General features: G+C 51.4%; 56 protein-coding genes, 3 tRNA genes, 1 other RNA gene and 2 pseudogenes. 10 read left to right on the top strand and 52 right to left on the bottom strand.

The features are described from left to right. From PSCS_RS16105 to gltX, 3 genes and pseudogenes are all read right to left on the bottom strand, one after another. Positions 1-817 (bottom strand): annotated as a pseudogene (locus PSCS_RS16105) (transposase); the annotation flags it as partial. Between the two features lie 179 nt (positions 818-996). Then, positions 997-1,072: transfer RNA gene (locus PSCS_RS06830), tRNA-Ala, on the bottom strand. Between the two features lie 146 nt (positions 1,073-1,218). Beyond that, positions 1,219-2,724: a glutamate--tRNA ligase gene (gltX, locus tag PSCS_RS06825; RefSeq protein WP_068811140.1), complete on the bottom strand. Its 1,506-nt coding sequence runs from the start codon at positions 2,722-2,724 to the stop codon at positions 1,219-1,221. Between the two features lie 193 nt (positions 2,725-2,917). Here gltX and dusA point away from each other — a divergent pair, with 193 nt between their 5' ends. Both dusA and PSCS_RS06815 read left to right on the top strand, forming a co-directional pair. Then, complete coding sequence (gene dusA / locus PSCS_RS06820) at positions 2,918-3,982, top strand: tRNA dihydrouridine(20/20a) synthase DusA (RefSeq protein ID WP_068811138.1); 1,065 nt, start codon at positions 2,918-2,920, stop codon at positions 3,980-3,982. Further along, on the top strand, positions 3,975-4,442 hold the full coding sequence (locus PSCS_RS06815) for a tellurite resistance TerB family protein (RefSeq protein WP_068811135.1): 468 nt from the start codon (positions 3,975-3,977) through the stop codon (positions 4,440-4,442). The genes dusA and PSCS_RS06815 overlap by 8 nt, the downstream gene beginning before the upstream one ends. A 3-nt stretch (positions 4,443-4,445) precedes the next feature. On the opposite strand, the gene PSCS_RS06810 is transcribed toward PSCS_RS06815, so the two are convergent. From PSCS_RS06810 to PSCS_RS06620, 43 genes are all read right to left on the bottom strand, one after another. Next, positions 4,446-5,159 (bottom strand): MlaA family lipoprotein, encoded by a 714-nt coding sequence (locus PSCS_RS06810; RefSeq protein WP_068811133.1) that lies wholly within the window; start codon positions 5,157-5,159, stop codon positions 4,446-4,448. Between the two features lie 62 nt (positions 5,160-5,221). Further along, positions 5,222-9,019 carry an ATP-dependent RNA helicase HrpA gene (gene hrpA / locus PSCS_RS06805; protein ID WP_068811131.1) on the bottom strand — a complete coding sequence of 1,266 codons (3,798 nt, stop codon included), beginning with the start codon at positions 9,017-9,019 and terminating at the stop codon, positions 5,222-5,224. Positions 9,020-9,071: 52 nt separating this feature from the next. Then, positions 9,072-10,763: an AMP-binding protein gene (locus PSCS_RS06800; RefSeq protein ID WP_068811129.1), complete on the bottom strand. Its 1,692-nt coding sequence runs from the start codon at positions 10,761-10,763 to the stop codon at positions 9,072-9,074. 28 nt (positions 10,764-10,791) lie between these two features. Beyond that, positions 10,792-11,970 carry a vWA domain-containing protein gene (locus PSCS_RS06795; protein WP_068811127.1) on the bottom strand — a complete coding sequence of 393 codons (1,179 nt, stop codon included), beginning with the start codon at positions 11,968-11,970 and terminating at the stop codon, positions 10,792-10,794. A gap of 33 nt (positions 11,971-12,003) precedes the next feature. Continuing rightward, positions 12,004-12,849 carry an AAA family ATPase gene (locus PSCS_RS06790; protein ID WP_068811152.1) on the bottom strand — a complete coding sequence of 282 codons (846 nt, stop codon included), beginning with the start codon at positions 12,847-12,849 and terminating at the stop codon, positions 12,004-12,006. Between the two features lie 72 nt (positions 12,850-12,921). After that, positions 12,922-13,260 carry a hypothetical protein gene (locus tag PSCS_RS06785; protein ID WP_068811125.1) on the bottom strand — a complete coding sequence of 113 codons (339 nt, stop codon included), beginning with the start codon at positions 13,258-13,260 and terminating at the stop codon, positions 12,922-12,924. Between the two features lie 48 nt (positions 13,261-13,308). Further along, positions 13,309-13,854 carry a YcgN family cysteine cluster protein gene (locus tag PSCS_RS06780; protein ID WP_308426227.1) on the bottom strand — a complete coding sequence of 182 codons (546 nt, stop codon included), beginning with the start codon at positions 13,852-13,854 and terminating at the stop codon, positions 13,309-13,311. A 4-nt stretch (positions 13,855-13,858) separates the two neighbouring features. After that, entirely contained in the window at positions 13,859-15,079 is a 1,221-nt protein-coding gene (gene rnd / locus PSCS_RS06775) for a ribonuclease D (protein ID WP_068811123.1), read from the bottom strand. Beyond that, positions 15,076-15,675, bottom strand: a complete 600-nt coding sequence (recR, locus tag PSCS_RS06770; RefSeq protein WP_188619165.1) for a recombination mediator RecR — start codon at positions 15,673-15,675, stop codon at positions 15,076-15,078. The genes rnd and recR overlap by 4 nt, the downstream gene beginning before the upstream one ends. Beyond that, a complete protein-coding gene (locus PSCS_RS06765; protein ID WP_068811118.1) occupies positions 15,672-15,992 on the bottom strand; it encodes a YbaB/EbfC family nucleoid-associated protein in 321 nt (106 codons plus the stop codon). The genes recR and PSCS_RS06765 overlap by 4 nt, the downstream gene beginning before the upstream one ends. After that, on the bottom strand, positions 15,989-17,998 hold the full coding sequence (dnaX, locus tag PSCS_RS06760; RefSeq protein WP_068811116.1) for a DNA polymerase III subunit gamma/tau: 2,010 nt from the start codon (positions 17,996-17,998) through the stop codon (positions 15,989-15,991). Before dnaX ends, PSCS_RS06765 begins: the two co-directional genes overlap by 4 nt. A gap of 165 nt (positions 17,999-18,163) precedes the next feature. Then, an RNA gene (gene ffs / locus PSCS_RS06755) (signal recognition particle sRNA small type) lies at positions 18,164-18,260 on the bottom strand. 140 nt (positions 18,261-18,400) lie between these two features. Further along, entirely contained in the window at positions 18,401-18,673 is a 273-nt protein-coding gene (locus PSCS_RS06750) for a hypothetical protein (RefSeq protein ID WP_068811115.1), read from the bottom strand. Between the two features lie 13 nt (positions 18,674-18,686). Continuing rightward, the gene (locus PSCS_RS06745) at positions 18,687-19,880 is read right to left on the bottom strand and encodes a DmpA family aminopeptidase (RefSeq protein ID WP_229694702.1); all 1,194 of its coding nucleotides are present in this window, start codon (positions 19,878-19,880) and stop codon (positions 18,687-18,689) included. Further along, positions 19,877-20,332, bottom strand: coding sequence for a hypothetical protein (locus PSCS_RS06740; RefSeq protein ID WP_068811113.1), 456 nt, complete (start codon positions 20,330-20,332; stop codon positions 19,877-19,879). The genes PSCS_RS06745 and PSCS_RS06740 overlap by 4 nt, the downstream gene beginning before the upstream one ends. Positions 20,333-20,334: 2 nt before the next feature. Further along, on the bottom strand, positions 20,335-21,099 hold the full coding sequence (locus tag PSCS_RS06735) for a TerC family protein (RefSeq protein WP_068811111.1): 765 nt from the start codon (positions 21,097-21,099) through the stop codon (positions 20,335-20,337). Positions 21,100-21,151: 52 nt separating this feature from the next. Continuing rightward, entirely contained in the window at positions 21,152-22,246 is a 1,095-nt protein-coding gene (locus PSCS_RS06730; protein WP_317621790.1) for an endonuclease/exonuclease/phosphatase family protein, read from the bottom strand. Positions 22,247-22,422: 176 nt separating this feature from the next. Continuing rightward, positions 22,423-23,112, bottom strand: coding sequence for a VIT1/CCC1 transporter family protein (locus tag PSCS_RS06725; protein WP_068811109.1), 690 nt, complete (start codon positions 23,110-23,112; stop codon positions 22,423-22,425). Positions 23,113-23,247: 135 nt separating this feature from the next. Beyond that, complete coding sequence (locus tag PSCS_RS16330) at positions 23,248-23,568, bottom strand: YgaP family membrane protein (RefSeq protein ID WP_308426228.1); 321 nt, start codon at positions 23,566-23,568, stop codon at positions 23,248-23,250. Between the two features lie 91 nt (positions 23,569-23,659). Further along, the gene (locus PSCS_RS06715; RefSeq protein ID WP_068811107.1) at positions 23,660-24,241 is read right to left on the bottom strand and encodes a Tll0287-like domain-containing protein; all 582 of its coding nucleotides are present in this window, start codon (positions 24,239-24,241) and stop codon (positions 23,660-23,662) included. A gap of 686 nt (positions 24,242-24,927) precedes the next feature. Further along, entirely contained in the window at positions 24,928-25,059 is a 132-nt protein-coding gene (locus PSCS_RS16245) for a hypothetical protein (protein WP_267889995.1), read from the bottom strand. After that, positions 25,059-25,442 carry a hypothetical protein gene (locus PSCS_RS06710; RefSeq protein ID WP_068811105.1) on the bottom strand — a complete coding sequence of 128 codons (384 nt, stop codon included), beginning with the start codon at positions 25,440-25,442 and terminating at the stop codon, positions 25,059-25,061. Before PSCS_RS06710 ends, PSCS_RS16245 begins: the two co-directional genes overlap by 1 nt. A gap of 7 nt (positions 25,443-25,449) precedes the next feature. Further along, the gene (locus PSCS_RS06705; protein ID WP_082866316.1) at positions 25,450-25,932 is read right to left on the bottom strand and encodes a hypothetical protein; all 483 of its coding nucleotides are present in this window, start codon (positions 25,930-25,932) and stop codon (positions 25,450-25,452) included. A 2-nt stretch (positions 25,933-25,934) separates the two neighbouring features. Next, entirely contained in the window at positions 25,935-26,459 is a 525-nt protein-coding gene (locus PSCS_RS06700) for a hypothetical protein (RefSeq protein ID WP_068811103.1), read from the bottom strand. Then, on the bottom strand, positions 26,449-26,679 hold the full coding sequence (locus PSCS_RS06695) for a hypothetical protein (RefSeq protein ID WP_068811102.1): 231 nt from the start codon (positions 26,677-26,679) through the stop codon (positions 26,449-26,451). Before PSCS_RS06695 ends, PSCS_RS06700 begins: the two co-directional genes overlap by 11 nt. A gap of 4 nt (positions 26,680-26,683) precedes the next feature. Then, positions 26,684-28,027 (bottom strand): hypothetical protein, encoded by a 1,344-nt coding sequence (locus tag PSCS_RS06690; protein ID WP_158662855.1) that lies wholly within the window; start codon positions 28,025-28,027, stop codon positions 26,684-26,686. A 240-nt stretch (positions 28,028-28,267) separates the two neighbouring features. Then, positions 28,268-28,903 (bottom strand): hypothetical protein, encoded by a 636-nt coding sequence (locus tag PSCS_RS06685; RefSeq protein WP_068811100.1) that lies wholly within the window; start codon positions 28,901-28,903, stop codon positions 28,268-28,270. A gap of 91 nt (positions 28,904-28,994) precedes the next feature. Next, the gene (locus tag PSCS_RS06680) at positions 28,995-29,726 is read right to left on the bottom strand and encodes a hypothetical protein (RefSeq protein ID WP_068811099.1); all 732 of its coding nucleotides are present in this window, start codon (positions 29,724-29,726) and stop codon (positions 28,995-28,997) included. Further along, positions 29,726-29,932 carry a hypothetical protein gene (locus tag PSCS_RS06675; protein WP_068811097.1) on the bottom strand — a complete coding sequence of 69 codons (207 nt, stop codon included), beginning with the start codon at positions 29,930-29,932 and terminating at the stop codon, positions 29,726-29,728. The genes PSCS_RS06680 and PSCS_RS06675 overlap by 1 nt, the downstream gene beginning before the upstream one ends. Next, positions 29,929-30,096, bottom strand: coding sequence for a hypothetical protein (locus PSCS_RS15865; protein WP_157885650.1), 168 nt, complete (start codon positions 30,094-30,096; stop codon positions 29,929-29,931). The genes PSCS_RS06675 and PSCS_RS15865 overlap by 4 nt, the downstream gene beginning before the upstream one ends. A gap of 9 nt (positions 30,097-30,105) precedes the next feature. Continuing rightward, on the bottom strand, positions 30,106-30,399 hold the full coding sequence (locus tag PSCS_RS06670) for a hypothetical protein (protein ID WP_068811095.1): 294 nt from the start codon (positions 30,397-30,399) through the stop codon (positions 30,106-30,108). Positions 30,400-30,413: 14 nt separating this feature from the next. Continuing rightward, positions 30,414-31,247, bottom strand: coding sequence for a major capsid protein P2 (locus PSCS_RS06665; RefSeq protein ID WP_068811093.1), 834 nt, complete (start codon positions 31,245-31,247; stop codon positions 30,414-30,416). Positions 31,248-31,257: 10 nt separating this feature from the next. After that, positions 31,258-31,380, bottom strand: coding sequence for a hypothetical protein (locus tag PSCS_RS16240; RefSeq protein WP_267889996.1), 123 nt, complete (start codon positions 31,378-31,380; stop codon positions 31,258-31,260). An 18-nt stretch (positions 31,381-31,398) separates the two neighbouring features. Further along, positions 31,399-31,533 carry a hypothetical protein gene (locus tag PSCS_RS16235; protein ID WP_267889997.1) on the bottom strand — a complete coding sequence of 45 codons (135 nt, stop codon included), beginning with the start codon at positions 31,531-31,533 and terminating at the stop codon, positions 31,399-31,401. A gap of 115 nt (positions 31,534-31,648) precedes the next feature. Next, the gene (locus PSCS_RS06660; RefSeq protein WP_068811091.1) at positions 31,649-32,296 is read right to left on the bottom strand and encodes a hypothetical protein; all 648 of its coding nucleotides are present in this window, start codon (positions 32,294-32,296) and stop codon (positions 31,649-31,651) included. Beyond that, positions 32,296-32,793 carry a hypothetical protein gene (locus PSCS_RS06655; RefSeq protein ID WP_068811089.1) on the bottom strand — a complete coding sequence of 166 codons (498 nt, stop codon included), beginning with the start codon at positions 32,791-32,793 and terminating at the stop codon, positions 32,296-32,298. The genes PSCS_RS06660 and PSCS_RS06655 overlap by 1 nt, the downstream gene beginning before the upstream one ends. Further along, a complete protein-coding gene (locus PSCS_RS06650) occupies positions 32,790-33,257 on the bottom strand; it encodes a hypothetical protein (protein WP_157885649.1) in 468 nt (155 codons plus the stop codon). The genes PSCS_RS06655 and PSCS_RS06650 overlap by 4 nt, the downstream gene beginning before the upstream one ends. Next, positions 33,241-33,456, bottom strand: a complete 216-nt coding sequence (locus PSCS_RS06645; RefSeq protein WP_068811085.1) for a hypothetical protein — start codon at positions 33,454-33,456, stop codon at positions 33,241-33,243. The genes PSCS_RS06650 and PSCS_RS06645 overlap by 17 nt, the downstream gene beginning before the upstream one ends. Beyond that, the gene (locus PSCS_RS06640; RefSeq protein WP_068811083.1) at positions 33,453-33,635 is read right to left on the bottom strand and encodes a hypothetical protein; all 183 of its coding nucleotides are present in this window, start codon (positions 33,633-33,635) and stop codon (positions 33,453-33,455) included. Before PSCS_RS06640 ends, PSCS_RS06645 begins: the two co-directional genes overlap by 4 nt. A 359-nt stretch (positions 33,636-33,994) precedes the next feature. After that, positions 33,995-35,497, bottom strand: a complete 1,503-nt coding sequence (locus PSCS_RS06635) for a replication endonuclease (protein ID WP_157885648.1) — start codon at positions 35,495-35,497, stop codon at positions 33,995-33,997. A 103-nt stretch (positions 35,498-35,600) separates the two neighbouring features. Further along, positions 35,601-35,894: a hypothetical protein gene (locus PSCS_RS15860; RefSeq protein ID WP_068811081.1), complete on the bottom strand. Its 294-nt coding sequence runs from the start codon at positions 35,892-35,894 to the stop codon at positions 35,601-35,603. Further along, positions 35,891-36,166 carry a hypothetical protein gene (locus PSCS_RS06625; RefSeq protein ID WP_068811080.1) on the bottom strand — a complete coding sequence of 92 codons (276 nt, stop codon included), beginning with the start codon at positions 36,164-36,166 and terminating at the stop codon, positions 35,891-35,893. Before PSCS_RS06625 ends, PSCS_RS15860 begins: the two co-directional genes overlap by 4 nt. 20 nt (positions 36,167-36,186) lie before the next feature. After that, entirely contained in the window at positions 36,187-36,465 is a 279-nt protein-coding gene (locus PSCS_RS06620) for a hypothetical protein (protein WP_068811079.1), read from the bottom strand. Positions 36,466-36,551: 86 nt separating this feature from the next. Here PSCS_RS06620 and PSCS_RS06615 point away from each other — a divergent pair, with 86 nt between their 5' ends. From PSCS_RS06615 to PSCS_RS06605, 4 genes are all read left to right on the top strand, one after another. Further along, positions 36,552-36,809 carry a helix-turn-helix domain-containing protein gene (locus tag PSCS_RS06615; protein WP_068811078.1) on the top strand — a complete coding sequence of 86 codons (258 nt, stop codon included), beginning with the start codon at positions 36,552-36,554 and terminating at the stop codon, positions 36,807-36,809. Between the two features lie 89 nt (positions 36,810-36,898). Then, positions 36,899-37,261 (top strand): hypothetical protein, encoded by a 363-nt coding sequence (locus tag PSCS_RS06610; protein WP_068811077.1) that lies wholly within the window; start codon positions 36,899-36,901, stop codon positions 37,259-37,261. A 9-nt stretch (positions 37,262-37,270) separates the two neighbouring features. Beyond that, complete coding sequence (locus PSCS_RS15855; RefSeq protein ID WP_157885647.1) at positions 37,271-37,438, top strand: hypothetical protein; 168 nt, start codon at positions 37,271-37,273, stop codon at positions 37,436-37,438. Beyond that, positions 37,422-38,441: a phage integrase gene (locus tag PSCS_RS06605; RefSeq protein ID WP_068811076.1), complete on the top strand. Its 1,020-nt coding sequence runs from the start codon at positions 37,422-37,424 to the stop codon at positions 38,439-38,441. The genes PSCS_RS15855 and PSCS_RS06605 overlap by 17 nt, the downstream gene beginning before the upstream one ends. A 33-nt stretch (positions 38,442-38,474) precedes the next feature. Here PSCS_RS06605 and PSCS_RS06600 read toward each other — a convergent pair. From PSCS_RS06600 to PSCS_RS06580, 5 genes and pseudogenes are all read right to left on the bottom strand, one after another. Beyond that, positions 38,475-38,562, bottom strand: a tRNA-Ser gene (locus tag PSCS_RS06600). 108 nt (positions 38,563-38,670) lie between these two features. Beyond that, on the bottom strand, positions 38,671-39,540 hold the full coding sequence (queF, locus tag PSCS_RS06595) for an NADPH-dependent 7-cyano-7-deazaguanine reductase QueF (protein WP_068811075.1): 870 nt from the start codon (positions 39,538-39,540) through the stop codon (positions 38,671-38,673). 13 nt (positions 39,541-39,553) lie between these two features. Further along, positions 39,554-40,327, bottom strand: coding sequence for an ABC transporter permease (locus PSCS_RS06590; protein ID WP_068811074.1), 774 nt, complete (start codon positions 40,325-40,327; stop codon positions 39,554-39,556). A gap of 76 nt (positions 40,328-40,403) precedes the next feature. Further along, positions 40,404-41,327, bottom strand: a pseudogene (locus tag PSCS_RS06585) (ABC transporter ATP-binding protein); the annotation flags it as partial. Positions 41,328-41,411: 84 nt separating this feature from the next. Continuing rightward, a tRNA-Glu gene (locus tag PSCS_RS06580) sits at positions 41,412-41,487 on the bottom strand. Positions 41,488-41,908: 421 nt separating this feature from the next. Between PSCS_RS06580 and PSCS_RS15980 the strand changes: the two genes are divergently transcribed. The 4 genes from PSCS_RS15980 (at position 41,909) to PSCS_RS15845 (ending at position 44,268) form a co-directional block, all read left to right on the top strand. Next, positions 41,909-42,874, top strand: coding sequence for a hypothetical protein (locus PSCS_RS15980; RefSeq protein WP_068811071.1), 966 nt, complete (start codon positions 41,909-41,911; stop codon positions 42,872-42,874). A 194-nt stretch (positions 42,875-43,068) separates the two neighbouring features. Then, entirely contained in the window at positions 43,069-43,344 is a 276-nt protein-coding gene (locus PSCS_RS06570; RefSeq protein WP_068811069.1) for a hypothetical protein, read from the top strand. Positions 43,345-43,366: 22 nt separating this feature from the next. After that, positions 43,367-43,597 carry a dUTP diphosphatase gene (locus PSCS_RS06565; RefSeq protein WP_068811067.1) on the top strand — a complete coding sequence of 77 codons (231 nt, stop codon included), beginning with the start codon at positions 43,367-43,369 and terminating at the stop codon, positions 43,595-43,597. Between the two features lie 200 nt (positions 43,598-43,797). Beyond that, positions 43,798-44,268, top strand: a complete 471-nt coding sequence (locus PSCS_RS15845; protein WP_157885646.1) for a hypothetical protein — start codon at positions 43,798-43,800, stop codon at positions 44,266-44,268. Here the strand turns inward: PSCS_RS15845 and PSCS_RS06560 are convergent. Beyond that, positions 44,192-45,354 (bottom strand): IS3 family transposase gene (locus PSCS_RS06560; RefSeq protein ID WP_232790082.1). Its coding sequence is split into 2 segments (ribosomal slippage), with 1,164 coding nucleotides annotated over them: positions 44,192-45,120 and positions 45,120-45,354; the frame shifts between segments, so codons are not numbered across the junction. This gene is flagged as partial in the annotation. The two genes, PSCS_RS15845 and PSCS_RS06560, sit on opposite strands and share 77 nt — an antisense overlap.

Below are 45,354 nucleotides of genomic sequence, written 5' to 3'. Positions count from 1 at the left end.
AACGAGGACTCCGATGCCACATATACGCCCTGGTCCATCAATGCCGGTACGATCTGCGTCGGTGCCAGGTCTACAAAGGCCGTCAGGTTGCACAAATTTACGATCTGCTCTTTTTCCTGGTCACTGAGCTTGTTCGTCGGCGCTGGCCTCATGGCTTCGGGGCGCTGATCGGCCTGAACCTGACCGTCCTGATACCAGCGTCGGTAGGTACGAAGGCCGATCTGCGCCTCAGCACAGGCCTTGTGCAGTCGCGCGCCGCTGCCTACTGCTTCGTGTATCAATTCTATAATAATCAGGCGCTCTGGCAGCGCGGTCAGTCGTCCGCGTCGTTGTTCTCCCAGAGCGCATCCAGCTTTTTTCGCAGCACCAGCAGCGCCGCGGTTTCTGCCAGTGCTTTCTCTTTACGGCGCAGCTCCTTCTCAAGCTTTTTGATCTGCTGCTTATCCGCCTTTGACTGCTGCTTGAGCGTTTTATCCTGCTGCTCGGCACTTTGGAACCCGGCCAGCGAAGCTTCTTTCCAGGCCTTTACCTGCTCGACGAACAGACCTTTCTGGCGACAATACTCATTAAGCTGAGCCTCGCTCATCGTGGCTGTTTCTATCACCGTGGCCAGCTTTGCTTCAGCTGACCACTGGTCTGTGTTATTTGGTTTGGGCCCCGGCACGGCGCGTCCTCTTAATCTGGCTTGCTTGCGCCAATTATAAAGGGTTGCTTCGCTGATGCCTTCAACTTTTGCCAGATCCGATACCGTCATGTTGTACGGCGGCAGTAACCGGCTCAAAACTGCTTCCTTACGCTCCTGTGAAAATCGCGCCACTCATATTCTCAATCCGCCCATCTGGTAAAAGTAGATGGTGTCAACTATCCTGCCAGAGCGGGGTGGGCGCTCAAAATAGCTCCTGCTATTTTGTGAACCGGGGCTTTGCCTCACTCCCGTAGGAATCATTAGACAAACAAAAAACCCCATGCCTTGCGGCACGGGGTTTTTTGTTTGTTTGGTGGAGCCTAGCGGGATCGAACCGCTGACCTCAACACTGCCAGTGTTGCGCTCTCCCAGCTGAGCTAAGGCCCCGAAAATCTGGGTTCTGAAAGACTGACTGCCCCTCAGAGACCGCGCATTTTAGGCATGCCGGTCGGGGGTGTCAAGGAAAAACTGGGACTTTTGCCCCAGCCTCCCTTTCAACTAATGCCGCACATGGGGCCGCATTATGACCGATGTTATGAAGCTTCCGGATCGAAGCTGTCAAAGTCGCGATATTGTTTCTCCAGCCGCTTGGCTTCTTTTTTGGAAACACCGCCCAGAACGTTTATGGCATCACGTAAACGTGCTCGAGTGACATCTAGCCCCAGGGCCGTCATGGAGTCAATCACCGACACTGATACGGCTTTGCCGGTGACGGCAACAAAAAGCGGGAACAATGCCTCACGGATTTTCAGACTCTCGAACCCGGCCAGTTTCTGGCAGGCGCCAGAGATATGTTCGCGCTCCCAGGCAGGCAGCCCCTCAAAGGTCCACAGCGCAAATTGCAACAGACGTCGGGAATCTTCCAGCTGCAGGGATTTATGCTCGAAATCGGCTTCTGAGAGCGGCAGTGAGCCGCTGAGGAAGAAACCGGCCAAAGGAATCACATCACTGAAGCGCTCGACCCGCTCCTTGATCAGCGGAACGACCATTTTCAACTTGTCAGGGTTAAACGCCCACTCCGCATAAGCCTGCATAAAGGCTTCGTCATCAAAACGCTCGCGCAGGTACTTGCCGTTCAGCCAGTTAAGCTTCTCAACATCGAATACCGGCCCGCCCAGTGAGACGCGATCAATATCAAAGTGGTCGATCATTTCATCCACCGAGAACATTTCACGGCCATCTGGCATGGTCCAGCCCATCATGCCCAGGTAGTTCACTACCGCTTCCGGTACATAGCCCATGTCGCGATAGTAATTGATACTGGTCGGGTTCTTGCGCTTGCTCAGCTTGCTCTTGTCAGGGTTACGCAGCAGCGGCATGTGACAGAACTCCGGCACGTCCCAGCCAAAATGCTGGTATAGCAGAATATGCTTGGGCGTGGAGTTGATCCACTCCTCACCACGGATCACATGGGTGATTTCCATCAGGTGATCATCAACCACGTTGGCGAAATGATAGGTCGGCAAATTGTCAGACTTCATCAGTACTTGCATATCAATCTGAGACCAGTTTATGCGAATCTCGCCACGCAGACGGTCATTAAATACACACTCACCGTCAGTGGGGACTCGCATGCGGATAACTGAGGACTCACCGTTGTCGAGACGGGTTTTCACCTCCTCTTTTGACAATGACAGACAATGGCCGTCATAGCCGGGAGTCTGTTTGTTGGCCATTTGTTCGGCACGCACTTCATTCAGGCGATCTGCCGTGCAGAAACAGTGAAAGGCCTGGCCGTTATCCAGCAACTGATTGATATGCTCGCGGTAGATATCACTGCGCTGACTTTGACGATAGGGTCCGTGCGGACCGCCATTGTCCGGGCCTTCATCCCAGTCCAGACCCAGCCATTTCAAGGCATTGAGGATATCCGTCTCTGACTTTGCAGTGCTGCGAGTCTGGTCGGTATCTTCAATTCGCAGCACAAACTGACCATTGTGCTGCTTGGCAAAATTGCGGTTAAACAGAGCGATATACGCTGTACCGACATGGGGATCGCCCGTTGGGGATGGGGCAATACGGGTTCGAACTTGAGTCATAATACTCCCGGGAAAATACAATGGCTTCTGGCAGACGCTAACACTGGATTTCAATGAATGCATCTGCCAATCAACAATGACGCGGATTATAACGTGAAGCAGTTGTCCTGTCCGCGTAATTGCTTGCATATCAGCGCTGCGGACAGGATATTCGCACCGGACGCTAAGGTCGACATGCTGTTATAATGGCCGGATGACCAGAATCGATCCACATCGTTTTTCCATCGCCCCCATGCTCGACTGGACTGACAGGCACGAACGGTATTTCCTGCGCCTGCTGACCCGGCATGCCCTGCTCTATACCGAGATGGTCACCACTGGCGCCCTGCTCCACGGTGATCGCGCGCGACACCTGGATTTCTCCAGGGAGGAGCACCCGGTTGCCCTGCAACTTGGCGGCAGTGAGCCGGATGACATGGCCCGCTGCGCCGAGCTGGCGCAACAGTGGGGCTACGATGAAGTGAATATCAATGTCGGCTGCCCCAGTGACCGAGTTCAGTCCGGCAGCTTCGGTGCCTGTCTGATGGCAGAGCCTGAGCGAGTCGCGGCCTGCGTAAAAAGCATGCAGGCTGCCTGTGATATTCCCGTCACTGTAAAATCCCGCATCGGTATTGATGAGCACGACAGTGAAGCCTTTCTTCAGCGCTTTGTCGATACCGTGGCGGAAGCCGGTTGCGACACCTTTATCGTGCATGCCCGTATCGCGATTCTGGCCGGGCTCAGCCCCAAGGAAAATCGCGATGTTCCCCCATTGAAATATGAGCGGGTGCACCGGCTTAAGGAACGTCACCCTGAGCTGAAAATCAGCATCAATGGCGGCCTTAAAACCCTGGCAGCATGCCAGGCTCAGCTGGATAAGGTTGATGGCGTGATGATGGGGCGCGAGGCCTATCAGAACCCCTATATTCTGGCCAGCGTCGATCAGGACATCTTTGGCAGCATTGAGGCTGTTCCTGCCCGACAGGAAGTGATGAAGAAATATCTGGCCTATGTGGCTGACCAGCTCGCTTCAGGCACCGCCCTGCAGCACATGACTCGCCATATCCTGGGGCTTTACAAAGGCCAGCCAGGCGGACGGCTGTTCCGGCGCCACCTTAGCGAGAACGCTCACCGCAAAGGCGCCAGTATCAGCGTACTCGAGGATGCTGTCGCACTGGCGGAAGCCGCCATTGAGCGACAACAGCAGGCAGACGCTGAAAACATGGTCACGCCCGCCGAACAATCCACGCAATTGCAGACAGGAGTGCAGCATGCTTAGTCACCTGAAATCCTTCATGGATAAACATCTCAGCGTCCCCGAAAACGAAAGCAGCGAGCACCAGGCGCACCGGCTGCAAATCGCCAGTGCTGCTTTGATGTTTGAATTGATCCGGACAGATCATGACGTCAGTGACGCGGAAGTGGCACAGTTGCGGGAGATTATGCAAACACAGATGTCGCTATCGGACAGCGAGGCTGATGAACTGCTGGCGCTGGCTGAAGAGCGCGCCACAAAGTCTGTTTCCCTGTATGAGTTCACCAGCCTGATTTGTGAACAGTATGACCACCCGGAACGGATCCGACTGATTGAGAACCTCTGGCTGATCGCCTACAGCGACAAACACCTGGATAAATACGAGGAAATGGTGATTCGCAAAACGGCAGACCTGATCTACGTATCACACAGTGATTTCATAAAAGCGAAACTGCGCGCCCGAGAAGCCAAGGGATTAAGTTAAACCTTAATCCCAGCCTTCCCAGCCATCATCCCACTCTTCTTCCTCGGCTTCACCATCACTGACATCATAGGCGCGCTGCTGCAAATACGCTTCACGCATAAAGATGTACGGGTCCCCCATCAACAGGGACTCTCCTACCAGTGCCTCGCCTCGTCGGTTGATCTGGTCAAGCACAAACGCCGAGTTGCGCAAACGCACATTATCCTGGTAATTCAGGGGATTTGTGGCGGTATCAACACCCAGTCCGAAAGCATCCCGGAACGTGCTGGGGCCAAAGAAAGGGATGACGATGTAAGGTCCTGACTTGATGCCCCAGGCACCCAAAGTCTGACCAAAATCCTCATTATGCTTGTGCAGTCCGGCTTTTGATGCCAAATCAAGCACGCCAACAATACCGATGGTGGTGTTGATAACAATTCGTCCCGTATCCGAGGCGGCATCACCAAACTTACCTTGCAGTATGTTGTTAGCAAATACCCCTATGTCATCGATATTACTAAAAAAATTATCAACACCTGTGCGCACTGGTGCTGGCATGTAACGGCGATAGCCAACAGCCACCGGACGCAACAGATGCTTATCCATATAGTCGTTAAACGCATGAATACGCATATTGATCGGCGCCAACGGATCTTCAGTCTGCTGGGCAGCGACGGTAGAACTGAACGTCAGACTAACCATGAAAGGCAGGCTGGCGAGCACAGAGCGATACTTCATAGATTCAAACCTGGCAATACTGCCTCAAGTTCGTTCAGGGTGCCGTATTATCGCAGAATGCATTACGCATGAATATCCCCCGATTGGGCAGCATCCAATCGTTTCTGCAAACGCTTTATCGACACCGGATATTGGGTTCCAAGTTGCTGAGCAAACAAGGAAACCCGTAATTCCTGCAAACGCCAACCAAAATCACTGAGCGCATCATTGCCCGCTCCCCCCTGGGCTAACCATGATTTGAACAGACGACTGACGGCTTTAGCCGAGTCAGCATCTTTTTCGGGCTGCGCCGGTAATTTCTCCAGACGCGACTCTATCGCTTTCAGGTAGCGCGGATACTGAGACAGACTATGTTCGGGTACCCCTTGCGGGAAATCATCGGGGAACAGGTAATCCAGTTGTTCCTCTATATCCGCGACATTCTCTGGAAAACGCGATGACATATCCCGTAACCGGGAACGAATGGCAAATCGCTGATCAATGCTGTTTTTAAGGATACGACCCAGCCGCTCTGCCGTATCCACCAGCCCTGCCCGCCCTCGTGACAATCGGGATTCAAACTCTGCCTTGGTGCGCGGTACATCGGAACTGGTAGCAAACTGAAGCCGATAGCAGCTGATCAAGGCATGTTCCTGCCAATCATTGGCCTGGGCAATCAGTTTCAGCCCAAGTGCTTTGGCGACAGTAGCGAACTGTTTGCCGATCATTTGCCGCTGCTGCGGGGTTCGCAAGGCATACAGCCTGGCCAGCCCTTTTGCAGTGACTTGTTCTGCCTTTGACGCCGTTTCCATCAAGGTCACAGAAACGCTGTCGCCGTCATCACATATAGCAGGATAACGGACAAAGGTAATACCGTATTCCATGGTGACTGAATGTGGCAGTTCGCCAAATTCCCAATCCTTGATGCCAGAGCATTCCAGCTCATGTCTGGGCATGTTCTGCTGATGGCTTGCTGTCTCTTTACTAAACTGTTTCTTAAGCGCCTTCAGGTTCTGGCTGGCCTTGAGCAGTTTGCCGTCGTCACCCAGCAGTTTGATAGTGGGCCTGAGATGTTCTGGCACGTTGGTTTCTTGCCAGGCGTCAGGTGGTAAATCGACCTGCCGCAGACGTTTGGCCTGCTCTCTCAGCAATGTCAGAAGCGGCGGTTTATCTTCCACCCTCACATTGGCAAGGGCCTGCTGGACAAACTCCGGTACCGGCACCAGCTTTTTTCGCTCACCCTTGGGTAAACTTTTAACAATGGCAATACAACGCTCTTTTAACAGCCCGGGCACTGACCAGTCGATATCTTCCTGTGTCAGTTGCGGCAGCAAAGCCAACGGCACAGTCATGCTGACACCATCATCCTGCTGGCCCGGATCAAAGCGGTAGTCCAGTTTGAGCTGGTTATGGTGCACGGCAGCCTGGTCCGGGAAAGCCCGCTGGGTTTCTTCACTGATTTCGCGCGCCTGCACATCGGTTTTCTGCATGTGTAAAGGCGTTTGTCCGGGGTTCTTCTGTTTCCGGCTCCAGCGATCAAGTGCAGCCTGTCCGGTAATATTTTCAGGCATACGTTGATCGTAAAAATCAAACAACTGATCTTCACTGACCAGAATATCAGGGCGGCGCTCTTTCTCTTCCTGAGCTTTGATCTCGCGGATCAAACGCTGATTGTGACGGTAAAACGGTGCTTTGAGATTGACCTGACCGGTTAACAGTCCTTCCCGGATAAAAAGTGTACGGGCCGCATGCGGATCAATCGAGGAGTAGGATACCCTGCGTTTTTCCACCAAGCGCAACCCAAACAGCGTGACTCGCTCATAGGCCATCACTTCACCACGACGACGCGACCAGTGTGCCTCGAAATACTCACGTTTAATCAGGTGCTGTCCGGCCTGTTCTGCCCACTCGGGCTCGATACGTGCCGCCTGGGTAGCAAACAGGCGACTGGTCTCAATCAATTCGGCGCTGACTATCCATTTGGGTAATCGTTTGAACAGTGCCGAAGCCGGGAAAATGCTGAACTTTCTGCCACGGCTGCCCAGATACTGACCATCCTTGAGTTTTTGTCCCAACTGGTTCAGGGAGCCGGCCAGAATACTGCGATGAATTGATTCGTAGAGCCCCTTGATGGTCTCCTCATCCCAGTCCGGTTTACGATTGGCTTTCATGCCTGACTGGTTACACGCCAGCAATAACTGACGGTGCGTCTCGCGCCATTCTCGTAATCGCAGCCAAGACAAAAAGCTGCTTTTGCAGAATTTGCGGAACTGGCTCTGCGACAGTTCCTGGCGCTGGTTCTCGACATCGTTCCACAGTAACAACCAACCGAGGAAGTCTGATTCCGGGTGAGCATATTTGCGATGCTGCTCTCTGGCGGCATCGCGTTTATCGGCTGGCGTATCTCGCGGGTCCTGAACACTTAACGCGCTGACAATGACCAACAGTTCCGCCAGGCAGGCCTGATCATTGGCTTCCAGCAACATGGCTGCCAGGCGTGGATCAACCGGCATGCGCGCCATTTGTCGGCCTTTGTTGTTAATCTGGCGGTTTTCATCCAGCGCCCCCAGTTCCTGCAGCAAACGATAGCCATCATTAACGGCCCTGCGCTCCGGTGGATCAATAAAAGGAAACTGGTAAATATCACCCAGTCGCAGCAACTGCATCTGCAGGATAACCGCGCTGAGATTGGTACGCATGATTTCCGGATCGGTAAATTCGGTGCGGCTGTTGAAATCGTCTTCGCTATACAGGCGATAGCAGATGCCGGGGGCGACACGCCCACAACGACCGGCTCGCTGATTGGCGCTGGCCTGGGAGATGGGCTCGATGGGCAATCGCTGGACTTTGCTCTGTACACTATAGCGGCTGATACGCGCCAGACCGCTATCTATTACATAACGAATGCCCGGGACGGTCAGCGAGGTTTCTGCCAGATTGGTCGCCAGGACAATCCGCCGACCACGATGTTCAGCAAAAATGCGCTGCTGCTCTTTAGCTGAAAGTCGCGCGTACAGGGGCAAAATCTCAGTATCGGCGAGCTGCTTTTTGCGCAAGGCCAGGGCCAGTTCGCGGATATCACGCTCACCGCTTAAGAAAACCAGCACATCGCCCGGGCCACTCCGCTGCTCGCGCTCATGCTGACGAATAGATCTCAGCGCCGTCATGACCCCGGTCATCAAGGGATCATCATCATTATCATTCGCAGTATTCTTGTGGGCTACACTTTTGGCGGTGTTATTTTTTTCGCCCTCGCCCTCTTCCCCCGCAACCTCTTCCCCCTGCTGCGCCGGATCCAGATAAACAATGTCGACCGGATAGGATCGTCCGGAAACACTGATAACGGGAGCATCGCGGAAATGCCTAGAGAATTTATCTACATCAATGGTTGCCGAGGTGATGACAATTTTAAGGTCCGGTCGTTTGGGTAACAGCCGCGACAGATAGCCCATCAGAAAATCGATATTCAGACTGCGCTCATGCGCTTCATCGATAATGATGGTCGAGTACTGCTTTAGCATCCGGTCGCGCTGGATTTCTGCCAGCAGGATGCCGTCTGTCATCAGTTTAATGCAGGTAGACTGGCTACTGTGATCGCTAAAACGCACCTGGTAGCCCACTTCTTTGCCAAGTTCCACACCAAGCTCTTCAGCGATGCGGTCGGCAACCGAACGGGCAGCCAGACGCCTGGGCTGTGTATGGCCAATACGTCCGTTCTCGGCCAGTCCCAGTTCCAGGCAAATTTTGGGAAGTTGGGTGGTTTTACCAGAGCCGGTTTCACCGGCGACGACAACCACCTGATTGTCACGTATGGCACGCGCAATCTCTTCACGCCGCTCGCTGACCGGCAGCTGCGGCGGATAGGTAATGCTATAACTCATTCAAACCCAGTTTCGGGAACCCCGGCTAAAGATGTCGGGGTTCCTCTTAATATCAGCTCTTGGCTTCTTCCTGTTCCCGGAGCTCGCGGCGTAGAATCTTGCCAACATTGGATTTTGGCAGGTCATCAACAAACACAATTTCACGAGGGACTTTGTATGCCGTTAAATTTTCCCGGCAGTATGAAGTCAGCTCATCCAGAGTCAGGACATTATCTCGACGCACAACAAACAGCTTTACCGACTCCCCGCTTTTCTCGCTGGGTACACCAATCGCTGCGCTTTCTGCCACGCCGGGATGCGAGTTTACAACTTCTTCCACCTCACTGGGAAATACATTGAAGCCAGAGACATTAATCATGTCTTTTTTGCGGTCAACGATGCGAATAAAGCCATCTTCGCTGATTTCGGCATAATCACCGGTCTTGAACCAGCCTTCTTCATCGATGGATTTGCGCGTCGCCTCTTCATTTTGCCAATAGCCTTTCATCACCTGGGGGCCACGCACCAGCAACTCGCCCTTGGCATTAAAGCCCGTATCCTGGCCTTGTTCATCCACGGTTTTTACATCTGTGCCAGGGACAGCGATACCCACGGTACCAATGCGAACATCGTCATGCGGGTTGATACTGACCACCGGTGAACACTCAGTCAGACCATAACCTTCATATACCTGGCAGCCAGTGACCCGTTGCCACTCCTCTGCCACCCGGATTGTCAGTGCCATGCCGCCCGAACCAGTAAAGCGCATCTTGCTAAAGTCGACCTGGTCAATATCTTTGTGTCGGCACATCGCCAGAAACAGCGTATTGATACCAACAAAGCCATTAATTTCCGGGAGCGACTTTAATGTCTTGATCAAATCATCCAGATCGCGCGGGTTGGGGATCAGTACATTATGATTACCGGCATAGAAGCCCGTCAGGCAATGCAGCATAAAGGCATAGGTGTGATAAAGCGGCAATGGCGCAATGATCGTGTCACTGCCATCATTGATCAGATACTGGCTGACACTGCGTAATTGCATCATGTTATTAACCAGGTTGCTGTGCGTCAGCATGGCCCCTTTTGCCGGGCCAGTGGTGCCACCGGTATAGAGAATCAGAGCCAGATCATCACGGTTTCGGGCGCGGTCTTCGGTTCTGCCAACCTGGCGGTTAGCTTCAGCTGACTGCTCGGGCATGGTCGATAAAATGGATGGCAGCGAATGTGTGCCGGGGATGCGCCAGGACGGCACCATGCGCTTCAGGTAGCGCACGGCCAGGTTCATCAAAGTCCGCTTGGGCTGAGGCAATATATCCGCCAGTTGCGTGGTAACAATGCACTGAATGTTGGTTTCAGGCAGAATTTTCTGCAGGTTATGGCAGAAGTTTTCGAGGATGATAATACCGCGAGCGCCCGAGTCCTTGAATTGGTGCAGCATTTCCCGGGATGTGTACAGCGGGTTGGTATTAACAATAACCAGCCCGGCGCGAGCAGCAGCCACCACTGCGATGGGAAACTGCAGAACATTAGGTAACTGAATAGCAATACGGTCGCCTGCTTTGAGGCCACTGTTATTGATTAACCACTCAGCCAGCTGGGCACTTTTAATGTCCAGTTCGCGAAAGGTTATTTGATGACCCAGACAGGAAAATGCCGGGTTGTCAGGATATTTTTCAAAACTGTTTTCGAACACTTCACGGATAGTCTGAAAATTCTCAGGATTCAGATCTTCCCGGCTGGACATTGCCTCACTTGCATACATCGTTATTATTCCTCATTAGTGTTCTGCCCTAACGTGCAAGGTATGACATGGCAGACTCCAGACCGGTTACGGTCATGGGAAACATCCGGTTTTCGATCAGCTCTCGGACAATACCGATCGAATAGCCATGTCGCCAATAACTCTCATTCACCGGGTTGATCCAGGCCACTTTGTCAAAGTGCTCGGTCATGCGCTGCATCCACACAGCACCCGGCTCTTCATTGTAATGTTCGATACTGCCACCTGCTTCGGTAATTTCATAGGGGGCCATAGTGGCATCACCCACAAATATGATTTTATAGTCAGGTCCATACTTGTGGATCACATCATACAACGGCGTTGTCTCTGTATGACGTCTGCGACTCTTTTTCCATACCGATTCGTAGATGAAATTATGAAAATAGAAGTACTCCATATGCTTGAACTCTGACTTGGCAGCAGAGAACAGATCTTCACACAGGTGCACATAAGGGTCCATGGAGCCGCCAATATCAAAGAAGAGCAGGACTTTTACGGCATTATGCCGTTCGGGAACCATTTTGATATCGAGCAGACCGCCTCGACGGGCAGTTGAAGTGATGGTGTCGTTAACATCCAGCTCCTGCTCAGCACCACTGCGGGCGAATTTGCGCAGTCGGCGCAAGGCCATTTTTATATTGCGGGTACCAATTTCGGCACTGTCATCCAGGTCCTTGAACTGCCTTTTCTCCCAAACTTTAATGGCGCGCCCTTCCCGACCTTCAGACTGGCCAATTCGAATACCGGCCGGGTTATAGCCAAACCCGCCAAAGGGAGATGTGCCACCTGTTCCAATCCACTGATTACCACCCTGGTGACGTTCTTTCTGATCTTTGAGTCGTTCCCGGAAAGCTTCCATGACCGCATCAAGGCCGCCCATTTTTTCGATCATGGCGCGCTCTTCATCCGTAAGCGCCGCCTCAAACTCCTTGCGCAACCATTCTTCCGGCAGATGGATATCAAGTGCCTTATCCAGAATCGCTACCTGCTCAAAAAAAGCAGCGAAAGCCTTGTCATACTTATCAAAGTGCTTTTCGTCTTTGACCAGACAGATTCGTGCCAGGCGGTAGAAGGCATCAGTATCGGCAAAGGCATACCCTGCCTGAAGGCAACCATAAAGATTGAACAGTTCGGTCAATGAAACGGCAATACCATGGTCACGCAATGTCAGGTAGAAACGAATCAGCATGATTTCATCATTCCAGGGACATGAATGACTGTGTCATGACCGCTTGGCGCGATGCATGAATGCGAGTTTCTCAAGCAAATGGACATCCTGTTCGTTCTTGAGCAAAGCACCGTATAGCGGAGGGATGGCTTTTGAAGCGTCTTTATCCTGAAACACGGATTCAGGCAGATCGTCTGACATCAGTAACTTCAGCCAGTCAATCAATTCAGAGGTAGAAGGTTTCTTCTTCAGGCCCTGTACTTTGCGGACATCAAAAAAGACATCGAGGGCATGGCTTAGCAGTTCACTCTTAATATCCGGGTAATGCACCTGGACAATATCCTGCAGGGTATTGCGGTCCGGGAACTGGATATAGTGAAAAAAACAGCGGCGTAAAAAAGCGTCGGGCAGTTCTTTTTCGTTATTACTGGTAATGATGACAATCGGACGGTGTTTCGCCTTGATCTGTGTCTGCGTTTCGTAGACATGAAACTCCATCTTGTCGAGTTCGAGCAACAGATCATTGGGAAACTCAATGTCAGCCTTGTCGATTTCATCAATCAACAGCACAACCTGTTCTTCCGATTCGAACGCCTGCCAGAGTTTGCCTTTGAGGATATAGTTGCCGATGTCATGAACCCGGTCGTCGCCCAGTTGGGAATCACGCAGGCGAGAAACGGCATCATACTCGTACAGACCTTGCTGAGCGCGGGTCGTGGACTTGATATGCCAGGCGACCAGCTTCAGCCCCAGTGAGTCGGCAATCTGTTCAGCCAGCATGGTTTTACCAGTGCCCGGTTCACCTTTAACCAGCAACGGTTTTTGCAAGGTGACTGCAGCGTTAACAGCCATCTGCAGGTCTTCGGTTGCGACATAGCTGGCTGTACTTTGAAATTTCATTGCCGGTGCTGTCCCGGTCATGCCACTCCCATTATCACTCACGGCGCTTCCTGATATCTGATCTGGATTGAATTAGTTCCGCTTGGCTCGCGCGCGGAAAATCGTCCAGATCAGTGATAACACAATCCCCAGCCCTATCGCCAGTACCAATGGGACAGCCGCCCTGATAAATGCGTCGCCTCCCAGGGTAATCATATCCAGGGCAATCACCATCAAGGCAGGCGCCATCAGATCCGAATCAGCGGCGACATACCAGGGTGTAAAGGTTACAGCCAGCATGATGCCCCGCAGCGGATTTGCCAGCCACTTGTAAGGAATTTTGCCGGTCGCCTTATAGAACAGGATATAGCAAAGCGTGCCGGCTACCAGGTACACGCCCCAGCTAGTCAGGTATCCGTAAATATCCAGCATCAAATTATGGCTCTCATATCGTCCTTGCCAGCGGGCAGTCAGAGGATGTTAATGACTGACCCAACGAATAATGTGTTCTTCTATTCCATCCTCGGAGACATGCGAATCCGGAATCACCTTGCCGGTCACCGATATATCCCGCTCATCCATTAAACGGCGATTGCCCGCGATGAGTGGATGCCAGTCTTCCAGCGGCTTTCCATAATAGCGCAATTTATAGGCACAAGTGGACGGCATCCAGTCAACCGCTTCCTCAAGTATCTCCGGGTCCATCACCAGGCAGTCGGGCACCAGTTGTTGCCGGGTCTGATAGTGCCGGCACTGACAAGTGTCCTCATCGAGGTACTGACAGACGACTCGGGTGTAGTAAAGCTCAAGGTCATCATCTTCGTCCTGCAATTTATGCAGGCAGCAGCGTGCACAGCCATCGCACAGTGCTTCCCACTCGCGGGATGTCAGCGACGTTAACGGTAACTCCCAGAATTTATCTCTCAGGCCAGCCTGGTTTCCAGGCTCATGCACTGGCAAATCGGCCAGTTCACGATCCTGGTCATTTACCAGCTTCGCAACACCTTGTTTCAACCCCTTTGCCAAAACCTTAAGCCTCTTCAGCCGGTTGATCCCGAAGCGCCTCAAACAGCGGCTTTTTCAACAGGTCACGACGCCAGCCATCGACTCCGGCAGGCCAGACCAGACGCTCCTCAGACTGACAATGCATGTTGGCTTGCAAAAATTCAATCAGTACTTTCTTCCTGGCCAGCAGTTCAGCCGCGATACCAGCATCTTCCGCTACCTGACTGACGGCTCGTTGCAACCGCTTAACAGCCGGCCGGAGCGCAGGCGGCAAAGGCTGACCAGAGGTGGCTTTAAGCGTTGTTGCCAGCGCATTAAACTGTGGCGAAAGCTCAGCATCCTGGTGAAGGATCTGCAGTACGGCATCGCCATCGCGTTGCTGTAGGGATTTGCTGACATCCTTGATTGCTGCCAGCGCCTGTCTGTCCTGAGGTTTTCGTTGCACCAGCAGAATCAGTTCGGCATCTTTGGCAATCCAGTTACGGGGCTTATTACGCTGACGAGCCGTGATTTCCCGCCAGATCACCAATTGCTGCAATATCGCCAGTTGCTGTGGGTTCAGTCGCCAGGCACCGCCGACGTTGATAAACAGGGTTGGCCACAAGGCGTCATCTTCGTTTTGCCAGGCAATATCGAGCATTTGCTGGCATTCATCCTGCAACCAGCGCAAATAGCCTTTCTCGTCCAGCTGTTGCCGCAATGTCTCGTAAATGGAAGGCAGGTAATGCACATCCAGCGCCGCGTAATGCAGCTGTCGTTCACTCAGCGGCCGAGCACACCAGTCTGAACGTGTCTCGCCCTTTTCCAGCTCTACGCCGATGAGTTCTTTGACGATATTCAGGTAACTGAGATTAGCGCCATAGCCCAGGAATGCCGCTGCTTTTTGCGTATCAAACATAGGTTCGGGCAACTGACCAAAGGTGTGCTGCAACAGGACCAGATCCTCAGATCCTGAATGCAGTACCTTGGTAATCTGCTGATCGGCCAGCAAGTCGAGAAACGGTTGCCATTGCGTCAAGGTCAGCGGGTCCAGTAAAAATATACGCTGGCCATCACCTATCTGAATCAGTCCCGGTTTGGGATAAAAGGTATTGGTGCGAACAAATTCGGTATCCAGTGCCAGCACGCTGGCACGTTGCAGATAGGCACAAGCCTTGGCCAGTTCAGCATCATCGACTATATATTGCGAATCGGGCGGTTGGATGGCTGATGAATCCGATAAATTTTGTGGTACCTGATCTGTCATTTGAACTGCTGCCGGCCGTTGAATGCATGGGTAAGCGTACCGCCATCGACATATTCGAGTTCGCCACCCATTGGAATGCCATGGGCAATACGGGTCAGTTTTATTGATTGTTCAGCGAGCAGGTTGGCGATGTAATACGCCGTCGCCTCGCCTTCTACTGTCGGGTTATTAGCCAGAATCACTTCTTCTACCGGTTTTCTGGCGACCAGCTCCATCAAGGCATCTATGCCTATTTCTTCCGGGCCTATGCCGTCAATCGGAGACAGGTGGCCTGTGAGCTGAAAATACAAACCCTGATAGCTGCCGCTTTGTTCAATTGCGAGCAGATCTGCCGGTGAACCCACTACACAAAGCACGGATTGATCCCGGCGCGGATTACTGCAGATGCCGCATAAATCTGCTTCGGTCAAGGTATGGCACTGCTGGCACTGACCGATATTTTCCAGGGCATCTGCCAGCACTTCGCTAAGCTGCTTGCCGCCATCCACATTGCGTTGCAATAAATAGAATGCCATCCGCTGGGCCGATTTGGGACCAACACCGGGCAACACACGCAGTGCCTGAATCAGGTTTTGTAATAGTGGACTAAGCATCAGAATGGAAACTTGAATCCTTCTGGCATCTGGAAACCAGAAGCCATCTGACTCATGGTGTCCTTGTTGGTCTCTTCCAGCTTTTTAACAGCATCATTAAATGCTGCAGCCACCAGGTCTTCAACCATCTCTTTGTCTTCTTTCATGACGTCAGGGTCGATCTCAACACGTCTGACATCATAACGACCACCGACTTCAATTTTTACCAGGCCGGCGCCTGATTCACCGATTACGCTTCTTTTGGCAGCCTCTGCCTGAGCCTCCTGAAACTTCTCTTGCATTTGTTTAGCTTGTTTCATTAACTCATTGATATCTGTCATTTCTCAATCCTCATTTCTTCAATACTTGCATCAAACCTGGCTAATAACCCCATGACCCCGGGGTCTGCCTGAAAACGGTTTTCCAGTGCCGCAATGGCTTCTGCTTTTTCACGGCGGCGCCGAGCTGCGGGCGTTTCAGCTGTCACTGCAGTCACAGTGACCTTAACCTTACAATCTCCTGCCAGTTTTTGCGTCAGCAAGCTGGTCAGGGCATTGTTTTGGTCAGCAGAATACAAGGCTGACTGCGTTTCATCCAGCAGCAAATGTATTTGATCCGCTTCTATCTTCTCCACCAGGCAATTCCAAAGCAAGCTGGGAGCGATACCGTTCATGCCGATAGTCTGTAATAACTGGTACCAGGTTTCTGTGTCAGTAAGATCAGTCAGTCCAATTTTGCCAGGCAAAACCGGTTTCACATCAGATTCCCGCGGTGGAATTTCACGGCTCTCTTCGTGATGCGCGTGCGCCTGACCAGATGCTGACTCATCAGGTGTCGTGTCCCTGGCTGGCACCTGGCTGGATGATGGTTGCGATGACTCGCGGAATTCTTCGTATGCCGATGCAGGTATCGGGGACTCTGCATGGTCAGACTCCCAGGGTGCACCTTGCTCATGTGTTGCAGAAGGCGGTGCCTTAGGGGCGGTTTTAACTGACTCGGCCTGCTGTTCCTCAGCAGGCCGCTGCTCCACAGACAATACCGTCTCAGATTCTGGCTCTGGCTCTGGCTCTGGCTCTGGCTCTGGCTCTGGCTCTGGCTCTGGCTCTGGCTCTGGCTCTGGCTCTGGCGATTCAGTATGAGGGTCGTTCTGTGGCTGAGTTACAGCGGTTGGCGATTCAGACTTTTTTTTTATGTCATTGCTGGCTGTCGCGTCCTCACCACTGCCTTTCGCGTGATCTACGCTACCATGAGATCCGGCGAAAACATCCGGGCTAAAGGCCAGCATGCGCAACAAGGCCATTTCAAAGCCAATGCGTTTCTCACTGGCATTGGTGAGTTCCTGCAGCAGTTGTACACAAATCTGGTAGTACAATTGCACATCATCAGCCGAGAAACGCCCTGCCAATTCCATCAGGCGTTGCTGCTGACCATCGTCATTGCTGACCGCCGCCGGAACGGTTTGTGCCAGCGCCAGGCGATGCAGGGTTTTCTGCAACAGCGTCGCCAAGGCTACAAAATCCGGATTTTGCGTGGCAGCTTCTTCGACCTGTGCTAACAGGCTTTCCCCATCGCGCTCGCTCAAGGCATCCAGAATGCTGTATATCCGCTCAAAGTCAGGCGTGCCCAGTAATTCTGCGACTGCATCAGCCTTAACCACGCCCTCGCCAAATGAAATGCACTGATCCAGCAAGGTTAGCGCATCACGCATACTGCCGGCGGCAGCCTGCCCCAGCAGCCACAAGGCTTTTTCTTCGTACTCAATGCCTTCAGCCGTCAAGACTGACTGCAGGTAATTGGCGACCTGTGATGGCACCAGGTTCTTCAAGTGGAATTGAAGACAACGCGACAGCACGGTGATCGGCAATTTTTGCGGGTCAGTGGTTGCCAGCAGAAACTTAACGTGTGGCGGTGGCTCTTCCAGGGTTTTGAGCAAGGCATTAAAACTGTGCGTGCTCAGCATGTGAACTTCGTCGATCAGGTAAATCTTGTAACGACCACGCGATGGTGCGTACTGGACATTCTCCAGCAATTCGCGGGTATCTTCGACTTTGGTTCGTGATGCCGCATCCACCTCAATCAGGTCGATAAAGCGACCACTCATGATTTCCTGACATGTTCCGCACTCACCACAGGGGCTGGACGTGACACCGGTCTCACAGTTCAGGCAGCGCGCCAGAATACGTGCAACGGTGGTTTTACCAACCCCCCGGGTACCGGTAAACAGATAAGCATGATGCAGGCGTTGTGCATCCAGTGCATGGATCAGCGTGCGCAGTACATGCGTCTGACCAGCCATTTCCTTGAACGTGAGTGGGCGCCACTTTCGCGCCAGTACCTGATATGCCATGCGGTTTCGCTACTGAATAATGTCAAAGGGGCATTGTAAGGGAATCAGCAAGGGAGTGACAGACTGTGCTGGCAAGAAATGACGGTGATGCCAGTATCAGGAGGCTACACAAGAGGAAGCTACGCAAGAGATAGTTCAGACAGGAGGGATCGGTTTGGAGATACCTCCTGCCAGCCACACCACGGCACATGAGTCCGTCGCTACCGTTGCTCCCTTCCGGGCCTGGCGGGGTTTACGACATATCATTGCGCGGGGACCGACAAGAGGTACCATAACGCGTCTCACAGTCTGGGCGACTGTGGCTGCAACAACCCGGTTAACACCGCATCAATGCAGGGGCGGCATTATGTACAATATCGCCGGGCGATTCAAGTGGATAATGTGACGGGCACTGATCAGTTTTCAGGCAGTGGTATCGAGCAAAGTGCCTATTTGCTGATCAGCGGTACTGAAAACCTTTGCAGAAGCATTGAACAGATGTTGCTGTTGTTTCATGCCGACCAGCGCCGTGTTCATGTCCTCACCGGCTGGTACCGGGTGCACAGCATTAGCTGGCGAATTTGCAGCTACCGGCTTGGCCACACTGGCATTGGCAATGTCCTGTGCAGAACGCGTCATGCCCTGATAGGCAGACTGCATGCCATTCGAACCATATGTAAACGTCGATGAAATCATAACAGCATTCTACTCACTCAATAGCACGTCTGTCACGCAGGATCTGCAGAGCCGCAGAAACCGGCAGTTGCGGGTAGCGTTCAGCATTCACCCCCCTGACATCTGAAGCTTTAAACAATGCGTTATAGACCGCTTCCTCTGTTGCCTCCACGGCTGCCTGGAACAATGGTGTCATTTCGCCATTCGGCCAGTCAGCAATACGACTCAGCATGGCTCTGCGTGCTGTTGTGCGTCGAACCGATTCGGCGGTTGAAAAAGCCAGTGCGTAATCCCCTGAACCATTGGACATTGCTGAACCGGTTCTGCCCAGCCCCAAAAAAGAGCGTTTGGCCAGCCTTTCAAGATTACGATCTGACAGTGGTGCGTCAGTCGCAATGATGATCATGACAGAACCATCCGGTGAGGCTTCCTGGGCGACACGTGCTGCTGCAGTATTCAAGGCCTCTGCGTTTATGGGCACGCCCATGATATGCAGCTCTCCCCCATAGTTGGTCTGCACCAGCACACCAACAGTAAAACCACCATTTTCATCTGGCAATACCCGAGAACTGGTACCAACGCCCCCTTTCCAGCCGAAATTTACTGTGCCCATTCCAGCACCGATGCTACCTTCCTCAACCGGACCGCTAACTGCCTGGTTAATGGCCTCAATGGCATGCTCGGGTTTAATGGCACGTAAGCGAATATTGTTGATACGTCCGTCATTGGTCTCACCCACCACCGCATTAACGGAGCGCACCTGCTCATTGCCAGGTTGTGCCAGCGTCCACTCAATGGTGCCCGCAGCGGCCTCAGGAACTGACAGCGTGTTGGTCAGCAGAACCGGGGTTTCCAGCTCACCCAGTTCGATCACTTGCGTCGTGCCCATCATTTTGCCGTAGCCATTGCCCTGCGCATACCCGGCTGGCACCTTGTTCTGATAGAGGTTATCGCCATGCGGCAAAATCGCTGTAACACCTGTGCGAATGTCATCACCCTCTATCAGGGAGACATGCCCCACCTGCACGCCCGACACGTCTGTGATGGCATTGAGTGGACCTGGCTGATAGATACCTGGCGCTACCCCTGCTTCTCGGGCACGTGGGTCGTTGTCATTTGCAATGGCATTTGAGCAAACGACAGTCGAAAGCAGCACGGCAGTCAAAACGCGGATACAAAACGGTCTACGATCAATTTGATAGGAAGACTGGAAAATCATTTGAATCATAAGCTCTGAGTATTGTTAAATGTTTGTCGGTCATTTTCATTGGCAGCTTCCCGACACTCCCCCCGGATAGCGTACTGACCATTTATGGAAGATGAATCAAGTTCCAGATAGCCATCCCGGCAATAACCGGTTTCAACCAGCTTCAGTTCAAGCTGCTCTTCTATTGCATCAAAGTTGAGATCCATGCCCGGTCCTCCGCCTGACCTCATGGCACCAGGGCCTGTGCGCCTGCTCTGCTCTTCGATATCATTCAATCCAGGCTCAAGGGTTACTGCATCTCTTGCTCCCATTGGGGCTTTGCGGATAAGGCGGTAAGTGAAAAATTTTGTGCCATTATCCAGGATTTCGGTTTCGAAGACTTCGTCAAACTCCGAAAGCCTGACCTGGTTGCCTCCGCAACTCAGGAGAAACAACGGTATCAGGAGCGAAACAGCTTTCTTAGTAAGTTTCATGGTTATGATTCTTGCTCATCAGATATTTTCTTGGATAACTGAAGGGTTTTGGAGTTCTGCGTCTTGCGCGATCTCAGTTTGATATTCAGCATTTCGACAATAAAGGAAAATGCCATCGCAAAATACACATACCCTTTCGGAATGTGCACATCAAACCCTTCGGCAATCAAAGTAAAACCCACCAGAATCAGAAATGACAGCGCCAACATTTTAATGGTTGGATTCGCATCGACAAAATCGCCTATTGGTTTTGCAGCAATAAGCATAACGCCAACTGAGGCGATAATAGCGATGACCATGATACTTAAATGGTCGACCAGGCCAACAGCAGTAATGACCGAGTCCAGCGAAAACACAAGATCAAGCACAGCAATCTGTACGAGAATGGAGGCAAAACCGGAAGCAGCTAACTGCTTCTTTGATGCCTCTTCAATTTCAAAGCTGCCATGGATTTCATGTGTGGACTTGGCAAGCAGAAACAAACCGCCAGCAACCAGAATAATGTCCCTGCCCGACACCTCCTGCCCAAACACGCTAAACATCGGTTCAACCAACCCCATCACCCAGGCCAGGCTGAATAGTAGTACCAGTCGAGAAATCATTGCCAGGGATATCCCGATCTGTCTGGCTTTACCGCGTTGTTGTTTAGGCAGACGGCTGACCAGAATCGAAATAAAAATAATGTTATCGATACCGAGCACAATTTCCAGTGCCATCAATGTGGCCAATGCTACCCAGGCTTCCGGACTAACGATCCACTCAAACATCGTTCACGACACCATTAATATTGTTAATGACTGATTCTACAGTTTATGCCACTCATTTAGCATGTGCCGTAGGCTGAGGTATTTCGGACTTGCTGACATTTTCTTTTTCCACAATCTCATCTGCCCGGCTGCGATCCTCCGCCGTAGCATCTATTCCCTCATTTTCAGGAATGGCTTTAGGCGAAAACACCAGGGTGGTCAGTAACGGAAAATGATCTGAACCAATGGAGGGCATTCTCTTAATCGTTTTGACGGTAAAGTGTTCGCTATGGAAAAGGTGGTCCAGGGGCCACCTTATAAAGGGGTAATCGGCATGGAAGGTGTTGAACATGCCCCGCCCAATACGCGGATCAAGTAACCCGCTAATCTTACGAAACAGCCTTGTGGTTTCTGACCAGGCCACATCATTCAGATCACCAGTCACCACAATAGGCTGTGCACTGTCAGCAATGCTTTTGGCGACCACGATCAACTCGGCGTCACGTTCCTGCGACTCAGGGTTCTCCGTCGGGCTTGGTGGAGAGGGATGGAGAAAATGGACACGAACACGAACTCTGTCAGAGAGCCGAACGGATGCATGCATTGAAGGCACACCATCTTCAACCAGGTAGCACGTTTCTGTTTCAGTTAAAGGAAGCCTGGAATAAACATGCATACCATACAGGTTATCGAGTGGACATTTGATAGTATAAGGCATGTCATCTTCAAGCACGCTCAACTGATCTTGCCACCATTGATCCGATTCAAGGGTCACCAGAACATCCGGTTTGTGCTGTTTGACCAGGGATATCAGAGCCTGGGAATTACGATTAGGGGTCAAGACATTGGCAGTCAGAATCTTCAGACTGGGTTTTTGAGAGTTTTTTTCTGCTCTTTTCACTTCTCTTGGAAACAGAGGCGTGTATGGCACTATCCACCAGGACTGCCAGAACAGGCAGAAACCGGAGACGCAAATCAGCAACAACGAAGATGGTCTGGTTATTTCCAGAACAAGTAACTGGAATATCAATAGCAATATTGCAGCAATAGCGATCTGTAAGCGAGGAAAGTCCAGCCCTCTAATGAGCCAGTGAGTGTGATTGGATATCGGTAGCAAAGTCGCTATCAACAGGAAACATGTTAAAAGCGTGAGGGTGGGCAACAACATGTAGATATTCCAGATTCAGAGTCTCATTAGGCCCATGAAGCGACTTGACTCCGATTTCACGGACACGTTAGAAAACCCCATCATAGGCATATGCCGTGCTAATGTCGAACAGTGACGATAACGCCCTGTTATCTTCCGCCTGATACGGCCATTCACCCTCCTCGACCTGTTCGAGATCAGGCAGTCACACCAAATAACTGCCCCACAGCTGCGGTTAATAACATTGCAAAAGCCCCCCAGAAAGTGACTCGCAAAGCCCCTTTCATCATACTTGCCCCTCCTGCTCTGGCAGCCAATGCGCCCAGTAATGCCAGGAAAATCAATGATGCTGCTGCCACAGGTAAAATTAACTGTTGAGGTGGCCCTAAATATGCAATCAGTAAAGGCAGAGCTGCACCAACTGAAAAAGTGACAGCTGAAAAGAAAGCCGCTTGTATGGGTTGGGCACTGTTGTTGTCCGGTATACCTATATCATCTCGCACATGTGCGCCAAGTGCATCATGCGCCATTAGCCCTTCAGCCACTTGCTTTGCAAGCTCCGCATCCAATCCCCTGGCTTCATAGATGTCAGCAAGTTCTGCTAATTCGGAGTCATAGTCTTCATCTAACGACCTTTTTTCCAGTGCTATATCCGCGTGTTCTGTATCTGATTGAGAACTGACAGACACATATTCACCTGCAGCCATTGACATCGCACCAGCTACCAGACCAGCAACGCCTGCCAAAAGTATGTTTTCCAAACCGGCATTGGCTGCGGCAAAACCTATGATTAAGCTAGCAGTCGAGACTATACCGTCATTAGCACCCAGCACTGCTGCACGAAGCCACCCAATACGATGGGAGCGGTGTTTCTCCGAATGTGTCATAAACAGTTCCCTGCCATTAAGCTCTCTTGGTTGCGCTAATGAGCAACCATGGCCTTTCGTCATTCATTTGCGGCAAATGACTGACTTTGAGCCAACCATAGCCAGAGCAGCAAATAACACGAATAACATGATGTCTCAATCTTTCTGCCCTGGGCAGGTTGAGACGCCTAGTGGCAGATACAATGGGCACCAGCCCATAGCAGCTGTCGCCACAGGTATAAGACCAATCACACCTAACCAGGACTGGAAGTAAAACCCGGCACTAATGATACCCAGTCCGAGTATGATTCTTATGACACGATCAATTTTACCGATATTACATTTCATAATAGAATACTCCAGCGGTGTAATGGTTTGATAGTCTTCATGCGTCAGTTTGCCTTGCGCTTTCAGACACAAGAAAAAATGCTGACCAGTTCGCTCGATTCCGATGGATATCCCGTGTCTTTTAAGCATGGTGAAAACTCCTTGGTGAAATGAAAGACTGGTTACCGTTTAAACTTTCACTGACTAATAACTATTCCAGGCATGTGGTCATGAAGCGTTCTCAAGGAATTGAAGTACGTAAACTAATTGCACCTCTGATCTGGCCTTCAACGTAACCTGTCGCCATATCACCCGGATAATACGCTGCCAGGGCTGAATGCACTTCCTCGTTGATAATTTGGCCATGACAGGTTAAACAAAGTGGCATGACAGGCTGCGCCTGCATAAAGCGGTATTCACTATTGACGACAGCAGAAGACTTGATTGTTGAGCCCGCTTCACCGGCTCGTTGGCGTTGATCAAACGCTTCCAGCACTTCTTTCTCCCAGCTATCCGGTTCTGCTAACGCCAGATTGCGAGGTTTTAAGCTGACTCGCCTGACGGACCAGCCTGACTCATCGCTTAATTCCGCAGCAATCTGAGGCGCACGTACTGAGCAGATCTCAATGGCCTGGGTAGGCCCACCGGTTGCCATAGCTGACTGGAGTGTCGGTAGTAAGGTATCAACAAATTGCTGGGAAATGGCAGATGCCTGCCTGTCCAGTTCACTGTGGTCGGGCGCGGGCGATTGCCTGCAACTTGCCAGACTTATCGTGGCCATTCCTGTGAAAACCAGATACGACAATCTTTTTAATGTCATCATCAGATCAACTCCACATTGTCTTTATATTGATAACATACAGGTTATGGGGAGACGGAATCAGATTTATATCAATTTTTTGTCATTAAACTGCTATGTCAAACAACCAATCGACCCTCTATCGGGTTCTCATCCCTCCCGGGAGTCACTTTGGCATGCTTTAGATTGATAGTGCCAGGGGCTGGCTGTGAAGCTTGTTTGATATGGCGGAGAGGGAGAGGATTGATCGCTTTAGCCTAAGGGCTAAATCGACCCTGCGGGCTTCGCGCCATAGGCGCTCGTCTTTGGTTGCTGCGCAACCAATCGACCCTCTATCGGGTTCTCATCCCTCCCGGGAGTCACTTTGACATGCTTTAGATTGATAGTGCCAGGGGCTGGCTGTGAAGCTTGTTTGATATGGCGGAGAGGGAGGGATTCGAACCCTCTCTTTTGCCTTTTAATTTCAGTATGTTACTGATTTTCATGGACACTTACAAGACACCCGGCGACACTTACCGCCATCCAGCGCCATCTACTGGGACAAATTTGGGACAAAAAGAAGGGGCACCAGTGGCACCCCCTAACATGGCGTTTCAACCTTCGATTACTTGCGCTTTTTGGCCTTGACTACCCGGCCACCCTTAGCAAATCGATAGCCCTTTTTCAGACGACCGTTACCCTTTACTCCACGCTTTGCCATACCTTCCCCCTTAGCTGTTATCTAATGCAGCCTGCCATTCCAACCGGCTGACCCGTTTATCAATACGCCAGAACATCAGCAGAATAGCCACCGTTGCCACGTCACCGGCACCGGCCAGCAGTTTGAATAGTTCTGCTTCCATCACTCGCGCCCCTTCCTGAAATACATATAAGTGCGATCACCGAAAATATAGAACGTGACCATTTGTGCATAGCTGGCCAGTGACTCTGATATTTCAGGTTCTACGACCAGCCAGAACGTGGACAGATATCCACCAATAATCATGACTGTTGCCACAGGCCGCTGTAATGCCCTGATGTTGTTCACCCACCCGCTGACGTTCGGTGCCGCCTTGTCAATCTCCGCAATTACCTTTAGGCGATCAGTCTCTGCCGCCATCAATGCAACGACTTCATTCACGTTTGCCGGTTTCGCCCCGGCTCCACCGGTAAACTTGTTGAACAATGCCCGGACGCCATCGGCGGCAACGGGTATCAGTGCTGGGACAACGGTTTCAAGTAGCATAGCGGCCTCACGTTGCCCGGTTCAGTGCATCTTCAATGAACTGATCAGAATAAGGATTCTGGCCGTTCTCATGTTTGATAATTGCCTTGACCAGTGGCAAATAGCCATCATTAAACCGTGTTGGTATGTGATATGACTGCCAGCCGGTTAATTGCTGGACATGCGCAATGTATGATTCAACGTCATTTGCATCACGGCCTTCAGCCGGTGCATACGTCTCGATAATCTGACGAACAGTCACAACACCGCGATTACGATAGCTGTCTATAATTTCGCCGATGGCATCAATGCCGTCTGCCGCATCACCGAATATGACGAACCCGTCAGGATCAACACCGGTTTTACCGTGCCACGCGTTCGACTCAAAGTGTTTAATGTTGCCAGGGTTGTTGTTCCTGATCCCTCGCGGTACCAGTAATTTTCGCGCCCCATAGGTTCCGACCAGCATAAGCCCCCCAAGTATCAGAACTGTTTTCAATGTTGTATTCATTGCTAAGCATCCGGTGTGTAATACATCAGGCAACCCCTGACAAAATTCTGGCCAGCCCCTGCCGCCATCGTTGTCGCCGTGACTGCTGTCGGCTCTGCATTCGGTTCTGTCCGATACAGCGATATCTCGGTACTATTCTGAGCCATAGCGATATTTGGAAACGCAGTGCTGAAGCCCGTTGCATAAACAGCGCACGCGGCCACATTTGGAACCTGTGTCTGTACTGCGAACGGCAAATTGGTAATTCTGGCGCTACCAGACGGCGAACTGTTGGTTGAACTTGTTGCAATAGCAAAATGCAGGATGACCAAATTGCCAATTTTTGTGTACTTTCCGGCTGTCAGACCGTCGAAAACATCCCAAGAGCCAGACGTAAAAACCCACTGCGGAGACCATGTACCAGTAGTTACTTCAATTCGGCCTTGTAACGCAGTAATGTCACCAGCGATACCTGCCAGCAACGCTGACAGATCATCAGTGCCACCGATCCCGGCTTTATCAGCTGATATAAAATTCTTACTCTGCATTGGTCTCGATATCCGCAACGCTGGCCGCTGCAATCTCAGCCAGTATCTGGTTTAGTGTTTTCTCGCCGTCAGCCTCAACTGACAACGGGTGACTCATGAAGCTGACACCGCTGCCGCCGTCACCCATGAACTGAAAATCAACTGTCCCGTGCTCCGTGTTAATGCAAAGCACATCAATGGCCGGGTGCGATTCAACGCCGGTATTTACTGTTAATGCCATCGCTTTATTGCTCCCCAACGAAATAATGAATAGTGAACTTTATGGTGCCGGTGAACGCTGCTGAAGGTGTCCACAACAATTCACGGTTTGTGCCGTCTGTTGTCCGCTCAGAAAGTGCCAGCCGGTTGCTGCCTTCAATCAGCCCGGTGTTTTGTTCCAGTGTGCAATAACGGTCATTGTCCGCACTGTCACCCAGGGTGCCATCAATTGGCTTCCCTTCAATCACTGCTGTCACGCGTTCGATTTCAGCACCTTCAGGGAGAATGTCCTGATTGCTGACAAGGTATTTTGCAGATGAATCACCGCTCCATGTCAGTGTTGCTTTGACCTGGCGCAAGCCTTCTGGCTGCGGGATGATATTCGCGCCTCTTGCAGGCAACAGCGCGTGATTGCCGTTGCCGCTGGAGTCGAGGACTTGGCCTGTGTCTGACTGGGCGTCGGCGGCGTTGTAGTGGGCGGTGATGCCGATATTGCGCGCCTCAAAAAAATCAAATTCGACAGAACCGCCAGAGTTGACCAGCCTTACATAAAACCCTCTTGTGTCTTGTGTGTGATAAAAGTCGATGTATCTATCAAAAGACCCCTCGCCAACAGTCCCATATATCTCAGTTGCAGACCAATTCAGAATTTGCATAGAGGTCCCGACTAGCGTGCCTTTTATACGCAATCTAGTTATGTATGGCGAGGACCTTATAGGATATTGTTTCCTTTTCCCGCTGTTTCCCGAGCCAACGGTAAATCCAGTAGTATTAGTGGCGGACACTGTGCCCAAATCAGTCCATCCGGAAGTAAAATCAAGTCCGCCAACTATATCCACCTGACTCGCCCTAACAGCATCAGCCAAATCCGGCCCATTGATTGCCAGCGAGAGGGCTTCTGTTGAGGATAGGGCGCGGTTGTAGCGCAGCGTTTCAAACCATGAGCATTCAGAACGAACAGAGTCAGTGCCCATGAAATACGCGTTGCCAGTGTTGCTGATATCGACAGTTGCGGCGGCAGTGATTGATACCGCATCGCCAAGCTGTGAAGCGTCAATGTAGAACGCGGCAGACCCAGCAGCAGAGGCGGTCTCGCGTGTCAGCGAAACGCCACTAAGAATGGCGCCATCTGCATACACGGCAGGAATCACAGCAGTTGATGTGACGTCAAAAACTGTCACACCACCGACAACAGCGGTATAGCGTAGATTGCCGCCCGTTGTCACATAAAAATCAGTGTAGTTTGACGCGTCCTGATATTTGTAATCAAGCCGCACAGCAGCGTCTGGCGATACATCGGCAATATTGAATTTGCTGAAAAGCGAGTGATCATTCGTGCCGTTATCAAGCTGCGCGTTGTCCAGAGCCATGATGCCACGACTCCCACTACTCGCCCCAGTCATAGCAACACGCACAGCCCTCGCCAATGGCACGACCTGGCGTTGCAGCGTTGCCACCTTCCCGGCCTCAGCCGTCAGTGAGTCATTGAGTGTTGATTGGCCGCTTTCCAGCGTTGTCAGATCAGCGTCAACAGTGGATCCACCGCGCCCGATTCTGGCCGCGCCGGTTGCAAGTTTTAGGATGCCTAAGACGTTGGTTGCAATACCCATTTACACCGCCTTATTGCCGTTCATGCGTGAAACTGTCACGTTTGTGGCACCTGCACGGATGGCGTATAGCGCCCCGGCGTTGTAGAACTCTGCCGTTTGACCAGGGTTAATTTTCAGCCCCTTGCTGGTGGTCACGGTTGCATCACCTACACGGACTCCCGTGTCTGCATCTTCCGGCACTTCGATGTAAGTGTATTTTTTGTTGGCACCTGCCGCTGACACCAGTGTCGCGGAATTTGTGACTGTAACGTCTGCCAGTGCTTCAAATTCGTCTGGTGGTGCGATTACCGCATCAATGTAGAATTGGCCGTCTACCACGTCCACGCGTAGCGGAGTGGTGTCATTGACGGTGACCTCAGTCCGGTCTGCTGGTGGATCATAGTCGCCGGTTCCGTAGAACGCACGGATGGTGTTTTCTTCCGTATGCAGATTCTTGATCTGGATCAGGTCGAAATCTTTTTTGGGCAGGTTTGTGAGACGTGACACATTGTGCGTCTCGATTACCTTGTTGTTTTTGAATAGCTGGACTTCGATCAGCCCGTCAGCCTCGTATAAATACAGGTAATTTGCGACACCCGTGGGTACCTTTAATTTCTGGCCGACTGCCAGTGCAATGCTGCCCGTTCCCGCACTCATGAATTGCCGTCCTGTATTTTCTTAACGATCAACTGTGACACTACCCCGGCAATAATCATGCCGGTGACAGTGATTGCAAATTGCTTCCCGCTCATGACTGCCCCGCCATTCGCCATGCAACCAGTCCGATACCGAGGACTGCTACCACGGCAATCATCTTGTTGACATTGGCATTGATTGACTCGCCGCCGGTCTGGACGGCAGTTGCCAGTTCGGTGATGGCACCCAACTGTTCGGAATTCATCTGAGCCTGTACGGCATCGCTGGCCTGCAATGAATCGGTCATGGCTTCCACAGTGTTATTCACTGTGTTGAAACCGCTTGTCATGTAATCAATGTTCTGCTGATTGAGTTCACCCGTCAGGCCAACCACGTCCCGCGCTAACTCAATTGAGTCCTGGCTGATCAGGGTATTACTGTCAATGGCAATGCCGGTTGTTTTACTGGCATCAGCAAACGCGGCCTGAGCCGCCAGCATGGCTTGTTCCTGCTGAAACGTGCTTTGCTTGATGACATCAGAAATCAGATTACCGGCACCGGTAACGATGTTGCCGCCAAAATTGAGCATATCCCGGAATACATCCCCGGATGTGCCAAGTGCCTTATCAACGGCATAGTCAATGCTGTCTAGTGAACGTCCAGCAACATCCTTGCCAGCATTAATGGCATCAAAATCAGTCTGGCTTTGATCAATCACAACCGTATGTGACCCGCCTTCGCCGGAAACATGAACCGGTGATACTGGACCGGACGTGGACTGACCGCCGACCGTATTTGCGCTCGTTTTACTTGAACTGCTACTGCTTGAGTCCCAAAGTGCCATTACTTACGCCCCAGTAACCAAACCGTGCCGACCACCGCCGCACCGATCACAAATAATTGTGCTGTTGAAAATGCCCCGCCGCCGGTCGAATCGCCAAAGTTCAGCGTGTTCTGAGTACGGCCAGAGTCCGCGCCGGATGAAGGGGAAATTGTCAGTCCCCCTGATCCGCCTGATAACAAAAAATCGGGAATACCTGGCACACTCACTTGATCACCCCGTTCTTTTTAGCCAACCAATAGCCGCCGAACCCGACACCGGCAACGAGCGCAACTTTCGTCACGCCGTCCGCGGTATCTGACAGGCCATCGCCAATGAATTTCACACCAGCACCGGCAGCAAGGAATGCGATTGCGTATGGCAATACTGGCATTCATCCCCCTTAGCTATACGCGTAAACGATAATGCCAGCCGCCACCAGCAAACCGACACCGGCAGCAAGGTGCTTGTTCTGCACACCGGATATCAACTGACCGCTGACAATCGTCGTGCCGTCATAGTTGGTGCCCGTATTAACGTGCGGAAAACTGGCCGGGTCATTGTTGCCACTGGTATAACCGAGTGGCATCCCCCGCTTCAGCGTTTCAACACTTAGCCAGGTGTTCGATAGCGTTTCAAAGATGTCGGCAATGGTAGTGCCGACACCTGTTGGTGCGCCGATAGTTTGCTGTGACATGGATCACCCCCGGCTTATGCTGCCGCCTGCTGGCGTGGTCGAACGTCCTGCACGTATTCAGTCAACGCTTCAATGTCGTTACTGTCAGACGTGGTGAACGTAAACCGCAGTGACTCCACCGAATACGTATCCAGCAAATCAGTGGTGTTCGATTGCTTTACGTTCGGGTCATACACATAGCAGGTGCTTGAAGTGGGCACGGTTTTTCCGTTGCGCTTCAGACGACCATCGTTAACCGCTTTTGGCAGGCCACGCTTGCCGAATACGGCTTTACGATCCTGTTCAACTTCAAGGTGCGTGATAGCACCATAGTTGAATACGCGTTTAATGAAGTATCGACCTGGGGCTGGCCCACGACGAAAATTGGCAAACTGGTTTTCACCAATTTTTGTGACCGGAATAGTCTCAGGCAGAATATACAGCTTGAACTCTTCAGGTCGGTTTGCGCTGGTTTCGACATACAGCGTTGCTGTCGGCGTCACTGGTGTCACAGCGCCTGCAATTTCCAGCGAAATCACAACACGGTCAGTGGGTTTAGTGACCAGACCGCTCATGATTTCACCCTGCAAGGTGCGCGCCAGTGGATCAGAGAATGACAACACAAACTGATCGGCTGTTGCTGATCGGTTGTCATACCCTTCACGATCCAGCATCTGGGTACCGGTGATTTCAACGCGCTTTTCATTGTTGATTTCAATGACCAGCGTGAACTCATCAGCTTCCAGATTGGTGTTAAGTGTCAGTTCTTCGATGGTGGCACCACCATCAATGAAAACCTTTGGATTGCCACCGGCAGCTACCGCGCCTTGGAAGTCCAGAGATTCAGCAAAATTTAATCGACTAGGCATGGTTTCCCCCTCAGCCCAATGCACGGCGAACGCCGTAACCCAATACAGGCACACGGTTGTTGCTGGCATAAATCAGCGTTGCTGATACTGCTGCCATTAGCGCCAACTGCTGCCAATTCACATTAACTTTCATAGCTACCCCCGTGCCGACTTACAGCCAGCCAGTGCCGCCATTAGCGAATTGCTTGATGCGATCACCGATGATCGGCAATTCGTTATTGCTGGCGTACACCACTGCAAGGCTGACGCCTGCGATCAGTGCAATCTGTTTCCAGTCCGCTTTCATGTCTGTCCCCACCCCGTTAATCGGAAATCTAAAATAAAAAAGCCCTTGCAGATTCTCGATATCCGCAAGGGCTGTAAAGTGGAAAATTGGGGGTTAACCTATAGGTTAAAATTAATCAGATTTTTTTGTATTTCAGCTGAATTGTGGTGGCTTCCCGGCCTTTTTTCCGTCTGAATTGCAATGGCTTCAGCCTGTATAAATCGTCCGGTGTGCACCTGGCTATGCGTGACATCTCACTGACGCGGGATGGTGTGCAAGTGTCGTTAGGGTAACCAATAAAATAATTCTCAGTCTGGCTGAAAACCGTTTTGCTGATTTCTTCTGACCGCTGGCTGCACCAATGGATGATACCGCCGTACTTACGCGCACGTCTGAATAGCTGGCCGCACCATTGGGACGCTTTGCCCGGGGAGTTTTGCACATCGGCCAGTTCTTCAATGATGATATATAGCAATCGCTGGCCGTCCAGACATTCCCATACCAACCGGCAGAATGATTCAAACCGGGACTGTGATACCTCACCCGCCCACGCAAGCCGAAAGCCCTTGCCGGACTTCATGCCAGCCACCACCGCCCTGACGAACTTACTCCAGTCATCAAAGTGGGTGGCTTTGTGGTCGTTGTCTGGATCCCATAGCAAAACACGGGCACCCTTTTTCGGAATGTCCGTGTTCTGCTTTAGTGCCTGGCTTTTACCGTAGCCGCTACAGGCAATGTAACCTGTGTGCCGGTTCGGTAGACTTGGATTTGCTCTGATTGCCATTAAGCCGCTTTGTCCTGAATGTATCCCATATCATTCGCCGGTTCCGGTTGCTTCTGACGCTTTCCGGTATCGCTGCCGGTTTCCTGCTTCTCAGCTTCCAGCCGTGCACGTTTAATGCTGGCATCCTGCATGGTGCGAGGCAGTACAATAACCAGTGCCGTCATGATCAGCGCCGCTTCAACGCCACCATTGAACGAAGGCATGTATTTATCCAGCACCGCCGCCAGTGCCGCGCCTAACTGCTCCGCTTCATGGTCTTTCAACTGCCAGTGTTCACCCCGGCGCACCGCTGCCGTGGTGAATATGACCGTCACCAGCCCGGTGCACATCATGGCCGATGATTCATCGGACTGTTCTGCCGGTGGCTTGCCGGTTTCACCCGCTGGCATTTCACCTGGGTTGAAATCGGTTGCCTCGTTTATCAGGCTGTCCAGCCCATCAAACTGCTGCTGTTCTTCAGCACTGACTGTGCTTTGTTCCTGCGCTTCTTCACTCATGCCGCCCCCACTATCGCCGCAATTAATCCGAGTCCTGCACCCAGCCAGATTAGCCCCTTTTTGCTGTTTTCTGGCTCCGCTTCCGGTTTTTCTTCCGGTATAAAATCCGGTTTAGTCACCGGTTCATTGCCGGTTTCGGATACCGGCGCAACCTCGCGTGATTGCTGGCTTTCCCGGTCTGGCTGACCGACCGCCGCCCGGTTGCGCTCATGCAGCGCCGCCAGCTTTTCCCGGTACTCTTCCAACGGGTAGACATTGGCCGGTGCATCCGGTTTGCAATCCGGTCTCCATTCGGCCTCATAATAGAATCGTGATTGCATCATGCGGCCATTCTCCTGACGGCAACCGCACCCGCAACGCTGGTACAGACTGCCCCGCTTTCCTGCAGCCAGATGGATGCTGCCACTCTCGCCGCAATCTGGACACTGACGGGTGCCCAATACCGGTTTATCCACCCTCGCCATTGCTTCCCCCTTCGCCTTCAGCCTTGACCCGTTTCAGTAACTCTGCAACCAGTTGAATTGCACTGACTGCCGTTGACCTGGCTTTAATCGCGTTTTCCGTCCGGCGGATATAAACCGGCGCATTGTCCAGTTCATAAACTAGCGCCTTGGCTTGAGCCAGACAGATACGCGATTTTTCGATGATTTCAGCGTTGTTCATGCTGCTGCATCCTGCGCCAGTAGTTCGGCCTCGATTTCATCACGCTTGCGCCGCCATGAGACCACCTCGCGCTTACTGGCTTCGCGCCGCAGTTCTGTCCATGACATTTCTGCATAACGGTTTGTGGCCGGTTCAGGCTGGCTGACCGGCTCCGTTGTGGACTCGTTTACTTGCTGCATTCTTATGCTTCTTCGTGACATTACTTTTCCCCTCTCACGTTGTAAAACCAAAAATTCCCGTAACAAAATTTCATACGTTCTCGCTATCACCATCAATCGGCACCACTTCCACATCAGGTTCATCATTGCCGCAAACCACGCAACCGCAGCACCAATAAACAACCAACCCAGCCAGCCGGTCACCTTATGGCCTCGACGTTATTTTGCCGACTGGCTGGAGGTACTTCCCGCAAGAACATTTCGCCTCACCGCCCGCGTATAACCATCTGTGAACATGCTTTTTCTTTACCGCTTTCTTTCCCGTTTTTTTCTTCACCCCAACCCCCCGTACAGTTATTGACACAAGTCCGAGAGCGCCGCTACGCGGCACCGATCCCGAACCCGACCTGATACAAATTAAATCCCGGTTTTGGTTTGCTTCTAACGTGGCTGGTAATGTGGTCAATCTGGCGCACCGTCCAGTCCCAAAGTCTGGTAACCGCTGCACACCCCTGACCTATTAGGCCAACTATCCGGCCTGTAACCGGTTCGCCATACCGGTTTTCGTACTGTTTAACCGTTTTTTCGGTGGCAATGCACAGTTCCCCTGTGTCCGTGTCCAACTGGTTAACCCTGACTATTTGCAGCGCCTGTCCGCGCCCTGACCCCATCAGGAGACAGAACGCGCACCAGTTGGCCGAGTCAGCCGCTTGCCGACACTCTTCGATAATCCCATCCTCTTCACCTTGCAACCGGCGCAATTCACGCCAGACCGTGACTGACGGGCCACCTATCTGCTGGAACTGCCGGATACCGTGACAGGATGCCCAGGCATCAATCCGGGCTGCACTCAGCTTCGCGTCATGACCATACAGGTCATCATGCAACTTGAATCCATCGACATTTTTTGCGACATACTTTGCAATGTAACCGGCTGCTGATCCCTTCGCTGGGTCAATGCTTACAGCTTTGAACCGATTACGCTTCGCCCCCGGTTCTTCACCATCTTCCTGTAGAGCATATCTAGTAAAAATACTGCGGATAGTGCCAATGTCTGAATAATCACAGAACAAAAGGAGATGCCAATGAGGGCACCCATCGTGATGTGGCTCTGCAACCCGAAACCCAAAAACTTCAATGTTACGGCGGTGCAGACAAGCCCTAATACGACCCCACATGTCAGTAAGATATTCATGCGCTTCTCTGACTGTCGATTTATTCCATTTTTCATTGGGAATTCCCCTATCAAGTGTTGAGTGATATTTAGATGGGCAAGTGATGGTGTAGAACTCCCCCACCTTGCCGGTTGATTGCGCCAGTTCCTCAAACCCGCGCATTCTAGTCATCAGTTCAGCCCGTTTGATTTCCGGGTTACTGATACCCAGTGCGGCCAGTTCATCCAGCGTATAGGTCTGGCCAATGTCGTTTTCGGCTTCCAGCCGCTGCAAGAGTTTTTTGTTTCTGGCTTTCTGCTTGGTTCGTCTCTTCAGGGTGTCGTCACTGCAATAAATCTCACCCTTGTTGTGAACCAACCGCCAGCTACGAGCTAACTCGTCAACTTCCCTTGCCTGAATCCGGCGCACCTGACGCCGCCACCATTTTTGGCACTCTGTCCGGGCAATACCTGGAGCCAAACCAAACAGGTCATTAGTCTCAGGGAATTCCAGCCCGTAGCCTTCGAGTATCTTGGTAATTTTTGCTACTGCCGTTTGTTCATCATGGATACCGGCCAACCGACTGCACTCATTTGCACGGCGCTTGCACCAACCCACTATTTGGTCATCATCCCAAGACAGCTTCAGATCACCGCGCTGCAATCGCTGACTGGCTGCATTCAACGCCCGGTTTGCTTCCACATAACCGACACGCTTTGCAATTTTCATGTATCCACGTTCTAACGTCCGTCCTAACTCGACGTGACGCGCAATGTGTTTTTTTCTGAATGCAATATTGTCCGGGTGGTTAATCCCGGCAGTGAAATTTTTATTAGCCATCGGTTCCTGTGCCTTGCGACTCGTTGAATGTTTGCGCCCTATCTTGGGCAGTGTCGTCATCGTGGATCATGTGACAGAACGCCCCGAACATTCGCATTTGCTCAATTATCAGCCGGGCATCACTGACCGGCACGGAATACCAGTGCACTTTTGCACTGCCGGTGCCTACTCGTGCCAGTTCACAGATTTTTTGGCGGTGGTGTTCGGTGAGAAGCAACCAAACGTGCGCCATACGGTGGTATGGCGTCCGTTCGGTAAATCTGACTGTCTTAGGTTCCGGTATCATTTACTAGACCCACCACCCAAATACCCTGCCCTTTGTTCGCGTTCCCAAGCGCCCAGAGCATTAAGCAACTCGTCAAGTGTTACCTGGCCTATTGGTTTATCCCCTACCTGCTCAATTAGTATCTTCGCCACCCTGAGAGTTTGCCGCCAATCCATTTTCACCATCAGACCCGCAGCCATTACGAAGTGCATCATTTCAACGTGCTTTTCGTGATGTTGCGCCGACTGGTCAACCAATTTTTCAACAGCCAGTTCCTGTTCTTTCTTATTCATGATTCAGGCTCCGTTAATCGCTACCGGCTTAGTCTGGGGTGGACGAATGGGGAAGAAGCTGCCATTTCAGCCAGCTTCACCATGTTGATGTACTTTTTTGCTCGACTGGTGGCGGAGTCCTCCAGATTGAATGACTCAACTGGGAATTCCCCACGCTGGATACGCTTCTGGACTGCTTTCAAAGGGATTCCAGATAAATCTGCAAAACGCTCAGGTGTCAAAAAGGGAGAGCCGTCAAGATGAATATGGATATTGTTGGACGCCATTTTCTGATACTCTTTTCTGTTGTGGTGCGCCATGGCCGTTACTGTCTGCCAGTGCGCATATTTGTACGCTCAAATAAATCCTACATGTGCAAATCTGTACGCACAAATAGATATTTTATATGGATATTGGCGAAAAGATAAAAAAAATGAGAGAGGCCGAGTCACTGTCGCAGTTCAATTTTGCTGTTGAGACAGGGATAAACATGGGCACTCTGCGTCATTATGAGGCGGGCCGAACTGTGCCCGGGGGCAAGGAACTGCTCAAAATCACACAGAATCCTACATTTACAAAATACACTTTATGGTTGATGACTGGTCAAACAGCACCTGAAGCAGGCCAAATCAGCCCAGAGATAGAGCAGTCTCGAACCGCGTAAATGGGATAGCTGGCACGGATGCCGGTTATAAGGTGGCGGCAAGGATTGCTGATAGATGGTTTTCTAACACCTAAACAGGAGGTTTTATCATGCGCGTTATATCACTATGCATTGCTCTGCTTTTCCCGGCAGTTGCCCTGGCTGACACTTCAGGAGTCTGGCAGACAACCATTGATGGTCAGACAGACTTTGTTACAATCCACCAGAAAAACGACTGGATGATATACGCTCAACTCGACCCAGTTAATGGTACTTGGGAAGCACTTGAAGGCAGCGTTACTGACAACAAAGCCACCCTCAATGTGATATACGGCCCCGGTACAGCCACAATTGAATTGACTTTCACTTCTGAAAACGAAGCATCAGCCACCATCGTTAGTTGTCAATCACAGCCCGGTTTTGAGTGCAACCTGAGTGATGGTGCCACCATCCAACTTGTTAAAATATTCTGAGGTGCCGCCGTGAAACTGTCCGAACTCATAGCAGAATTGCAACGCATTGCCGAATCAGTGCCGTTTGACAGTGAGATTGTGACCGGCAGTGACTGGAATCCCCAGCACCTTGAATCCGTGCACCACGAACCCCCGTACACCTTCCTGACCTTCACCCACGATGCCGAAGAAAGTTAACGGCAAATGGCGTGTTGACCTCAGACCGCAGGGGCATCAGGGCAAGCGTATCCGCCGCAGCTTTGACAGCCGCGCTGAAGCCCTACGGTTTGAAGCATTTGTCACCAATGAAGCCAGTCAAGGCAGAGAGTGGAACCCCACCGCCCCGGACAACCGGCGCTTTTCCGACCTGGTTGAACTTTGGTATGAAACACATGGCTACTTTCTGAAGGAAGGGAAACGCCGCCGCTCTGCTCTACTGGCTGTCGCTGAAGCCATGAAAGATCCTATTGCGGCCACCATGACCGGCATGGACTTTACCCGGTACAGGAAAAACAAGACGGTCAACGGCAAGCCAGCCAACCCGAAAACGCTTAACAATCACCTGGGTTACTGCAATGCCGTGTTTAATGAATTGATCCGCACCGATCACATCAACTATGACAACCCTTTCGGCAAGATCAGACCGGTAAAACTCTCTGACCGGGAATTGTCGTATCTGAGCGCCCCACAGATCACAGAACTGCTTGCAAAGGCCAAAGCCAGCCGCAACCCACACTTGTACCCTATGTCGCTGCTCTGCCTATCCACAGGCTGCCGATGGGGCGAAGCGGCCAACCTTACCCGCAGCCGGGTGAAAAATGGCACTGTGACGTTCACAGACACGAAGGGCAAGCGCAATCGAACCATACCGATCAGTGACCAGCTGGAAAAAATGCTATTGGCTCACAACCGGAAAGGCGGTGACAGGCTGTTTACTGACAGCAGTATGGTGGCGTTCGACCGGCTGGCACTCAAACTGTCATTCAAACTGCCCACCGGCCAGAGCACCCACATATTGCGCCACACCTATGCAGCGTATTTTGTCCAGAATGGTGGTGACATTTTGACGCTCAAGGACATACTGGGTCACGTTGATATTAAGATGACAATGCGCTATGCCCACCTTGCACCGGATCACCTGGCGCTTGCCAAGACCATTAATCCGGTAACTGGACACAATTGGGACAATCAGGAATTATAAAATCTGTAATCTATTGATTTTATAAGGGGATTTTGGCGGAGAGGGAGGGATTCGAACCCTCGAAGCCTTTCGACTTACACACTTTCCAGGCGTGCTCCTTCGACCACTCGGACACCTCTCCGTTTCAAGGCGCGTAATCTATAACAGCGGAGCGTTGATTACAAGGCAAACGTGCGTTTTTGCGGGTTTTTGGCAGTTCGTTAATGGCTTCTTGCCGGGCCGGATGGGCTTATTGGCGGATCAGGCGTGGCAGTTTTATGGAATCGGTGGATTCGGTGCTTCTGACCGGGTTGATTTCGATGCCGCCGCGGCGCAGGTAGTTGATGCTGACCGTCAGACAGTCAAGGTTGAATGTGTTGAGCAGGTCATTGAAGATCATCTCTACGCAGTGCTCGTGAAAGCCTTCGTGCTGGCGGTAGGAAACGATGTAGCGCAGCAGATCGGGGTGTGAGATGGCTTGGCCGCTGTAGTCGATCAGGATGCTGCCCCAGTCGGGTTGACGGGTGATCGGACAGTTGGAGCGGAACAGGTGGCTGTAGAGCTGTTCCTGAACGCGACCGGTACCCTCTTCTCCTACGGATTCTGCTGATTTGAGCAGTGCGACATCGGGCTGCCAGTTTGTGGCCTCAACGGTCGATGTGTCCAGGTTCAATGTATCAAGGCCAAGTGTGTCTAACAGGACAGCTGAGTCGGGCATCAGGCCGGTTTCCAGTACCTGGGTATCGGGGCCGTGGAGCGTGACCTTAACATCTGCCCCGGCGGCCTTGGAGAGGTCTGTTGCGATACACTGCTGCACCTGCTCTGATGAGGCAAAGGTACTCTGGTTCAGCGAGTTGAAATAGAGCTTCATTGATTTGGATTCAACGATATTGGGGCTCTGACAAGGCACGTAGATGTTGGCGATTGCTACCTGTGGCAGTCCGCTTTCAGAGAGCCAGGACAGCTCGTAGGCGCGCCAGTGGTCATACCCCTTAAATGGCAGGTCACTCTCGTTGACTCCGATGGCTGCACGATTGGCAGCGCGCGCAACAGGAAACAGCTGCGAAGGATCGTACTGTTGAGGGTAATCGACCTGTTTTCCAAGTGGATTCTCTGCCATCTGCAGTTTACCTTTAATGTCTGAGCCCGGTGCCGCGACGCAGCAGCACGATGGCAGTCGTAAACAGAATACCACTGAACAGGAAAAGCATGCCCAGTGCCCACCAGACATTCACATCGCTGCTACCCAGAATGCCGTAACGGAAGGTGTTGATCATATACAGCACCGGATTAAGCGCGGAAATCCACTGGCCGAATTCAGGCAGCAACTCTACTGAATAGAACACGCCGCCCAGGTAAATCAGCGGTGTCAGCACAAAAGTCGGGATGATGGAGATATCATCAAAGGTATTGGCGAACAGCGCATTGATAAACCCTGCCAGCGCAAAAACCATCGCAGTCAGCAGTACCACCAACAAGGTCAGACCGATATGCTCAATATGCAGATCGGTAAAGATAAAAGACATGATAGTAACAATCATACCGACCATCAGCCCCCTGGCCATACCGCCGGCAACGAAGCCGAGCAGAATGACATAATTGGGCACAGGTGAGACCAGTATTTCTTCAATACAGCGTTGAAATTTATTGCTGAAAAAGGACGATGACACATTGGCGTAGGCATTTTGTATCACTGCCATCATGATCAGGCCTGGCACGATGAAATCTATATAGTTATACCCGCCCATTTCACCAATGCGCCGACCAATCAGGTTGCCAAAAATCAGGAAATACAGGCCGATGGTAATCGCGGGTGGCACCAGCGTCTGTAGCCAGATACGGGTAAAACGGCGCACCTCTTTCACCAGAATGGTCTGGAATGCGATAAAGATATGGCTGTTAAACATCAGCACCCTCCTTTTTATTCAGGCGCTTCTGCTCTTCGCTGACTGATTCAGTCTGCGCCTGTGATTCGCGACCATGCTGCAAGCGTGACAGGAATAATTCTTCCAGACGGTTGCTCTTGTTACGCATCCCTTTCACACGAACGCCCTGATCTGTCAGTGCAGCAAACAACGCATTGATGTCGTGACTGGCAGGCATGGTAACTTCAAACGTATGCGCATCAATCCAGGTTGACTGGATTTGCTTGTCATCAAATTGTGGCGCAGCAGAGACTTCATTAATGCAATCAAAAATCAGGGTCTGTTGCTGCAACTTGCTTAACAGGCTGCGCATGCTGGTGTTTTCAATAATTTCGCCGTGATTGATGATGGCAATATTGCGGCACAGGTGCTCAGCTTCTTCCAGATAGTGTGTGGTCAGAATAATCGTGGTGCCATTGCGGTTGATTTCCTGGAGAAAATCCCACATGGAACGGCGCAGCTCGATATCAACGCCGGCGGTCGGCTCATCCAATATCAGCAGTTTTGGCTCATGAACCAGTGCCCGGGCAATCATCAGGCGACGCTTCATACCACCGGACAGCATCCGCGCACGATTGTCACGCTTATCCCACAGGTCCAGTTTTTTGAGGTACTTCTCAGTGCGTTCACGGGCCAGTTTCGGGCTTAGCCCGTAATACCCTGCCTGGGTTCGGACAATGTCGCCCACCTTTTCAAACTGACTGAAGTTGACTTCCTGGGGCACAACACCAAGAGAGAGTTTGGCTTCATAGACGTGCGTGGCAACGTCTTTGCCGAAAATCTGGATATCGCCGGAGGTCAGACGCACCAGCGTGGAGATGATGCCGATAATGGTGGACTTGCCGGCGCCATTTGGCCCCAGCAACGCGAAGAAATCCCCTTCAGCCACATCCAGGTCGACACCCTTCAGCGCCTCATAGCCGTTGGCATAGGTTTTTTTCAGATTGCGAATCGATATGGCATGCTGAGCACGATCGGTCATGGTTGGCACCCCGTCACTTCGTTAAACGTAGAATCCACAGGTTGCAGGCAAAAAAAAAGCCTGGCAAAAGCCAGGCTTGGAATATGGCGTCCCCTAGGGGTTTCGAACCCCTGTTGCCGAGATGAAAACCCGGTGTCCTAGGCCTCTAGACGAAGGGGACAGAAAACTTTGTTTCCTGCCTTGTTGCAGAAAGCGGCGCGAATTTTAAGTAGATGCTGCGTCGCCGTCAAGTATTTTTTTAGTTTTTTTGTAAATACTTATTTAATGAATTCTCATTGAATTCTGGCTTATTCAACCAGTCCTACTCTACATGAGTTTGCAGAAAATTTCTGGTGAATAGTGCGCTGAGACCCTCGCCTCAGTGCGGAGCGCATAATAGCAAAAGCTTTCCAGGAGGGATAGTTAGAATTGTTAAAAAATTGAAAAAAATTGTCAGCTTCCTCTTTGCTGGGGTTCTAGCCGCTCAAAACAGCGCCTGGAAAACTCCAGACCGGGAAAAGGCAACACAAGCGGGTGACTCATGGTATCTTTAGCAAAAACAACTATCCCAGCGATTAGAGAGACAAGGAAAGAAGCCTTTCATGTTCCTGTATTTCATTTTTGTGCTACTAGCCATCATCGCCATTGTGGTAACTGTGAAGCTATTGCATAACCATCAGCAACGCGCTTTGCAAGAGCGTGCCAATGAAGATTTGTCTTTACCCCCGGTAGATCCCGACTCCATCCCCGAGCGAGATGGGTTGGAGTGGGAGGAAGAAAACACCCCCAATATACGGGATCGATCACCTGGCCGGGTAGATTCACCCCCTGTAACGGGTGAAGAACAAAAGTCTGAGCCAGAGTCAGAGCCAGAGCCAGAGCCAGAGCCAGAGCCAGAGCCAGAGCCAGAGCCAGAGCCAGAGCCAATAATAGAGCAACAACAAGGTGATTTGCTGTCAACTCAGGATGACGCTACTAACGACCAGGCCTACTCCGCCACCACAGATTCAGGTTCAGGTTCAGATGCAGGTTCTACAGACTCAGCTTGGGATTCAGATATAGAGTCAGCGCAAGAAGAGGTGCTGGCCCAGGAATCCCCTCCCCCAGCAGGTTCAGATAAGACAGATTGGAAAGAGCATGTTCAGGCGCTGAAAAATGCCAATCAGTTTGATGAGGCCTTGAAGGCATGTCAGGTTGGCTGGCCCCAATGGCAAAGCTATCAGCAAGCTGCCATTGTCTGCCGGGCTGCATTTCGACAACCCGATTTACCGGAAGCAGAGGCCGAAAGCTGGCGTGAAGCACTATACCTGCTGGCAACGCATGCCAGCTTTTTACACGACAAAGTTGATGGCATGGAAAATTTAAGCTGGCAGCGGCTGGAAAAAACGCTCGCAGTTGAAGATTTACGCAACCTGGACAGTAACTGGCAAGAAATCGGTTACCAGCAGCTTCGTCTTCTCAACAAGACCGATTGCCGCCTGTTAAGTAAGTCCTGGGGTGAGCCAGAGCAACACCAAAGCGCGAAGCATTACTACAAAAGCCTCTTTCTGTCTATCACAACTTCTTGACGTAGTTCTAATTTTCATGAGAACCTTGCGCCATTAATTGACACGGGTTTGTCAATTAATAGTGCCATCAGGCTTATGTCCATGGAAGTGTGGCCGATAACTCAAAGTGAATCAGCGGTGTATAAAGCAATTTGACATGATTTTCACCGCCACTTAGGTTTTCACCGATCGCACGATTAGGCAGGGATATGGGCATGAGCGCGAGTGATAATCGAGACCGTTCGAGCAGCTCAGGCTTGGATTCGCAGCTATTAAAGCAGGGAATCAAGCAACTGGAACTCGAAATACAGACACTGACAGGCTGGCTGCAAGCCCTAGGTCCGTCAGAGGCTGAACCACGTCTCGCATATGAGGATATGTTACGCAGTCGCCGTGAAATGCTCAGCACGCTGCAAAAACAGGCCGAACGCATGGACAGCGCTTCAGAACACAGCGAAAATCCTGTCACTCAACCCAGCAATTCCCATTAGATTTCTACGGACCCCTTTTGTCATGCCCGACGTCGTAAACGCTCCGCAGATGCGTATTATGCTGGATCTGCAATCCGCCATGAATCATAAAGTTGATGCCAACTGGATACAGGCCGCCTACCCCTATCTGCGCGCTGTTGTCGTGGAAGCGGCAGAAGCCATTGAGCATCACGGTTGGAAATGGTGGAAAAAACAGACCCTGGACCTGCCGCAACTACAAATGGAAATTGTTGATATCTGGCCAACTGCGTGATGATGGGCATTGACACACAACCACCGTAGTTTATGCTATGGACATTTAATGCATTTCTAACGCAGGTAATTTACATTTCCTAATCCACAGCCACCAATAGGTAAGTTTGAGACTATGAATTTCCTGGTGCTTTTCTATCCCAAAGAGCACTGCTCATTATCATATTTCTAAGGTTCACAAATCGCTAACCGAGGAAAACAATGGCTCAACTGGAGGCAATTTTTCATGTTCCTAAGCGAGCGATTATTTCAACCGGCAAAGTCCATTGGGAAAATCGAACCTCTGCTAATCCAATAATTGGGTTGCCTCAAATTTTCTGGGATGACGGACATCCTTGGCCAGAAGCTAATCATTGGGCTTACGACAAGATGCTTTCCGGTGGTGTTAAATTAGCCACCATACAGAACCTCATGGCTCACTTGCACAAATATGCGTCATGGCTTGAAAAGACTACCCTTGATTGGAGGAATTTCCCAACGCGAAAATCAGAGAGGGTATTAGTTTTATATCGCGGTGCATTAATTGAAGCACGTAATGCAGGAGATATTAGTCCCTCTACTGCAACCGCTCGAATGAGATCCGTCATTGTAGTGGTCAAGTCATTTTGGCCACGGGTTTATAGCTATCCCAGTACCTCTGTTCTTTCTCATTTGGTGTTAATCCACCGTTGAATGAGTGCGGTCTGAGCTGACTGTAATAGCCATGGATATAATCACCAATACGCTGTTTGGCTTCCGTAAAATACCGGTAACCTGTGACCGGTACCCATTCTGTTTTTAAACTCCTGAAAAACCTTTCCATTGGACTATTGTCCCAACAGTTTCCGCGACGGCTCATACTTTGTTTCATCCGGTATCGCCATACTCTTTGCCTGAATTGACGACTGGTATAATGACTGCCCTGATCGCTGTGGAACATGATGTTCTGCGGCCGCCCGCGACTTTCATAAGCCATTGTCAGGGCCTGACACGTTAAATAGCTGTCCGGTGAATAGCTCATAGCCCAGCCAATTGGCTTTCGGGCAAACAAGTCAATAACAACTGCTAAATATGCCCAACGACTCCCCGCCCAAATAAAACTGACATCACCGCACCACACCTGGTTGGGATGCGAAACGGTAAATTCCCTAGCCAGTAGGTTAGGTATGGCAACATGTTCCTGCGCCGCCTTCTTGTATGCATGTTTGGGCAACTGGCAGCTGACTAAACTGAGTTTTTTCATAATACGCCCGGCACGATATCGAGATAAACTGACTGGGTGCGACTCGTCGTTGGTGACTATATCAGCGATAGTTCTGGCACCAGCTGAGCCTTGACTCAACCGGTGGGCAGTTCGCACTAAACTATGCAATTTGACGGTTTCCGGGTTGATACGTTTATCCCGCTTTTGCCAATACTTGAACGTGCTGCGGTGGACATCCAATACCTCGCACAATATTTTTACCGTATAACGGCGCTTATCGCTCTGACTCAGTCTCTCAACTATCGAGAGTGTTTCATGGAGTCCGACATCAACAGAGCTGAAGCCTTTTTTAAAATATCCTTTTCTAATTCAAGCCGTTCAACCCGTTTCTTTAGCTCTCGTATTTCTCTTTGCTCATCACTGATCGGGGTGCACTGAGCAGTGGTGCCTGAGCGCTCTGCGCGAAGTTGCCTTACCCACTTACCAATCGTTGAGTAACCCACTCCCATCGCATCAGCAGCTTCCTGATGACTGTAACCTTGATCGATAACCAACTGTGCTGTTTCGAGCCTGAA

Origin of the sequence: Pseudohongiella nitratireducens, from assembly GCF_001642735.1 — a bacterium.
GTDB classification, from domain to species: domain Bacteria; phylum Pseudomonadota; class Gammaproteobacteria; order Pseudomonadales; family Pseudohongiellaceae; genus Pseudohongiella; species Pseudohongiella nitratireducens.
The sequence above is the reverse complement of the archived record's forward strand: the minus strand, read 5'-3'. Positions and strand labels throughout refer to the sequence as shown.

Coding starts and splice junctions, on each gene's coding strand:
- PSCS_RS15845 (WP_157885646.1), top strand. CDS start 43,798: ATGGCTCAACTGGAGGCAATTTTTCATGTTCCTAAGCGAGCGATTATT.
- PSCS_RS15865 (WP_157885650.1), bottom strand. CDS start 30,096: ATGCCAGTATTGCCATACGCAATCGCATTCCTTGCTGCCGGTGCTGGT.
- PSCS_RS06670 (WP_068811095.1), bottom strand. CDS start 30,399: ATGTCACAGCAAACTATCGGCGCACCAACAGGTGTCGGCACTACCATT.
- PSCS_RS06815 (WP_068811135.1), top strand. CDS start 3,975: ATGCTTAGTCACCTGAAATCCTTCATGGATAAACATCTCAGCGTCCCC.
- PSCS_RS06790 (WP_068811152.1), bottom strand. CDS start 12,849: ATGAAATTTCAAAGTACAGCCAGCTATGTCGCAACCGAAGACCTGCAG.
- PSCS_RS06565 (WP_068811067.1), top strand. CDS start 43,367: ATGCCCGACGTCGTAAACGCTCCGCAGATGCGTATTATGCTGGATCTG.
- PSCS_RS06800 (WP_068811129.1), bottom strand. CDS start 10,763: ATGTATGCAAGTGAGGCAATGTCCAGCCGGGAAGATCTGAATCCTGAG.
- PSCS_RS06645 (WP_068811085.1), bottom strand. CDS start 33,456: ATGAACAACGCTGAAATCATCGAAAAATCGCGTATCTGTCTGGCTCAA.
- PSCS_RS06635 (WP_157885648.1), bottom strand. CDS start 35,497: ATGAAAATTGCAAAGCGTGTCGGTTATGTGGAAGCAAACCGGGCGTTG.
- PSCS_RS16240 (WP_267889996.1), bottom strand. CDS start 31,380: ATGAAAGTTAATGTGAATTGGCAGCAGTTGGCGCTAATGGCAGCAGTA.
- PSCS_RS06710 (WP_068811105.1), bottom strand. CDS start 25,442: ATGCTACTTGAAACCGTTGTCCCAGCACTGATACCCGTTGCCGCCGAT.
- PSCS_RS06650 (WP_157885649.1), bottom strand. CDS start 33,257: ATGGCGAGGGTGGATAAACCGGTATTGGGCACCCGTCAGTGTCCAGAT.
- PSCS_RS06695 (WP_068811102.1), bottom strand. CDS start 26,679: ATGGCATTAACAGTAAATACCGGCGTTGAATCGCACCCGGCCATTGAT.
- PSCS_RS06795 (WP_068811127.1), bottom strand. CDS start 11,970: ATGCTGATTCGTTTCTACCTGACATTGCGTGACCATGGTATTGCCGTT.
- PSCS_RS06785 (WP_068811125.1), bottom strand. CDS start 13,260: ATGCTGGATATTTACGGATACCTGACTAGCTGGGGCGTGTACCTGGTA.
- PSCS_RS06625 (WP_068811080.1), bottom strand. CDS start 36,166: ATGAATAAGAAAGAACAGGAACTGGCTGTTGAAAAATTGGTTGACCAG.
- PSCS_RS06705 (WP_082866316.1), bottom strand. CDS start 25,932: ATGAATACAACATTGAAAACAGTTCTGATACTTGGGGGGCTTATGCTG.
- dnaX (WP_068811116.1), bottom strand. CDS start 17,998: ATGGCATATCAGGTACTGGCGCGAAAGTGGCGCCCACTCACGTTCAAG.
- PSCS_RS06680 (WP_068811099.1), bottom strand. CDS start 29,726: ATGGCACTTTGGGACTCAAGCAGTAGCAGTTCAAGTAAAACGAGCGCA.
- PSCS_RS16330 (WP_308426228.1), bottom strand. CDS start 23,568: ATGCTTAAAAGACACGGGATATCCATCGGAATCGAGCGAACTGGTCAG.
- PSCS_RS06810 (WP_068811133.1), bottom strand. CDS start 5,159: ATGAAGTATCGCTCTGTGCTCGCCAGCCTGCCTTTCATGGTTAGTCTG.
- PSCS_RS06605 (WP_068811076.1), top strand. CDS start 37,422: ATGCCGAAGAAAGTTAACGGCAAATGGCGTGTTGACCTCAGACCGCAG.
- gltX (WP_068811140.1), bottom strand. CDS start 2,724: ATGACTCAAGTTCGAACCCGTATTGCCCCATCCCCAACGGGCGATCCC.
- PSCS_RS06620 (WP_068811079.1), bottom strand. CDS start 36,465: ATGGCGCACCACAACAGAAAAGAGTATCAGAAAATGGCGTCCAACAAT.
- queF (WP_068811075.1), bottom strand. CDS start 39,540: ATGGCAGAGAATCCACTTGGAAAACAGGTCGATTACCCTCAACAGTAC.
- PSCS_RS06700 (WP_068811103.1), bottom strand. CDS start 26,459: ATGCAGAGTAAGAATTTTATATCAGCTGATAAAGCCGGGATCGGTGGC.
- PSCS_RS06655 (WP_068811089.1), bottom strand. CDS start 32,793: ATGAGTGAAGAAGCGCAGGAACAAAGCACAGTCAGTGCTGAAGAACAG.
- dusA (WP_068811138.1), top strand. CDS start 2,918: ATGACCAGAATCGATCCACATCGTTTTTCCATCGCCCCCATGCTCGAC.
- PSCS_RS06665 (WP_068811093.1), bottom strand. CDS start 31,247: ATGCCTAGTCGATTAAATTTTGCTGAATCTCTGGACTTCCAAGGCGCG.
- PSCS_RS06715 (WP_068811107.1), bottom strand. CDS start 24,241: ATGATGACATTAAAAAGATTGTCGTATCTGGTTTTCACAGGAATGGCC.
- PSCS_RS06735 (WP_068811111.1), bottom strand. CDS start 21,099: ATGTTTGAGTGGATCGTTAGTCCGGAAGCCTGGGTAGCATTGGCCACA.
- PSCS_RS06590 (WP_068811074.1), bottom strand. CDS start 40,327: ATGTTTAACAGCCATATCTTTATCGCATTCCAGACCATTCTGGTGAAA.
- PSCS_RS06725 (WP_068811109.1), bottom strand. CDS start 23,112: ATGACACATTCGGAGAAACACCGCTCCCATCGTATTGGGTGGCTTCGT.
- hrpA (WP_068811131.1), bottom strand. CDS start 9,019: ATGAGTTATAGCATTACCTATCCGCCGCAGCTGCCGGTCAGCGAGCGG.
- PSCS_RS06685 (WP_068811100.1), bottom strand. CDS start 28,903: ATGAGTGCGGGAACGGGCAGCATTGCACTGGCAGTCGGCCAGAAATTA.
- PSCS_RS16245 (WP_267889995.1), bottom strand. CDS start 25,059: ATGGAAGCAGAACTATTCAAACTGCTGGCCGGTGCCGGTGACGTGGCA.
- PSCS_RS06615 (WP_068811078.1), top strand. CDS start 36,552: ATGGATATTGGCGAAAAGATAAAAAAAATGAGAGAGGCCGAGTCACTG.
- rnd (WP_068811123.1), bottom strand. CDS start 15,079: ATGACAGATCAGGTACCACAAAATTTATCGGATTCATCAGCCATCCAA.
- PSCS_RS15860 (WP_068811081.1), bottom strand. CDS start 35,894: ATGATACCGGAACCTAAGACAGTCAGATTTACCGAACGGACGCCATAC.
- PSCS_RS06660 (WP_068811091.1), bottom strand. CDS start 32,296: ATGGCAATCAGAGCAAATCCAAGTCTACCGAACCGGCACACAGGTTAC.
- PSCS_RS06740 (WP_068811113.1), bottom strand. CDS start 20,332: ATGAAACTTACTAAGAAAGCTGTTTCGCTCCTGATACCGTTGTTTCTC.
- PSCS_RS06610 (WP_068811077.1), top strand. CDS start 36,899: ATGCGCGTTATATCACTATGCATTGCTCTGCTTTTCCCGGCAGTTGCC.
- PSCS_RS06640 (WP_068811083.1), bottom strand. CDS start 33,635: ATGCAGCAAGTAAACGAGTCCACAACGGAGCCGGTCAGCCAGCCTGAA.
- PSCS_RS06745 (WP_229694702.1), bottom strand. CDS start 19,880: ATGATTCAAATGATTTTCCAGTCTTCCTATCAAATTGATCGTAGACCG.
- PSCS_RS06730 (WP_317621790.1), bottom strand. CDS start 22,246: ATGTTGTTGCCCACCCTCACGCTTTTAACATGTTTCCTGTTGATAGCG.
- PSCS_RS06750 (WP_068811115.1), bottom strand. CDS start 18,673: ATGATTTCATCGACGTTTACATATGGTTCGAATGGCATGCAGTCTGCC.
- PSCS_RS15980 (WP_068811071.1), top strand. CDS start 41,909: ATGTTCCTGTATTTCATTTTTGTGCTACTAGCCATCATCGCCATTGTG.
- PSCS_RS06765 (WP_068811118.1), bottom strand. CDS start 15,992: ATGACAGATATCAATGAGTTAATGAAACAAGCTAAACAAATGCAAGAG.
- PSCS_RS16235 (WP_267889997.1), bottom strand. CDS start 31,533: ATGAAAGCGGACTGGAAACAGATTGCACTGATCGCAGGCGTCAGCCTT.
- PSCS_RS06690 (WP_158662855.1), bottom strand. CDS start 28,027: ATGGCTCTGGACAACGCGCAGCTTGATAACGGCACGAATGATCACTCG.
- PSCS_RS06570 (WP_068811069.1), top strand. CDS start 43,069: ATGAGCGCGAGTGATAATCGAGACCGTTCGAGCAGCTCAGGCTTGGAT.